Origin of the sequence: Amphibacillus jilinensis Y1, from assembly GCF_000306965.1 — a bacterium.
Taxonomy (GTDB): domain Bacteria; phylum Bacillota; class Bacilli; order Bacillales; family Amphibacillaceae; genus Amphibacillus_C; species Amphibacillus_C jilinensis.
In genome coordinates, this window is sequence record NZ_JH976441.1 from 62,859 (window position 1) to 120,529 (window position 57,671).

Consider the following 57,671-nt stretch of genomic DNA (forward strand, 5'->3'; position numbering starts at 1 on the left):
GGCATTAACAATATAAATCCAAAAAAATCGGTAATAAAACCGGGTGTTAGTAGCACGACACCACCGATTAGAATACATATACCATCAAATATAGCATCAGCCGGGACTTGTCCGGCTTGCATACTTTCTTGCGCACGTCTTAACGCATCCATTCCTTGTTGTCGAGCAAGCGTCGCCCCGACTAAACCTGTAAACACAATAAGGCCAATGACAGACCATATACCTACTTGCGCTCCAGCCCAAATAAAGACACCAATTTCTAAAGCAGGCATAATCAGTAGTAGTAAAAATAGCCATTTAAACATATAAACACATCCTTGATATGCATTTTATCTTTCTATCATATCATGAAAAGCCTCATGGCACTATTTAAAAGGTAGTTAAATATACACCATATGGTTTTACGTTTATTAAGAAAGCTATGTGGATCATATCTTTCTTATCAGTTTTAGCTAATCGTTTCTGAAAGTCACATCCATTTATTGAGTTAAAAAAGAAGGAGGATCGCTCCCCCCTTCTTTACTATAACAGAACATTAAAATGTGGTTATTTATTTTACACGATCAAGTTAGTTACACTTTAAAAGGGTGATTAAACTACAAAATGCTCGCTCGACCTTCGTAAATATCACCTTTCTTGGCATCCATTGTTACTTCTTTTCCTTCTTCAATGACAGACATGGCATCATTCACACCTACAATAACAGGGATAGCAAGGTCTAATCCAACAACAGCAGCATGTGAAGTTAATCCACCTTCCACTGTAATAATACCACTTACTTTTTCTAATGCAGTCATCATCTCTTTATCTGTGCCTTGAGTAACTAAAATATCTCCAGCTTTCACTTTTTCATTAGCTTCAGCTGCATTTTTGGCAAAGACGACATGACCGATGGTACTTCCTTTGCCAACGCCTTGTCCGTTAGTTAGCACATCACCAATAATGTGTACTTTCATCATATTCGTTGTACCACGCTCTCCAACAGGTACACCAGCTGTAATGATCACACGATCACCACGTTTAAAGTAATTTGTTTCAAGTCCACGATCAATAGCTAAATCAAGAACTTCGTCAGTCGTATAAGCAAATTCTCCAACAATAGCATGTACACCCCAGCTTAACGCCAAACGTCGACTTATTTTTTCTTCAAACGTTACAGCCACAATCGGTGCTTTAGGGCGATATTTAGAAATCATTCGAGCTGTATGTCCACTTACGGTAGGCGTTAAGATCGCATCAACTTCTAAATTCATCGCTGTATGGTTAACGGATTGACTAATCGCATCTGTCATCGTCATTTCACTTGTTTTAGAGCGTAAGTCTAGAATAGACTTATGATCAAGTACAGTCTCTGTTTTTAATGCAATATTATGCATCGTTTGAACAGATTCAACAGGATAATCACCTGCCGCCGTTTCACCTGATAGCATAATTGCATCTGTTCCATCAAAAATCGCATTCGCAACGTCTGATGCTTCTGCTCGAGTAGGACGCGGATTGCGTTGCATTGAATCTAACATCTGTGTCGCTGTAATAACAGGTTTTCCAGCTGTATTACATTTATGAATCATTTCTTTTTGTACGACTGGAACATCTTCAGGTGGAATTTCTACACCCAAATCCCCACGCGCTACCATTAATCCATCTGAAACTTGCAAAATAGCGTCAAGATTGTCAACCCCTTCTTGGTTCTCAATCTTAGGAATAATATTAATTTCTTTACCACCGTTGTTATCTAAATGCTCACGAATCGTTAGCACATCAGCTGCACGACGAATAAATGAAGCCGCTACAAAATCAACACCTTGCTCAATTCCAAATAAGATATCCGCAGCATCTTTATCTGTCATACCAGGTAAATTCACACTAACATTTGGTACGTTAACACCCTTCTTATTTTTAAGCAAACCTGAATTAAGGGCTTTTGTTTTTAATTCTTTTTGGTCATTTAAGATGTCAACAACTTCTAATTCGATTAAACCATCGTCTAAAAGAATTTTAGAGCCTACATGTACGTCTTCAATCAATTGAGGGTATGTTACTGCAAACTTCTCAGTTGTTCCTAATACGGTCTCGTCCATGGTAATATTAATGTATTGACCTTTAACAATATCTACTTGCCCATCCTTCATTGTACCTGTACGAATCTCAGGTCCTTTTGTATCTAAAAGAATGGCGACTGTTTTACCTAACTTCGCTGCAGCCTCACGAATATTTTTAATACGCTCACCATGCTCCTCATAATCACCATGTGAGAAATTAAGTCGCGCTACATTCATTCCAGCCTCAACTAATTGCGTTAACTTCTCAACCGATTCTGATGCCGGACCAATTGTACAAACAATTTTCGTTCTTCTCATTTAATATCTTCCTCCTTCTTAAATTCACATCTAAGTATATCTATGTTAATAAATTAGATAGATAGTTCACTCATAAGTTGATATAAACTCATATCTAAATGGTGTGGTGATTTTAAAATGTCAATAATATCATGATGTACCAGTTGATTATTTTGAATACCAACCATTTTTCCTGCTTCACCTTCAAGCAATAAATCAACAGCTTTTCCAGCCAATCGACTGGCTAGGACACGATCAAAACCGGTTGGACGTCCGCCACGTTGGATATGGCCTAGTACGGTCACACGTGTTTCAAAATTTGTTGCCTCTTCAATTTGCTTTCCAAAATCAATACCACTACCAACACCTTCTGCCAAAATAATGATACTGTGTTTCTTACCTCTAGCACTGCCTCGCTTTAAGCGTTCGACAACATCTTCAAAAGGTTCATCTTTTTCCGGAATAATCACACTCTCAGCTCCATTGGCCAACCCAGCCCATAAAGCAAGATCGCCAGCATCGCGCCCCATTACTTCAATTACATATGTACGTTCATGAGAAGTGGCTGTATCTCTAATTTTATCTACCGCTTCAATAATTGTGTTTAGAGCGGTATCAAAGCCGATTGTAAAATCTGTTCCCGGAATGTCATTATCTATTGTTCCTGGCACACCAATACAAGGGTACCCTTTAGCTGTCAATTTAGCAGCCCCTTGAAATGAACCATCTCCACCGATAACGATTAAGCCTTCAATACCTACTTTTTTCAACTGCTCAATAGCTTGGTGTTGTCCTTCTTCTGTTTTAAACTTCTCTGAGCGGGCCGAGAATAGCTTCGTTCCTCCGCGTTGAATAATATCACCAACAGATCCAAGCTCCATTTTTTCGATTTTGCCTTCCATTAAACCTTGGTATCCATTGTAAATACCATAAACTTCAATATCATGATAAATCCCTTTACGAACAACTGCACGAATGGCAGCATTCATACCAGGGGCATCTCCACCACTTGTTAATACACCTATTTTTCTCATCTCTTTCACCTCAATCAAAATGTTTCATTATCTAACTTTGCCATTATAACATAAATATATCCTAAATGAATTCCACTTAAGATTATACATGAAAGCGCAAAAAATCACACCCCTAAATATGTCATTTTAGGGGTGAAAATAAAGATAATTCACTATTTTTATTCTTTACCGTAATAATCTGTATATTTTCCGAAAAATAATACTTAAAAACTTCCAATGTTTTTATATTTTTTCCATCTATTATTAAGTAATTGATCCGATGATAATTTCATTAAGTAGTTAAGTGATTTCTCAATATAAACATCTAAATAAGCAGCTTGCATTGGCAGATCTCGATGTGCCCCACCTCGTGGTTCAGGAATAATCTCATCAATAATATTTAATCTTCTCAAATCGTGTGAGGTAATTTTTAATGACAAAGCCGCTTCTTTAGCTTTGGTAGCATCTTTCCACAATATACTGGCTGCACCTTCAGGGGAAATGACGGAGTAGGTTGAATTTTCAAGCATATGGATGTGATCAGATAAACCAATACCTAATGCACCTCCACTTCCCCCTTCTCCAATAACGATAGAAATACTTGGAACTGATAAATGGGACATCTCCATTAAGTTTCGAGCAATTGCCTCGCCTTGGCCACGCTCTTCTGCTCCTTTACCTGGATGAGCACCTTTTGTATCAATAAAAGAAATAATTGGACGATTAAATTTCTCAGCTAATTTCATTTGACGTAAAGCTTTGCGATAACCTTCAGGATGAGGGCTAGCAAAGTTACGATATAAATTTTCTTTCGTGTTTTTACCACGTTGTTGTCCAATTATAGTTACCGGTTCATCCTTGTACTTAGCTATTCCTGTAATGATGGCAGGATCATCCCGATACAAACGATCGCCGTGCAATTCAATAAAATCAGTAAATAAATGCTCAATATAATCTAAAGCAGTCGGTCGCTCAGGATGTCTTGCAATTTGTACACGGTCCCATGGGTTTAGATGTCCATAAATATCTTTTTCCAATTTTTCTAGTCTTGCTTCTAATGTCTTAATCTCAGATGACAAATCCATTTCACTTGCTGCTGTCATTGTTTTTAGTTCATTTATTTTTTCTCTAAGTTCGAAGATTGGTTTTTCAAAATCAAGGACATACTTCATTGTTTGTCCCCCTTTTGCTGATGTAAGTCAAGGATAGTTGTTAAAAGTTTTTTTAAATCTGAACGTTTAACCACACGATCAATCTGACCATGCTCTAATTGGAATTCAGCCGTCTGAAATGTATCTGGTAACTTCTCACGAATTGTTTGTTCAATAATACGTCTACCAGCAAACCCAATAAGTGCTCCCGGCTCAGCAAAATGATAGTCCCCAATTGAGGCGAAGCTTGCAGTCACGCCCCCAGTAGTAGGATTTGTCATCACAACAATCATACAGCCCCCTGCTCGATTAAAACGTTCAACTGCCATTGAAGTTTTACCCATTTGCATGAGACTAATCATGCCTTCTTGCATACGTGCGCCACCTGACGCTGTAAAAAAAATGATGGGCAACTCCTGTTCACGTGCTGTCTCTAAAGCTCTCGCTATCTTTTCACCAACAACCGCTCCCATACTCGCCATACGAAAGTGTGGGTCCATCACAACAAGTGCTGTTGGTAAACCATTTACTTTTGCTTTTCCCGTGACAACAGCATCTTTAAGGCCCGTCTTCTCTTGATCTTTTTTTAACTTTTGTTCATATTCTGGGAAATCAAGGGGATTATTTGTTTCTATATCAGCATCCCATTCTTCAAAGGTATGCTCATCTGCCATACTATTAATTCTTTGTTGTGCTGTCATTTTATGATGTGTACCACAAGCAGGACAGACATGAAGGTTATTTTTCCATTCCTTCTCATAGAAAATCTTTGAGCAATTATGACACTTTTCAACTAAGCCCTCAGGAATTTCTTGTTTTGCTTTTTCTGTTGGTATCGCTGCGTATTTCTTTTTTTTTGCAAAAATACTTTTAATTTGCATCGATCTTCCCCCTTGCATCATTTAAACCATTATTCATTTGAAAAAAACTGCTCAAGTTTTTTTAACTTAAAAGCTTCCATCAGTCTTACCATATCTGGAGGTTGATAGTCATTGTCAAATGAGCAATTAAAGCCATATAGAAGTGCCCATATCTTGGTAAATAACTCATTTCTTATCTGCTTTAATATCACTCGAAAAAATTTTTCATGACCTAACTCAATCCATTTGCTCATACTATGATGCGACCATTCATCTAAAACGGCCTCACGATGGTAAGTATAACCATTTCTAATAATCGCTTCTTCAAGTGAAACAAGTACATCTGTTATTTCACCTTTTACACGTGCATCCTGAAAAATAAAAGTAGAGAGTAACGATAGTGTTTGATAAGATTGATAAGCTTTTAAATACGTCCCTTCGCCTTGACGTGTTTCAATCAAACCTAATAACTCTATTGCTCGTAATCCTTCACGAATGGTCGAACGGCTCACTTGTAATTGTTCAGCTAATTCCCGTTCTGAGGGTAGACGATCTCCTGCTTTTAATTGTTCCAATTTAATATATGATTTGATTTTTTCTAAAACATTTTCGTATGCTTTGGTCTCATTACGGTTTGTCATTTTACAACCCCTTAATTTTACTATAGAAAAGGATAAAATGATAATGAAGCGACAAACATGTTTGATATTAAAATAACCGATTTTCTAAAAATACCCTATACGTTATAAAGCGAACCTGCAATCAGCAGATGTTTTATATCTACGCTTGCTAGCAAACGCCAAAATCACAGTCGTGCAACACCTGATTCTTGTGCCGCTTTAGCGACAGCTTTGGAAACCGAATCAGCAACTCTTTGATCAAAAGGATTAGGAATGACATAGCGATCAGTTAGATCTGCGTTACTAACAAGGTTGGCAATCGCATGAACAGCTGCAACTTTCATTTCTTCATTGATATCCGAAGCTCTCACTGCAAGTGCTCCCTTAAAAATCCCTGGAAAGGCAAGAACGTTATTTACTTGGTTTGGATAATCAGATCTCCCCGTGCCAACAACGCGTGCACCAGCTTCGATTGCATCTTCTGGTAATATTTCAGGATCCGGGTTAGCCATCGCAAATAAGATTGGATCTTGATTCATTGATGCAACCATCGCTTTACTTACTAGCCCAGCTAAAGATACACCAATAAAGACATCAGCACCTTTAATAACTGTAGCCAAATCACCTTCCTGCTTTTCTTTATTTGTGATCTTAGCCACTTCGTCTTTAATCGGATTCATTCCAAATGGTCGTCCTGCATAAATGGCTCCTTTAGAGTCACACAATACCATATCTTTCACACCAAAATGTGCAAGCAATTTAACGATTGCAATACCTGCTGCTCCTGCTCCGTTTATGACCACTTTAGTGGATGAAAACTCTTTCCCCACTAGCTTTAAAGCGTTGACTAAGCCAGCAAGTGTAACAATGGCTGTTCCATGTTGATCATCATGAAACACAGGGATATCTAATTCACGTTTTAACCGCTCCTCAATGATGAAACAATCAGGTGCAGCAATATCTTCGAGGTTAATCCCTCCAAATGTCGGTGCAATTTGTTTAACTGCTTCTATAATTGCTTCGTTATCTTGTGTATTTAAGCAAATTGGAAAGGCATCAACATCAGCAAAATTTTTAAAAAGAACAGCTTTTCCTTCCATCACAGGCAATGCCGCTTGCCCACCAATGTTACCTAAGCCTAGTACCGCTGAACCATCTGTCACTACCCCCACCATATTGCTTTTCATTGTATACAAGTAGGCAGAATTCGGGTCATCTTTAATTTCAAGACAAGGTACAGCAACTCCAGGTGAATAGGCTAAGCTCAACTCTTCTTGATTAGTAACTGATACTTTGGATTTTACAGAAAGCTTACCTTTGTTCTCTTTATGCATATTTAATGCCTTTGCTTTTAACGTTGTCAATGCAACTCGCGCCCTTCTATTTAGATAGTATGAAACCATTATATGGTAGCAATTGGCCTGACCAATGAACTTCTCTATTATATCAAATAAGCCCCTCGTGTAAATATTACCGCTTCAAATTTCTATACAAATAGCGCAATCTAGCACAATAGTCTCAGCGTCTTTCTTCATTTTACGCTTTTAACACAACATTTTCTTGCCCGAAGTGTGCCTCGAGTTGCTTAATGGCATGATACTGTGGATCAATAAAATAGTCTTCTGACAAACGAAAGGTCTTCTTATGGTTGGACTGATAAATAATGATCGGTATTTGGCCTGGATATTGCTGGCTTACATCATTAATTAATGGCAGATACGCTTCTAACTCATCTTCTTGATTGACCTTAATAAATAACTGTTTATCAATGGTTGGTTCAGAAGGCAGTTTATCTAATGTTAGCTGGTCTAAGCTTTGAATAATAACCTGTACCTTGCCATGACGCCAATCTTTTTTCCCTTTAACTACAACAATCATTTGTTCCTCTATCATTGGCTTTATGTCTCGATAAAGGTCAGGAAAAATAACAGCTTCAATCTCTTCCTTCTCATCAGCTAACTGAAGAAAAGCCATTGATTCGCCTCTTTTCGTACGAATAATTCTAATCGATTGAACAATCGCAACACATGCTGGTATTTTTTGATCTTGCTTCGAATAAATGTGAGAAATATCTATCAAACCATGGCTACGAAGCACACGCCGTTTCAATGCTAGCGGATGATCGGTAACAAACATACCTAATAATTCTTTTTCATAAGCTAATTTCTGCATGACAGAGAATGGTTCAACTTGCTGATACTGGCCTTCTAGTTGCAAACCATCGACAAAGAGATCCGCTTGGTCACCCAAACCACCAAAAAGTTCCCCTTGTTCCATGGCACCATCAACGGTGGCTAATAATGTAGCACGGTCTGCACCCCATTCATCAAAGGTACCGGCAAGAATCAATGTCTCAACTGCTGAACGATTAACAACTTCTAAAGAAATACGCATACAAAAATCAAATAGATCCTTGAAGAGACCTGCTTGCCTCACTTTCACGATTTCATTAATAACCGGATAACTTAAGCCTTTAATTGATGACAAACCCATTCTTATTGAACCGTGATCTGGACGATAGTGATAATAGCTTTTGTTAATTGAAGGGGGCAATAAAGAAAGTGAAGCTTTCTTTGCTTCCCTAATAAACTGCTGAACTTTGTCTTGCTGACCTGTGATTGCATTTAATAATTCGGTGAAAAAATAGACTGGGTAATGAGCTTTCAAGTATGCCAATTGATAAGCAATAATGCTATAGGCAACAGCATGACTTCGATTAAACCCATAGTTAGCAAAGCGATAGATCCAAGAAAAAATCTCTTCAGCTACATGCTGGGCATAGCCTTTATTCAAACACCCCGTTATAAATTGTTGCTTAACTGATTCAATATCTTCTTGCTTCTTTTTGCTAATAGCTCGACGTAAAATATCCGCCTCACCATAGCTTAACCCTGCGAATTGATGGGCTAATTGGATGATCTGTTCCTGATATATTAACACCCCATAAGTAGCATCTAAAATTGGCTTTAAATCTGGATGGATATAGCTAACCTTTTCCTCTTGATGCTTACGTTTAATATAAGTATCAATGAAATCCATTGGGCCTGGTCGATATAAAGCATTTACTGCAACGACCTCTTCAAAAGTAGTTGGTTTTAATGTTTTTAAAACACGTTGCATGCCTGCGGACTCAAGTTGAAAAACACCAGTTGTTTCGCCTCTTTTAAGCAAATCAAATGTACGTTGATCATCAAAAGGAATCTCACTTAATTTCAACGATTCCTTTTGATATCGACTAATCAAGTTGATAATTCGTTCAATTGTCGTCAAATTACGCAAACCTAAGAAATCCATTTTCAATAATCCAATTGCTTCTAAGTCACCCATAGGAAACTGGGTTAATAGATTACCCGCTTGGTCATGAATGAGCGGAACGGTTTTCAGCAACGGCTGATCATGAATAATAACCCCAGCAGCATGTGTTGACATATTACGCGGTAAGCCTTCCAATACTCGGGCAACTTTGAAAAAACGTTGAAGCTCCTCATCCTCTTTAATAAAATCAAGTAACCGATTAGATGACTTAACCACCTTAACAATGGAAGCATCGCCTTGAGCAGGAATTTCTTTTAAAATAAATTTTAAGTCAGCATCCTTGAGTTTGAACACTTTAGCCAATTCACGAATAATCGAACGCGCTTTAAAGGTCCCAAATGTCCCAATCTGCGCGACAGATTCATAACCATACTTATCCTTAACATAATCAATAACTTCTTGTCTGCGATGGTCTGAAAAATCGACATCAATATCAGGCATCGACACACGTTCAGGGTTAAGGAAACGTTCGAACAAAAGATTATATTTTAATGGATCTACCGTTGTAATACCTAATAAATAAGCAACGACAGAACCAGCTACTGAGCCCCGACCAGGTCCAACTAAAATATCTTGAGCTTTAGCAAAACGTATGAAATCCCAAACAATTAAGAAATAATCGCTAAAACCCATTTCTTGAATAACTGATAGCTCATAGTCCAATCGGCCTTTGACTTGGCTCATGTCCGAATGTTTTTGATCTGCAGCCTGTTCACAAAGCGCACGTAAATAAGTAGAAGCATCTTGATCATCTTCGAGCGGATACCTCGGTAGCATGTGCTGATTAAATGTTAACTCAACCTTACAAGCCATTGCCATTCTTTTGGCTTGGTCGATAAGTTCAGGATAACCTTCAAAAAAATGATACGCCTCGGTTTGATTAAAAAAGTGATAGCTATTTACGACGTCAAACGGATCTAAGCCGTTTTTCTTATCAATGGCACGAAGGCACTGAAAAGCTTGCTGATCCTCACCTCTTAAGTAACGCACATCACCGAGTGCAACTAATGGCAACTGAAACTGTTGAAGTTGATCAACTTGATCAAGGTCAAACCGTGTTAAGCCGATCGACGTTCCCTCAGGCCAAATATCAAGAAATTGACGCACTGCTTCTTGATCTGATCTATTTAAATATTGATTTAAAACACTGTGTTGAAATGGAATAATAATCAGACAATCTTTCAGTAACGTCAAGCATTGTTGGTAATCAATCCACTTCTCCTCGCTTGCTTGAATGATTGAACTTATTTGCACTAATGACTGGTAGCCTTCATTACTTTTCGCCAATAAGATTATATCTTCAGACTGATTATTTATGTATACTGATGTCTCCATGCCGATAATCGGTGTAACGCCCTCTCTTACACAAGTCTGATAAAAAGACACCGCTCCGTGTAATACATTGTGGTCAGTTAAGGCAACAGCCGACATTTGATGCTGCTTCGCCATTTGCACAAGGTCGTTAATCTTTACTGTACTCTGCATAAATGTATAGGCACTTTTTACTTGTAAATGTACAAATGACAATGGATTAACCTCCTACATAAGTTCTTTGTTATAGTCTATTATAGCTGATCGGTTAGCCAATTGAAAAATAAAAACATAGACAACCTTATCCAAACATAGACTAGCACTAACCTATATGTTTGCCTAAAAAGGAGTTTATCATATGGAAGAACGTTTTTTTGCCACGATCATCCAATGTTTTTTTATTGCTTTAGGTGTTGTTATTGGCGGGGCGTTCATTGGTAGTATTGGCGCCTTTGCCAGCGGTGAACCCCCTTTAACATTAATGGGTCGGATTGCCAAAAGTCTCAGGATATGGGCAATAGTAGCTGCAATTGGCGGAACATTTGATGTTATTTCGAATTTTGAACGTGGTATTATGGAAGGCTCTACGATGGATATCGTTAAACAAATTATCATCATTATTACAGCAATGGGTGGCGTTCAAGTTGCTTTATTAATTATAGAATGGTTAATCCAAGAGGAGCTGACTTAATGCATATCCCTCCTTACTTTAAATTTAAAGATTGGCAACTTTTATTTGTTGGTATGTTTATAGGTGCTTTAATCGGTTACCTCGTTTTTATCTACATGTACGGTGAATTAATGGAAAAACGCATTGAAGAAAATTTGCGATTAAGAACTGAGAGACAAGAATTACAACTTGCCTATGAAACCCTTGAAGAAAATCTTACAGAGCTTAATGAGAAATATCAACAGAAATTAGTGATTAATGCGATTGATATCATTATTATTAATGCTGATCATTTTAAATTAGATCGTTTTATTTTACACGAATTAGAAGAGTTGATTAAGGAAGAAGTAAGCGATATCTTAGGATCAGAAGTAGCTACCATAAATGATAACTACCCTTTATTAATTAAGATGGTCGAAAATAAAAATTACGAGATAGACGGTTTTATTTACCAAGCGCACATTAAACATTTATTTATCAATGAACAAAGCGAAATTCATATTGAGCTTGATGTCCAAAGGTAAAAGAGATCAAATCTCTTTTACCAGTATTTAGAAACAAGATCTGTCTTACTGTCATTGACAAGCTTGTTCAAGTGCTAATTTCAATTGATCCGCCTCTTGCCAATTATATACGGTAGCACCCGCAGCCAACGGATGCCCCCCTCCATTAAATTGTGCTGCAATTTCATTAATAGCAACACCTTTTGAACGAAGGCGAACACGAATTAATTGTTCTTCTTCTACAAAGATTGCCCAACATTTTATTCCTTTGATATCACCAAATACGCCTACTAGTGAACTCGTTTGAGCTGCTGTGACTTGATAACGTTCTAGAATTTCTTTGGTTAGCTTTACTGTACAAACACCGGTTTGGCTATGATCCAGTTGGTCCAGTAAATATCCTTTTAATTGCGCAATCGGGAGCTCCATTTCGTACATTTGGTTATATAAGGCGCTGCGATCAAACGGATAATGAACTAAATCTGCCGCTACTTTAAACGTATAAGGCGTCGTGCTCGGAAATAGAAATCTCCCCGTATCTCCAACCATACCGGCATAAAGCAAACGTGCTACTTCGGTATTCATTTTCAATTCTTGCTGCGCCCCGGAAATTAGCGTATAAATCATTTCAGAAGTAGAACTGGCATCCGTATCGACCCAACTCAGATCACCGTAAGGATCTACTTCAGGGTGATGGTCAATCTTTATTAATTCGCGCGCCTTCATAAAACGCTGGTCATCGATTCGTGGGCGATTGGCTGTATCACAAATGATAACAAGTGCATCTTCATAAAGATTGTCTGCTATTTGATCCATTGTGGCTAAATAACCCAATGATGCTTCATCTTCTCCAACGCAATAGACCTCTTTTGCAGGAAAGCTCGTTTGAATGGCTTTCGCTAAACCCACTTGAGCACCAAAAGCATCTGGATCTGGTCTAACATGGCGATGAATAATAATTCGATTGTATACTTTAATTCTATCGATAATCCGCTCAGTAATGTCATTCATAAGTGACAACTCCTATCTTTAATATCGGTCAATCAATTGGCCTATCAACACCGCTTTACCAACGATATCCTTTTCATGAAATAATTCGATATCTACTTTTACCGATTTTCTTCCAATTTCTAAAATACGTGGAATGATGTCGATCGCACTTTCAAGTTGAACAGGCTTTATAAAATAAACAGAAATATTTTCAACAACAAGGTCTCCTTTTTTAGTGTAAGCCATAAGACGGCTACTTACTTCAGTAATAAAGGAAACCAACACCCCATTAGATAAGGTGCCAAGTGCATTGGTCATTTGCGGTGTCACTTGAGACTTAAATATATATTGTGCCCCTTCTTGTCTCATTGTAAGCCCACTCGTTACAATATCATCAATCGTTTCTCCAACTTGAGGTTGTCTCTGTACATGTTGAAGGGCTTTTAACACATCTTGCCTAGAAATCAAACCAATCAGTCGATGATTTGAACTAACAACAGGTACGATTTCAATACCTTCCCAAACCATCATGTGAGCGGCATAAGCCAGCGAGGTTTGATTGAAGACAGTAATCGGATTTTTTGTCATCACTTTCTCAACAGTTATATCCGGTGATTTTCCAATTACATCTTTAGACGTAATAATACCGACCACACGCATCTGTTCATCAACCACTGGATAACGCGAATGTGTTGTATGATCTTTTAGATAATACCACCGTTCTAATTGATCTGTTCTTTTTAAATAGTGCGTTTTTTCGTAAGGGGTGTAAATATCCCCAACAAGAACGATCTCTTTCTTAATCAATTGATCGTAAATAGCTCTATTAATCATGGCTGCCACCGTAAACGTATCATAACTCGTTGATATAATCGGTAGTTGTTGTTCATCTGCTAAGCGTTTAATGTGATCATCTGTATCAAATCCGCCTGTAATAAGGACAGCTGCTCCTTCTTCCAGCGCTAATTGATGTGCCTCTACTCTATTACCGATAATCAACAAAGAGTCTTTTTCTAAATAGCGCATCATGGCATCTGTTTTCATTGCACCAATAACAAATTTATGTAAGGTTTTATGTAATCCTTCGCGTCCACCCAACACTTGGCCATCTACAATTCCGATAATCTCAGCAAAGGTTAAATGTTCGAAGTTTTCCTTCTTTTTCTGTTCAATTCGAATTGTTCCTACACGTTCGATGGTACTAACTAATCCTTGATTTTCAGCTTCTTTGATCGCTCGATATGCGGTACCTTCACTAACACTTAAATTTTTAGCGATTTGTCTAACCGAAATTTTATTACCAACTTTTAATGACTCAATATGATGTAATATTTGTTCATGCTTAGTCGCCAAGGTACTTCACCTAACTTTCTTAACTGTACTATATTTCTTATCTATAAGTGTTATTATACAGTTCTTTACTTGAAGTATCAATTTTGGTCATACGATTTAAAAGATTTTCAACTAGACACATGTTTAAGCATTTCATTCAATACAATGAATGAAAAGGGTATCAAAATTGAACGTAAAGGTTTACAAATGCTATAATCGGGTATAGGAATATATAAAACGTTAGAGGAGTGATAGCGATGCCAGCAGAAGAATATAAACGCATTGTCGTTGCAGTGGACGGTTCACAAGCTTCTTTAAAAGCTTTTAAAAAAGCTGTTCATGTTGCTAAGCGTAATGATGCTGATCTTATTATTGCCCATGTTGTTGATACTAAAACAATCTCAACTGCTGAAACCTATGATCAATCCATGATAAATCGTTCTGAAACATATGCAAGCCAGCTATTAAATGACTATAAAATTCAAGCGGAAAGTGCGGATGTAAGAAAGGTTGAAACCCATATTGATTACGGGTCACCTAAGGTTCGCATCCCAAAATATGTAGCAAAAGCTTTTAATGCAGATTTAATCATGTGCGGTGCAACAGGCTTAAATGCAGTAGAGCGCTTTCTAATTGGCAGTGTTTCAGAAAATATAACACGCTATGCTCCATGCGATGTCCTTGTCGTTCGCTCAGACGATGAAGTTGAAGAACAAAACTTAGAGCAAACGATTTAATATTTTTTGGTAACCGAAGCATCGCGTAACTATCAGTGCTTTGAACGATCATCTAAATAATACAAATCTTCAATCAGTGAGCGTTTTATTCTTCGCTCACTTGATTGTTAGTTGAGTGAATCAGAACATTAGCGACCGTTATCACCTACCTATATAGATTTAAATATTCTTTAATTTTAGGTAGGGGTTTTACGGACGATTAGCTGTGATAAGTCTTAATTAAAAAGGGACACTCCATAAAAAACGGAGTGTCCCTTTTCCTATTTATAATGCTAATCGTGCTACATCTCGCGCAATCATAACTTCTTCATTTGTTGGAACAACTAATACTTTAACTGGGGAATGTGGATAATTAATAAATGTTTCTTTACCACGAACATCATTTCTAGCAGGGTCCCAATATACCCCCATAAATTCTAAGCCTTCTAACACACGCTCTCGAACTGCTTTACTATTTTCTCCGATCCCTGCTGTAAAGATAATCGCATCAACGCCGTGCATCTTAGAAGCATATGAACCAATGTATTGGTGAATACGTCCGGCAAAGATCTTTAAAGCTAATTCAGCACGTTCATTACCTTGGCCTGCTTTTTCTTCAATATCTCTTAAGTCACTAGAGAAACCAGAAAGTGCTAACATACCACTTTCTTTATTTAATACATGAAGCACTTCATTAACATCTTTACCTGTCTTATCCATAATATAAGGTACTAGGGCTGGATCCAAACTACCAGAACGCGTCCCCATCGTAACCCCTTCAAGTGGCGTAAAGCCCATTGTTGTATCAATAGACTCACCATTTTTAACGGCTGCAACACTTGCTCCATTACCAATATGACATGTAATAAGACGTAATTTTTCTAGTGGTGCATCCAGCATTTCTGCAGCTCGCTCTGAAACATATTTATGACTTGTCCCATGAAAACCATATTTACGAATACCAAAATCTTGATAATACTCATATGGTAAACTGTATAAATAAGATTCAGGTGGCATCGATTGATGAAAAGCAGTATCAAACACAGCAACAGCAGGTACATTAGGCAAAATGTCTTTAAATGCCTTAATACCTGTTAAGTTAGCAGGATTATGTAATGGCGCCAACTCTGATACTTTGTCAATTTCAGCTATTACTTCATCAGTGACAAGTACAGAGTCACTAAAGCGTTCGCCACCATGTACAACACGATGACCTACACCATCAATTTCTTCCAATGACTTAATTACACCAGAGGCTTGTAATTTTTCTAATAATAATTGAACAGCCTTCTCATGATTTGGAATATCTGTGGTAACCACGTCTTCTTGTTCTCCGTATTCTAATTTAAATACAGAATTTTCAATACCAATACGCTCAACCAAACCTTTGGCTAAAACAGTTTCATCTGGCATTTCAATCAATTGGAATTTTAGTGATGAACTACCAGCATTAATAGATATAACTTTACTCAAAATCCTTCAATCCTTTCGGGTTCCCTATTTAGTCTATTTATATACCACTTATATTTTAACGAACAATCGACATAAAATGCAACTTGAAAGTTATATGAAAACGATACCAGTTAATATTTTTAATTTTTCAGCAATTAATACCCTTCTTTGTTAAACCATTGATTCATCTTTAACACGATATTTTCCGTCGCTTTTACATCTTTAAATGAAGGTAATTGCGCCATTAAAACCTCTTTAGGCGATTGCGTCTGCTCTGATTTCTTTTGTAATACAAAAATGCTCTTGGCTTGCTCCTCTGCTCGGAAGATATTATTCGGTAATTGAAGCAATGCAATCACATGAGCAGATTCTTGAATAAGCTGGTGTAATTTTGTAGCCTGGTCACTATTAAACAGTGTATTTGGAATAACGAAAATTAAGAATCCTCCAGCTTTTGTATAATTTAAACTTTGTTCAATAAGAAGATGATGGGCATAAGTATGCTCACCTGACATGAAAACTTTAAATGCACGAGCTCTATCGTCATCAGGATAATAGCCTACAGGTAAATCTGCAACAACCAGATCTACAGGGTCTAATAACAACGGTTGAATCGTATCTTGATGAAAAAATTCGACCTCATTTTCTTGTAAATTAGCACTAAGAGAAGCGAGTTGAATAAAAGTTGGATCAATTTCACTTCCAAAAGCTTTGACTAGCTTTGCGTTTTGGTTCATTAATGCATTCAATAAATTTGCAGATCCTACAACAGGATCAAATATAGTTAATTTGTCAGTGCGAGGATATAACTTTTCAATAAGATAATTCATATACGAAGCTACCGTATCTGGTGTAATAAGATGCTGGATTTGCATAGCACCTTTCATACTTTTAAGTGTTGCCAATTCAATCGTTTTACGGATCTGCTCTTTCTGCAGTCGATCAAAATCAATCGCTTGAACTTTTTTAATAAACATCAGATTGTCTTCTGGAAAGCTTTGCTTATCTTCGTCATCCATTAGAAAAATATTTAATAAATCAAGTAAGCCATCCATATATGTTAAATCATTTGCTTTAACATGTTGTTCAATCACATTATCAATTTGTTGAAAACACGCTTCAACGCTATTCATAATAAGCATTCCTCCCTTTTACAATATGCAGTATAACATACAGGGGCTAAACCGTCTCGTTTAGTAAAAAACTTTTCCTTCATATGCTGGACCACATGAAGGAAAAAAGTAGCACAGCTTTGATTTGCTGTGCTACTTTTTTAGTGATGCTCTCTTTTACGTTGATCAAGCATGTCTTTAATCTTTTCAAAAGCTTGAGGGGCCACATCGACAAGCTTTTCGTATAGATGGGTATGCTCATGCAGATGTATAAGCTCATTGCCTTGCTTGTGCATGACAAGAAAAGCAATTGGCGTAATCGATACACCACCGCCACTTCCCCCACCAAATGGGAGGAGTTCTTCATCAGACTGGTCTTGACTCTTACTATGGTGTCCTGAAAACTCACTTCCCCCAGCAGCAAAGCCAAAGCCTACTTTCGATACGGTAATAATGGTACTTCCATCAGATGTTTGGATCGGATCCCCTATAACCGTGTTGACATCAACTATTTTTTTCAATTGTTCCATAGCCGTCGACATTAAACCTTCTATTGGATGTTCTTGCATCGTTACCTAATCTCCTTTAATTAGAATTAGATCTTCTGAAATACATATGAATAGCATGTCCCAGTCTCATTGAAAACATGCATTGACAATGACTATGAAACATCGCATGATTATAGATAGGTTTGACAACATAATTTACACCATTTACTGCATCAAAGTATTCAGAAAACCCTGTAATAATAAGACTTTTACAACTTATGAGGAGTCCTACGAATATGGCTGTATGATCAGCTTGATGGAGGCCTATTGTGGTCATCCAATTCAATGTTTGACACTTAATCTGTCGCATTTGTGATAATCGAGGAAATATGTTTATTTCTTTTTTTGTATTAGAAAATTGTAGCAGTTTATCTAACAATTGTTCTGGCATGTAAACATCAGATTTTGAATATAGAGAAATCGCTAAGCATTTATATGTTTTCTTGATGATGACTTTATCTGCGATATCAATTGAGATATCCACATAAAAAGGGGCGTAAATGATGATAAATAAAAAAATAATTAATAACGCTAAAGATATTAATAAGATAAACATAGTTATACTCCTCTGTTGACTCATTTCGCTCTACACATCGTTTAATTTATGTCTTTAAAGGCTATAGAATACTATTAGAATCATTTAACTAGACGAAGGAGGTAAGATAGTGACAACACATGTATACATACATTATCCCCAAACGATGCAAGGTACATTCCAAGCGAATGAAATAAAACAACAAGCATCTAATCATCCGGTTCAATTTGTTGACCAAGCAAACCGAGCTGATATTATTATAAGTTTAGGTAACGACGGACAGTTTCTTCATACAATAAGAGAGACGGGTTTTTCCAAATCCGCCCTATACATCGGGGCAACACAAGACCTTAATTTTGGTCTGTACGCAACGATTCATTATGCTGATTTAGGTAAGCAATGGCCTAATATTTTAAATAAAGAAATGCATCATACATTCGACTTGTTAGAAGTTAGCATAGACAATGGCAAACCTCATTTCTGCTTAAATGAATTTAGTATGCGCTCGAGTATTATTAAAACAATCGCTATTGATGTTTTTATCGATCAAAAATTATTTGAGCATTACCACGGGGACGGATTAATTATTTCCACACCGACAGGGAGTACAGCTTACAACAAATCTGTTGGTGGTGCAATTGTTGAGCCAGCTTTAACCTGTATGCAATTGACAAAAATTGCTCCACTAACCAACGCTAACTTTAATCTATTGCACAGTCCTACGATCTTGTCTGAAAAGCGAACCGTTAAATTAGAGGTTATTCAAGATGGGAATGACTATCCTATTATTGGACTTGATAATGAAGCTTATCCCATATCATTAATTCGAGAGGTAAACGTAAAGATATCTGATCGGCAATTACATTATTTCAGACCATCTGGATTAGACTACATTAATCAAATATCCGATATGTTTATCCATAATAAAATGTTATAATCACGCAAAAATCGCAGTTTCCTGTCATTAAGGCACCTGCGATTTTTATCTATGATCGGTTTAATGTCTTTCTTGCTTTTTAGAACTGAACGTCACTTATTCATTCATTACTATAAAACGAACTTTCAATCAGCGGGCGCTTTACGAGGTTATCTGTGATAAACAATGGTGCCATCTACTACGGTCATGCCAACATTGATTTTGTGAATCATATGCTTTTCAACTTGAAAGGGATCTTGCTCTAATACTGTAAAATCAGCTAAATAGCCCTCTTTAATTAGACCTGTTTCTTGTTCTTTACCAATCACATAAGCACTACCTTTTGTATATAAAGAGATCGCCTCATATACCGTTAATTGTTGTTCGGCATTATAAATTTGCTGATCAATCGTTGAACGTCTCTCAACAAATGCTTCAATACCATAAAGCGGATTAACGTCCTCAATTGGTGCATCAGAACCAGCAGCACAGGCAATCCCATGGTCTAGGAAAGTCCGCCACGGATAAGCTGTTTTTATCCGGTCACTTCCAAGACGTTGGATAACCCACGGAAAATCAGATGAAACAAAAGTAGGTTGAATATCTAAAACAGCATTAAGCTTTGCCAGTTTATTAATCAAGGGTTGGTTAACAATCATGGCATGAATAATACGATCACGATATCGTGCTGTCAAAGGATACGCTTCAAGTAATTGCGCCACGGTGTTAATCGCAGCATCGCCGATCGCATGAACCGCAACAGGGAGTTGTAATGAACGTGCCTTTGCAATAAGGGCTGCTAATTCCTCCTTGGTATGTATCGCTAGTCCTGTATTAGATGGATCATCATGATAAGAAGCTTCTAACCATGCCGTCCGACCACCCAAAGCACCATCAGCAAATATTTTCATCGCACCATACTCAACAAAGGGGGTCCCTTCTTTGTAACGAAGAGATTGTTTAGCAAAGTCATCAATAACCTCATGATGAACCAACAGATGAGCCCTGAATTTCCTGTCATCTCCATTTATACTTTGTTTATATGCTTGCGAAACTTTATTAAAACTCCCTTTTCCATAATAGGCTAAATCTTCACTATGTCCACCAACTAAACCCAAGCTAAGCAAATAATCTATGGACAAATCAATCAATTGTTTTAATTCTTCTGTTGATCGATCTGGAACAGCCTGTTTAATTAAATCTTGAGCAGTATCTAAAAAGTATCCTGTTATTCTGTTATTACGATCACGCATGATTTTTCCGCCTTGAGGATCTTTCACACCTTCTGTAATTTGCGCTGACTCAATTGCCTTTGTATTAGCTATCAACGCATGACGACATACACGTGTTAATATTATTGGATGATGATTTGAAATGTCATCCAATTCCTTACGGTCAATGATGCGTTGTTCATCCCATTGATTATCATTCCAACCTTCACCAAATAACCATTGACCTGAAGGTATGCTTTCAACCCGTTCACGTACACATGCCAAGACTTCTTCTGCGCTCATACATGTTGATAAATCTAAGTGCGCCAATTTTTCCCCTTGCCCAATAATATGTAAATGACTATCCACAAAACCAGGAAATATATATCTTCCTGTTAAATCGATTTCTCTTTCTATATCAGACTTAAATTGTGTCTTTAACCGTTGATATGTTCCAACCTTTACTATTCGCCCCGCCTGTGTGTATACAGCTTCTACTGTATCGTTGACTTCACACATCGTATAAAAGGTACCACCAAACCATAATATCCCCATCACTCACTGCTCCCTTTCAATCATATCGCCCATTCCATTGTTAAATTAAAAGATATCAAAAAAATAGACAATTGAAAAGAGTAGCGCTTATTAGCACTACTCCTCTTTTATCATTTGATTAGTGTGATTGTCCACTTAATTGTTGTTCAGCCATTTGTACTAAACGTTTTGTAATTTCACCACCAACAGATCCGTTAGCACGTGAAGTTGTATCAGGACCAAGGTTAACACCAAATTCTTGAGCAATTTCGTATTTCATTTGATCAAGCGCTTGGCTTACACCTGGTACAACTAATTGATTGCTACTATTGTTATTTGCCATGTCTGTTTTCACCTCCTCCTTAATACATTTCTAGAATGTGCAGATTGGAGGTTCTCATACAGAAAAAAAACTGGTAGTTGTTACATATTAAGTGAACAACACGGTAAGGCTGCTCTTTTAGTTAAACGAGAGCATCCGTTATTATCACGCACCTCAATCGTTCTACCTTGGTTGTCTATTTTGATCTGAGTGTTTTACGAACGGTTATCTGTGATAAACCTAACTATTAGGAAAATCATTTAAAATAGATCTTGCAACAAATCCTCATCCCTCTTGTTCCCATAAAGCGTGACAACATTAATACCTTCTAAAAGTTCATCCAGTTCAAGAGATAAATCAAGTTGGTTTTCAAAATATGTGACCTTATCTAATTTTGGTTTTGTTTTAGGAGAATTAGGGACAAATACCGTACAACAATCTTCAAAAGGACGAATTGAAATAGGATATGTACCTATTTCCTTAGCGGTTTGAATGATTGCGCTTTTATCAACAGCTATCAGTGGACGGATAATCGGAAACGAGGTTACAGCATTAATGGCATGCATACTCTCCATCGTCTGACTTGCAACCTGGCCCAAGCTTTCTCCAGTCGTAATAGATAAGATATTTCTTTGTTTCGCTACGATCTCACTTATCTTTAACATCATTCGACGCATAACCGTCATTGAATAACCGTGAGGAATTTCACGATGAATCTTTTGTTGCATTGCCGTAAACGGAACAATATGAACATTAACCTCATGACCGAATTCAGCAAGCTTATCAGCTAGATCTAATACTTTCTGTTTTGAGGCTTCGCTTGTGTACGGCGGAGAATGAAAATGGATCGCTTCAATTTTCACACCACGTCGCATCGACAAATAGCCAGCGACTGGACTATCTATTCCACCAGAGAGTAATAATAAACTCTTACCTGATGTTCCAACCGGCAACCCACCAGCACCTGGAAATCGAGCAGATGTAATAAATGTAGCACCTTTCCTAATATCGATGTGAATTTCAACATCAGGCTGATGGACGTTAACTGTAATATTCTCTGTATTCTTAAGTAAATGTGAACCAATCACATGATTAAATGTTTGTGAGTCGATTGGAAAATCTTTATCACCACGCTTGGTAGTCACCTTAAACGTCCGAACACGCTCAACTTCCTTTAATGCATATAATGCAGCCTCTTTAATCGCGTCTTCATTATTCTCTGTTTTAATAGCCAAACTTAAACTCTGAATCCCAAATATAAAGCGGCAAATATCAATAATAGCTTGAGGATCGGCACCGTTTAATAAGATGCTCATTCGATCACGTCCGCTTTTAATTTTCACAGTAGGAAAAGCTCTGAGTTGATGACGAACATTTTCGTGCAGTTGGTTAATAAATACTTTTCTATTTTTTCCTTTTAACGATAATTCACCATAGCGAATTAATATATGATCATACAACATTGTCATTACCCCATTACTTTACTTAATTCTTTAATTATTCTTTTTAAAACACGTACAAACAATTCAATTTCACCGTCTGTATTTTGAAACGAGAAACTCACCCTTAAAGCGGAAGTTGTTCTTTCGCGAGGAAGCTGTATCGCACGTAATACCGCACTTTCATCTGTTCGTTTCGATGAACAGGCAGATTTTGTTGAAACAAAAATATGATTTTCTTCTAAGGCATGTAAAACAACTTCCGGTTTATATGCTGGAATAGAAAAATTTAAAATGTGTGGTGCCTGACCTTCAGGGGTATTAATGACAACCTCAGGAATTTCTTGAAGGCGTTGACGCAATTGCTGATTTAAATGGTCTAAATACTCAGGGTGATGCAATTTTTGTTCGGTTATTAAGCGCATTGCTCTCACTAGCGAGACAATGCCAGCAAGATTCTCGGTCCCAGAGCGCTTATCTGTTTGTTGGCCACCACCGTGAAATAGTGGGAAAAGTCGAATACCCTCTTTAACATACAACAATCCCGTGCCTTTTAAACCATGTATTTTATGACCGGATATTGAACACAAATCGACATAGGAACGTTTTAAATCTAAGCTAATTTTCCCAAAACCTTGGATATCATCAACGTGAAAATAGGTTGTTGGTCGATTCTTAAGAAGTTCTCCAATCTCTTTAATTGGTTGAATCGTACCTAACTCATTATTAACATGCATAATACTTACTAATATTGTATCTGCTTGCAATGCTTCTTTAACAGATTCAACTTCAACAACGCCTGATTGATTAACAGGTAGATAAGTTACATTAAACCCTAACTCTTCTAACGCTTGACATGCTGAAAGCACAGAAGGATGCTCAATAGTAGTCGTAATAATATGTTTACCACGCTTTTGATACGCTAAAGCTACCCCTTTAATCGCTAAATTATTCCCTTCTGTCCCACCAGAAGTGAAAATGATTTCAGTTGGTTCAACATTCATGATCTGACCAGCTTGTTGATGTGATTTTCTCAATAATTTATCTGCATCTAATCCGAACTGATGGGCTGAGGACGCATTTCCATAATAAGTTTCTGATACAGTAAGGAAGCTATCTAGCACTTCTTGTGATGGCTTTGTCGTTGCGCTATTATCAAAGTAAATCATTAGAATACCCCTTCGTCTATCTATTGCACTGCATTATTCTAACATAATTCCGTCCCTAGATGAACCTTTGCTTAAGACGGAAATTTGTACTTTTAAGCTATGATCAATGTCCCTTTGATTATAGGATAATCAAAAATACAAATAACTTTCCACTTCTATATATTAAGAAACACTCATCTTTTGGTGAAGAGACCCTTAAAATCTCTAACCTGTTGCTTTTCCCGTCTTTGTTAAAAATGCATAAAACCAACCTTCAATCAGTAGAAGGATATCTGTGATGAAATTCTAACGTCGAACAAGTAAAAATCCCAAGCATAAGCTAGGGATTTTAATTCAGATCAAGCGCACCGAGTAATGCATCAACAGATACAGGACTATCTTTTTCAAACTCATAAAGAATATCATTGTAAGGACTGCTAGCCCTTTCCACGAGCGAAGAAGGCGGCTCCTCTTCTGTGTTTGTGTTTGATACTGTTTCAAGTTGCTCCGTTTCGTCTTGTTCAGCCTCTAAACGGGATGCTTCTTCATCCTGCTCAACTTGTTCAAATCTCGATAATTTCCCCGAAACTTCTGCACCTAATTCGCGTTGCTCATCTACGTTAGGCTGAGCTTGGTAGATAGGGTCTAATTCAACAAAAAACAATGTGAAAAATAGTCCCCAAATACTAAGTGTTAATATTGACATACTGAATATTGATACAAATTTCATCTGCCATCCCCCCCTCGATTAACTTGGCACTTTAATACGCGTTTCAAGGCGAGCTAGTGCTCCTGGTTCTATATCTTCTAATGCCTGTGAAGCAATCTCTAATGCTTCTTGATAACGAAACTCCCTAAACATTTGTTCAGCTTCTAATAATTTTGCAGCCAACACTGGATATTGACTACGGTAACGATTGGCATATTGAATAACACGCTCAACAAGGTAAGCTTGTTCAATAATTAAATCGGTTTGCTCTAACAATAAACTTACCGATGTAGAAGCTTCATTTACTGTATGGTTAACCTTCCCCATATCCAAAGGTTGTTCATTTAAATGTTCCATCACTGCATTGCATTTTTCTGTGGCTTCATCTAATTGATTCCAAATGAATGACGGAATACCAGGTAAATTACTTTTTTGCAAGCGACGATTGGTATCGTACAATTGACGTTGTAGCACTTGAATCTTTTCTTTTGCTTCCACTTCATCTTTTCGAATCGTTTTAACTTGCTCTTTAAACTCTTCATGAGATTCTTTTAGTTTTTGTAAATCTTGATAGCTTGTCTCTAATTGATCACGAAGTGAAACATAGGTTTGCTTTTCTTCTGTCATTTCTGTCATCATCTGTTCATGTTGACGTTCTAATTGATGAATCCATTTCTGGAGGTTAGCGTATAGTTCCAGATCACTACCTTCCATATAATAAGTTTTCTGTAATTCTTTTACCTCTTCATCTGTTTCTTGAAAAGCTTCAACCACATCGACAATCAAGGTTTTGAAATTATCTAAGTGTTTATCTATATACTGTTTTGCATTTGCTTCTTTTTCCAATAAGCTATATATCTCTTGAATACGCTCTTCTAAACTTGTTACAAAATCATAAACAGATCCATCATCTGTTTCTTCTATACGCTTTAAATATTTGGCAATTTCCTGTTCGAAACTAGCTAATTCCTTAAGGAAATTATGATGTTCGATACGATATCCTTCTTCCTTCATTTCTTTAATACCATTTTTAAGTTGATTAATTTGATCAGGTAGCTCTTGCTTACATTTTTTATAAATGACAGGAAAATCTTCCATTCGAATGGTCAGATCAGCTAATTGTTCTTGAATGGTCTGAATAATTTGACGGGCTTCATAATAATTCCCCTCATCACTCGCTGCATAAAATTGATCAAGCAACTGTTGGTGTTCATCGATTTCTTTTTCAAATCGTTGTTCAGCTTCCCCGAACAAATGTCGCCCTTCAAGTAGCGTCTGACGCAAGGACTTAATTTGTGGAATAACCTTCTCTACTTCTTTTCTGCTTTGCTTTTCTGAATCCAGTAAATCATCTAATTCGCTATACATATTTTTTATTGTCTGTTCAATTTCATTAAGTGTTTTCTCCACAGCAGCTAAATTTTTCTTAGCTGTCGGGATTTTAAAGCTATCAGCTGCCGCCTCAGCATCAAAGAGGTACTCTTCGATATCCGGTAAATCACGTGTTAAAATTCGATCCCATGTCTCTTTCCAAGATTCGAACTTCTCTTGTGTTTCCCCAGAGAGCCGTAATGCCTTGACGCGTTGCAACTCTGCTGTGACGTTCCGATTCATAATATCCATTTTCCATGCTTCAAGTTGATCGACGCGATCATACACTCTTTTTCTTAAAATTAAACCCACAACAATTAATGTTATAATAACGAGAATAAACCCTATAATATAGGTGACCATGTTAATCCTCCTTGAACCTATCGACCATTTTACACGAGAACCTAAGTTCGTTCGCTTGATTTATGATTAGGATGTATTATCATTATCATATCATGAACATTAGACTTTTTGCTAAAAAAAATCAAATTAATTCGTTTTTTGTCATTTTATATATCGGCATGATTTTAAAAATATTTAAAAATTGCATCTTGTTTTATTCAAGGGTATAATTTGCTATTAAAAAGAGAGTCTAAAGGCGGAGGAGATTTCAATGTTTGAGGAAAAATCTTATGATGAGTCAAGAGAAAAAAATTATCAGTTATTACTAAAACAATTGGAAGCACTTATTGAAGATGAGCAAGATCAGATTGCCAATTTATCAAATAGTTCAGCATTACTCAATCAATTTCTAGATCAAGTGAATTGGGTTGGCTTTTATTTAATGAAGGATGATGAATTAATATTGGGGCCTTTCCAAGGTTTACCTGCTTGTGTTCATATCCAAATCGGTAAAGGGGTTTGTGGTACAGCTGTCAGTGAAAGGGCGACACAACGCATTGCTAATGTCCATCAATTTCTCGGGCACATTGCTTGCGACGCAGCTAGCCAATCTGAAATCGTTATTCCTATTATCAAAAATAATGAGGTTATTGGTGTTTTAGACATCGATAGTCCGATAGTAGATCGCTTTGATGAACTCGATCAAAAGTATTTGGAGAAATTCGTTGAAATCTTGCAAAAATATTTGTAAGAGTAAAGTTAGCCTACTTATTTCTTCTACCGTAATAGCCAAAAGATTATCGATACAATTTAATTTTTAGCATTTACATAAAACAAACTAACAATCACTGGGCGTTTTCGTGCTTCTCCCAGTGATTGTTAGTTGAATGAATCAGGACCGCTCTTACAAATTTGGTTCAATTTGAAACTGGTTTTTTCCACTTCGTTTTGCTCGATATAAAGCTTGATCCGCCATATCAAATAATGTAATGAAATCCACTTTACATTCTCTGTTCCAAAAAGCCATCCCTATTGAAGCTGTGATCCTCGGTTCCGTTAATCGTTTGATTAAATCAAGTAATTGAGTCACAAAAGCTTGGCCCTCTCTAGCGCTTTTATGGGGCAAATATATTGCTAACTCTTCTCCTCCCCAACGTGCCGCAAAACCGCTATCTTCGATTCTGTCACGGATAATATCAGATACTTGTATTAAAATATGGTCCCCGACATCATGACCATGTAAATCATTAATCTGTTTAAAATCATCAAGATCGATTAAAATAAATACGCCTTGCTGATCATGATTAAGATGTGTCATGCATCGCTCATCTAAATATTTTCTTGAATACAACTTTGTCAAATAATCTGTTATAACGGCAAGTTCTAATTGCTCACGTAATAATGTATTTTCAAAAGCTAATGTAGCATGATAAGTTAATGATTTCATCAACTTAAACTGATCAAAAGAAAAAAAATAAGGTTTTGGATGTAAAACGACAATCAAACCAATTAGCTTGTCCGTTTGAATCATTGGCAATAAAATGACTGAGCTATAATAATGGTGTTCGCCATATCTTGTTCCATAATCACCAATAAACACAGCATCTTGTTCTTTTTGAACGAGGCTGTATAATTTATCAACAAAATCGCGACTATCATCACGATGAAACAGTTGAGTTGAAGCAGATTCTATCTTATACCCTACTGAAGGATTGGCTAAAAGAAAACCAATTTCATCTGTTTTAAAGGATTCTTTAAACTGTTTTTTAATGAATGCTGTAATATCCAATAGACCATTTAATTTATTCAACTCATGCACAAAGGTATTAATCAGTTGTAAGTCTTGAATCAATTGGTTCGATTGTTGGTACAATTGTGCATTCTCTAATGCATTGCCGGCAGTATTGGCTAATAATCGAACGAACTCAATATCTTCATTCGGAACATGGTCGATTTCTACAGCAGTTAGTTGCATAACCCCATAAATACCTTGTTTTCCATTTAACGGTGCATATAAGTTGATTTTATTTTGATTAGGTTTTTGATCAAGTTTAATTTCACCTGTTAAAAAAGCTTGAACACTTGCTTTATCAGCATATTCTTCATTATAAATTAACTCTTTAACAGGTAAATCTTGATCACCTTGATAATTTTTGGACAAAAATAAGTTACAGTTAAACTGTGGATAAATCGATCGAATCGTTTCAATGATTTCACTAAGAACATCTTTGGGATTCATTGTTGAATGGAATTTTTGCGTCACGTTGTACATTAATTCGTATTTATTAGCCTGTGCTTGAGCATTATATGTATTAGTCAGTTCAATTAGTAACGTATTCATATCCTCAGCAATTTGAATAAATTGCTCTCGTTGGTTTTCCAAGTGATTGTTATCTTCTTCAACAAATAGAACTAAATAACCATTAAGATGAATGTGATTGCCCAAACCAATGATACAAACCTGCTGCTCTGTTTCTACATGCATCACCTCAGTCCCCGGCACTACAGCAAAACGATGTTGAGAATTGACTGCCTTAACACTATCTGAAGTCATCTTTTCCACGAATTGAATGGTTTTACTACTTGTTGTCCCTGATAACATGTAACAATCTGTCCAGGTATTATATAGGTAAAGTGCTACTGCATCTGCTTGGATCAATAATTCAACCTGTTTAAGTATAATATGTATTGATTCCCTACTTTGATAAGGATTCTTTTGCTCATGAAGAAAAGTGGCATGGTTTTCGGTTAAGGTATATGACTTCATTTACAGGTTCCACCCATCTAAAAAATAATCAAAATAAGCCATTCAACTCATATTATAACGCAAATATTTCTAAATGCCTACCAAAAAGATAGTAAATTATACTTATAAAGTAAAGACTTGTTTTTTTGACAAATCCTTTCAATAACAGCGTTTTATCGCTATTTACCACAAAAAACAAGCGCATAACAACCCAGTGTAGAAACAAGGTCTTTTTACCCTATTTTTCACATATCTAGACTGCTTGATAAGTAAAGGTTGACTCAGATGACTAAAAAACATATAATAGACTTTGTGTAAAAAAGGTAGCCTCTGTGAACCGCCGGTTGTTCATTTTGTTCCTTATCTATTGATAATGTAAGGTGTATCGTGTAACTCTCTGCTGCTGGAGCGATGGTACATGAAAACAAAATGACAAGCGATTATCGGGCACAATATCTTGTTTTATGCAAAATCTAATATAAAAGGAGAGATTGCACTATGGCTCGCTATACAGGTCCTGTATGGAAAAAGTCTCGTCGTCTCGGTATTTCATTAACGGGTACAGGTAAGGAATTAGATAAGCGTCCTTACGCCCCTGGACAACATGGTCCAAATCAACGCAGAAAGCTTTCAGAATATGGTTTACAATTACAAGAGAAGCAAAAACTTCGCTTCATGTATGGGGTAAACGAACGTCAATTTAGCAACCTTTTCGAAAGTGCTGGCAAAATGAAAGGTGTACACGGTGAAAACTTCATGGTTCTTTTAGAATCACGTTTGGATAATCTTGTTTACCGCCTTGGTCTTGCTCGTACGCGTCGTCAAGCACGTCAATTAGTAAACCATGGTCATATTACTGTTGATGGTGGTCGTGTCGATATTCCATCATACAGTGTGAAACCTGGTCAATCAATTGGTGTACGTGAGAAATCACAAAAACTTGATATCATTGCTGAAGCTATTGAAGCTAACACGTTCGTACCTGAGTACTTAACTTTCGATGCTGATAAGCTTGAAGGTACTTACTCACGTTACCCAGAACGTACTGAGTTACCAGCAGAAATCAACGAAGCACTTATTGTTGAGTGGTACTCACGTTAAGGAAGATAGTACGCATACCTTAAGATTAAAAAACCTAGAAACCTTGTTAAATCAAGTGTTCTAGGGTTTTTTGTTTGATTTGCTATACGCAAGATAATGTGTGAAAAAGAACTAAATTGGGGCTAGTAATATATAATGTGGGCATATGTATGTAAAGGAAAAATTTTCAACCGGTTTAGATTAGTCAATTAACTCAAGGCTTCCATAGTCCTCTTTAAATCAAATACGACAAAAGAAATTATTGAAAAATTTCTTTTGAAAATCACCTTTAAAAAGTGACTTAATCAATAAAATATAAAAATGAATGATAAACTAAAAACAAATACAATAAGCTCATAGCCGGCTTAACTACTGCTCTCGGTATTTTGAAAAAAATAAGAATGTGGCCAATAACTAACACTACCACAAAAGGAAGAAAAAGTACCTTAGCTAAATCCCAAGCCATTTGATTTATAACTGAATTATCGACACCATCAAAAATGTTTCCCATATTAAACTCCTATTAATTTTTAAAATTGGTTAAATTTATTACATACGCACTAAATTTTAAAACATTGCATACTAAAACAGTTCCTCAATTAATTCGTCAATAACAAACTTGTATAACCCCCTTCTAGCTTTGTTCCTTAAAGTCATGAATGTAATAAACCACGCAGATATGATTATAAGTAAAGTAAAAAAAATCCCCCTTAAGAGAACAAAGTTAAAGATATCACCTATTACTTGAATAATATGTTCTGTGAACTCATTAATTAAATTAAACTGATCTTCTTCCGATTCCATCGTAGGTAACTTAAGATTTAAAAGTTGTTCACTAGAAAGAATACTTACTGATATCCCCAAAGTAAGCAGTGCTATAATGGAACTAAATGCAAAGGCAATGAAACCGGAAAAAATTGAATTTAATAAACTCACGTCAACACTAGAGTCTAGCCAAATTATCTTCATTTGCATTTTAGATTTAATTTTTTTTATTTCCTCTTTGGTATAATCTTGACAGATAGCTTTTTTAAAATGATCTACACTACTTTGGGACTTAAAATTTAACTTCCAGTATTTATTCTCTAAAAATTTAAAAATATTTTTTTCATTATAAAAATCTCTAGTCATTAAGACACCCCCTTTTCTAATCATATCGGAGGATATGGTAAAATGTTTAAGAAAATCACTTGTTTTACAAACAACAAAGAGCCTTATCTCAAGACTCCTCATTCATAATCGAAAAAACACTATGCTAGCAGTACTTGTTATTGACAATCCTTTGCAGTGATTGTATAGTGGATCTTACATACAGGAAAGGAGGATTATTAAAAATGACACCATCAGGAAGATTACGCCAGCAAACTTTGAACAATAAGTAACTTAATATGTTCAAAGGCTCTGTTTTCATAAACCAGAGTAAACGGGAGTAGTCTGCACATTTTTAATAATCTTCGACGGGGAAGTATATACTTTTTTTGTGAAGAAAGGCAGATATCCATCTGTCTTTCTTTCGTATGTCTTTTTTCACTAATACAAAGAAAAAATGTCTATTTACCATACCTCGTTTACTCTTCACCACGGACAGCAGCCTGTCTGTGGTTTTTTTATGATTACACCCCTTCGAATCCCATAAAAAGGAAGTGTAATAATGAACAAAAAAGATATAAAAAATAGTCAAAACTTCATTACTTCAAAATTCCATATAAATAAGATAATGATGAATGTGGATTTAAACACGGACGACAACGTTTTCGAGATAGGTTCAGGAAAAGGTCATTTCACATTAGAACTCGCTCAAAGATGTAGCTATGTAACAGCTATTGAGATAGACCCTCAATTATGCAAAAGAACGCAAGTCAAACTTGCAGATCAAGTTAATTTTCAAGTGATCAACAAGGATATATTGCAATTTAAGTTCCCTAAAAATAAGGCATACAAAATATTCGGCAGTATTCCTTATAATATAAGTTCAAATATAATACGGAAAATTGTTTTTGAAAGTGAAGCGAGCGTTAGTTATTTAATCGTGGAGTACGGATTTGCTAAAAGGCTATTAAATACAAAACGTTTATTAGCGCTACTGTTAATGCCGGAAGTTGATATTTCTATATTGAATACAATTCCTAAAGACTATTTCCATCCAAAACCAAGGGTTGATAGCTCATTAATCATTTTAAAAAGACACCCATCAAAAATACATCAAAAGAAAGGTTTCAATATGAATACTTTGCAAATAGATGGGTCAATAAAGAATACGACAAAATATTTACTAAAAACCAGTTTAATAAGGCATTAAAACATGCAAAGATAAATGACTTAAGCAATATTAACTTTAAACAATTCTTATCACTATTCAATAGTTATAAATTGTTTAATAAATAGTGTTGAGGGGTTGCCGATTCCAGCAACCCTCAACTTATTACCTTTACTAAGGGCACAGCAGATTGATTAAACAGAAAAAAGGAACTTTTGATCCCTTTATGTAACTGCTAAACGAAAATAATCAATTGGGCATGCGGACAAAATCTTAGACCAAAAAGTCTTAGGAGGAAGTCCATGTATACTTATAAAAAAAATTAAAGATCGATTCTGTAAACATGCTCGTCCAGAAGTGGGTACATGCCTTTTCATGGATGCCACATAATTTTGGTACATAGCTTCTATTTAATTATCACCCATCAAACGTCATACCCTATGGCTTAAATCTGAAAAAATAAGTGGGGCAAAATTCCTTGTTGATTGACAAATAGAAAAAGGAGTATTATTATAATTTTCAAATAATCAACTAATTTTTTCTAAATTAATAGAAATTAGGAGAGGTTGAAATAAATGAACGAGAACAAGGAAAATCCTGAAAGAAGAAGAGAAAAGTTGAGACAAGAGGAGCTGAAAAGGCCTTCAAGTAGTGTTCACGGAAGTGTACTTTCTGATCTGGTTGGTGCCATGGGTTGGAAAGGCACTTTACTGTTAATTATTCTAATAATAGTAATTTTTTTCATAGTATCTATCTTCGTGAGATAAAACAAACATTCTTTGGAGTCTGTTTTTTTGAAAGCTACTTTATATAGAAAAAAATTTAAGATTTAAACCGATAAGTGATAAAGCCTCAAATTAAGTACACGCTCAAGCAGTTGAAGCTGCTTGAGCGCATGAAAATAAGTTAATAAAATTTCGGACTATGCATCCTTATGAATCTCAACTGAGTCTACGCTTGTTATCGAAAGATTAATTTCACCCTCAGCTTCCTCACCAACGATTCTAAAACGAGACTTTCCTTGTTCTAAAGGAATTTGTATCGTCCCTTGGTCAGTTCCTTCAAAAATAACATCAATTGTATCATCAGGGCTCACCAATACCGCTTTAAATCTACCCTCAGTTATCTCACTTTCATAATTAACAGTTAATATTGCCCCATTATTATTTTCAGATTCAAATGTCCATAGCGTATCTATTCCCGAAAAGAAGAAACTTAAATGATAGTCTCCATTTCTTACGCTTTCTCGCCTATTACGATATATTTGACTTTCACTTTGTGAAGCAATTCGATCCTCGTCGTCATAAATACCCTCTATCGTACGCGGAAGAATAACTAAAAATAGCACAGAAAATAAGATTCCAATAATGACCATCCCTGAAGCAATGGCCAAAATAATTTTAATTTTTTTATTCATTTATGTGAGTGAATTTCATAATTCAGAGTCCTTGAGCCCCAACGAGTTTGAGAGATAAAAAAGGAAGTACCTCCCCAAATCTTGTATAATGGTAGTTGAGAGACAACCAAAAAAAGACTGGAGGAGTACCCCTTATGACCATTATACGACAACAAAACTTATTTGGCATCCAAGAATTATACGAGATGGAACCTACCCAACGTTATGAAGCCATTATTTCAGCAATAGATTTGGATGCTATCTACCATGAAATAAACAAAAAATCCCGACTTGGTGCACCCGTAGCGTTGAATTATGCGGCGATGATTATTTCTATGTTTGTACGAATCGTTGAGCGCATTCCGACGATGAAGGACCTGATCAAACGTCTGAATGATGACGTTCTATTTAAGTTGAATTGTGGGTTTCTTGTGTCTGACAACACTCCCTCTGAAGCTGCCTATTCACGACTTATAACGAAACTGAGTGCCTCTGATGTGTTAGAGAAGTCACAAGAGAAAGTTGTTCTTCAAGCCATTGCTGAAGGCTTTATTATGGATGACACCGTCGCTATTGACGCCACCCATTTTGAAGCACGTGATCAAGCACCACCAAAAGAAGAAAAGCCAAAAGCAGAGCCTAACAAGCGCGGGCGCAAACCAAAAGACGAGCGAGAACAATGGCTGATGGAACAAGCAGAAAAGGAAGCAAAACTTCCCCTTTACGAAAAGAAAATAGAAGCTCAGTTGGATGTTCCTTTACATGAGTTACGTTCGGAAGTTCCTCAAGACCCTAAATGGGGTGTGAAAAAGAACAGCGAAGGAAAAAATGTCTTTTGGTACGGCTACAAAGGTCACTTAGCTGTTGGAACATCCAGTCAGTACATTTTACAGTCTCTTTTTTCTTCTGGCAGTCTCAATGATGGAAAAGCAGCTATTCCTTTATTAAAGGGAGTGGATGAATGCCTATCCTTGCCTTTTTTGACCTACCAGACAATGGATGCAGGATATGACTACGCCCCTATTTATGTTCAAGTTCATCGAATGGGAAACCAATCTGTCATTGCTTATAATAAGAAAAATGAAGCAGAACCCATTGGGTTTGATAAACACTTTGCCCCAACCTGTTTTAGGGAACATTCCTATCGTTATGATAGTTTTTATGCCAAGTATGAAACGTTGAAATACACAAGACCAAAAGAATGTAGCGACTGTCCTTTAGCTAACGAAAGTATTTGCCAAAAGGTTTATAAAGTAAAAATCACGACAGATCTCCGAAAATATACAGCCCCAGCTCGTGGGTCAAAAGCGTGGAAACATATATCAAAGCGCCGCTCAGCAGTAGAACGCGTCAATGGTTATCTAAAGGAATATTTTCAACTGGACAATGTGCGTTATCGAACTGGAAAACGAGCAAAAGTTCATTTTGACATCGTCACGCTTGTTTATAATGCATCAAAATTAGCAAGTGATCGTGTGAATTTAGTGTTAAATCAGCAACAAGTTGCTTAAAAAAACTTTTTAAAACGATATCACTAAAATTCTGTAGGTCTTTAAATTTTTAAAAAGATGAATTATGAAATTCATTTATGTACCTACCTATTTGATTTATTCAATTAATCATTGTCTTAATTCAAGTTTTTCTTCAATATCCTTAACTAGAAGACATGAATCATAATTTATCTAGTTCAGCTAACTTATTACTTGAAAAATTTTCTTCCTTAGTCTCCAACCCTTTAGAAATTAATTGCTTGATTTGATTGTGATTAAAGAAAACATTAATCTCTGAGAAAATATGACCTTGAGGATAAGGACAAGCGACATAATCCCAGACTGTTTCGTTATTTTCTTGTTATTGCTTTCTTCCGTAAATCATTAAAGCATGCCCTACTATACTTGTTAAAACAACCGAACCTATCGGTAATAATTGTTTACCGACATCAAGCGCTAATGAATGTCTTTATCCATTTTTCCATGCACACCAGCTTTTTCAAGGTAATAATCTCTAAATAACGAAGAAATAAGAAGATGGAATTTCTTTAATACGAACATAAAACCAATAATAACAATGTTCAAAAATATAACATACCATTGAAACAAAGACCAAACTAAGACATAAAAGATGTGATATATAAGAATTGAAAAGCCTAGACCCAAAGCTAAATTAAATAGCATGAGATGATAAATTTTTAAGTGATGACTTAAGTTAGTTGTTGTTTTCTTGATTTCATTCAAATGTTTTAGCTCTTGTCTGATCCGTTTATACGGATCAACAAACCAATCAATTATCTTAGCAGCAAGTGGATATTTATTTCCGAAGTTTTTCAAGATATGCATATGTCTCATCTTCCCTCTATATATTAAACCTTTTCGTTTATAAACAATATCCACTTTATTTTATCGAAATTTCTTTCTAATAAAAATAAGGCAAAAGTTATAAATCTAATTAATATTTAACTATATTTTAACTAACTAAATGTTTTAGCCTAGGATTTTATGATTAGAAAATCCTAGGCTATGACAAAACAAGCTCTATTCAATGGGTTGGGTAATCTGCTTTCAATACTTAAAAAATCTCCGATCGAAGACTAACCAAAGATATGAAGCCTAGCAATACAAAGCTATAAAGACAGAATAGCTTAAACATATATTGAGATCGCGTTTGTAACTTTAATGTTCTCCCTGAGCACTTAATATTAATAAACGACTTAATTAGATTTTCTACCTTTATAAAGACCTTCAGGGTGTATCAGCCCTATTATCAAATAAGCGGCCTACCATGGCCACCAACTTGAAACGGTCTGCCAAATTCTTTGAAACCAATTTAATTGTTGCTCAGCCGGTTCTTCTACTGAGCTCGTGGTAGTTTCAACATCCTCCCCCTCTTGATCATCGACCATAGGTAAGATTGAAAACGCATCACCTTGCTCCACATGAACAAATTCTTCTCCAAATTGCTGATAAAGTTGGGCAGCATGCTCTTCAGTGTATGGAACAATCCCAACGTTCACCACACCATTCCTAATATCTGTTCCAACGAAATTAATTGAAAAGTCGCTGTACTCAAAACCTGCCGCTTCAATTTCTGCTTGTTTTTCATCCAAATCTTTTTGCGTATAATCTATTTCTAAAAATTGAGCTAACGCATCACCAGATAAATTAGATAATTCATCCAAGTCATTTTCACTTAAAGGTTTTGAGAATAAAAAGGTGTAAATATTTTGATCGTCTTCAGTCCAATCAAGATACATTGTTTCAAAAGCTTCAGCGAGATGGCTGTCAATATAGGATTGAATGTCTTCCAATTTTTCTTGATTTGGATCATCAATAGTAAAGTCATATTCAATGGAATCGAACCGTTCATCTAAATCGTCTTCTGAGGCGGATAACATAGTAGGGAATAGGATAATGACTATTATTGAGTAAGTAACTATTGCTTTTTTCATATAATTACCTCCTGTTAAACTTAAAGCATGCTCTCATAAGATAGTGAACTGAAAGATCACACTTTCATTATTAAATATGACGGAAACGACTATAAAATGTTACAACATAAATGGAAAAAATTTATTTTTCCCTCAATTGAATAAATCATTGTCAAAAATCCGATCTACGATGAATCTATGATTACAAAATGAGGAGCTAGCTTTCTGGTGGTTTTTAATAAAACAAACCTTCAATCAGTGAGAGGGTTCTTCTCCCACTAATGGGTCGTTAGGTGAATCAAGACACTAGCATCCATTAGCTCTATTCTCTATTTCGTGGGGATATTTTACGTAAAGTAATCTGTGATAAAAGTAATTCAAATCTTCAATAGAAACTTCCACCATTCAATTTAATTACTTTTTATTAGTCAATGATCGCCTTATTATAAAAAAACTACTTAAAATATCTACTTCTTCGCGAAGAATCTGCTTACCTTCCTCTTTTATGCAAGGCTTGATTGCGTATGATTTTCTAAAACTGTTAAATTACCATTATCCATTTCACAAACCGTATCGCACAAGGCATTGATATCCTCTGCATAATGCGATGACAGAATAATCGTTAACCCATGTGTATTAAGGCGCTGAAACAACTCCCGCATTTCGACAACACCTTGCTTATCTAACCCATTCATCGGCTCATCTAGAATAAGTAGTTCTGGTTTTTCCATAATCGCTTGAGCAATAGCAAGGCGATGCCTCATGCCGAGCGAATATTTGCTGACATGCTTTTTGCTCTCTGGGTCAAGTCCTACTTGTTTAATTGATTGTTTAATGTGTTGATCTGAGATTTTCCGTTTAATCGAGGCTAGCAACTTTAAATTTTTAAAACCGCTTAATCCTCCAATAAAACCTGGTTCTTCGATGATCAAGCCAATATCTTGTGCTGTTGCTGGTTTTACTTGTTTTCCTTTAATACGAATTTGACCGCTTGTTAATTTCATAAATCCACAGATTGATTTAAATAACACCGTCTTACCTGACCCATTGCGACCAATCACCCCGTGAATCTTACCTGTTTCAAATTTGATTGATACATTATTTAGTGCATTGACTGCTTTGAAAGACTTAACCGCTTGTTCGATCTCAACCATATATCCTGTCATCTCAAAAACTCCTTTCTCTTAATGACAAATCCTTATGAACAAATGCTTTAGCTGCGATTATACCCATAATTACAATTGCCAAGACAAGAAAGACAATTGTATACGTAGGGGAAGGAAGCGACTGATTATTCCAACCTACAGAAGAAATGCTTAACCAATTAATCGGCGACATAAAAAAGATTATATGTCCGAAACTTAAGAAACCAAGATAGTAAGAAAATAACGAGAACGCAACAAACGATCCAGCTACCACGACACCACTGGTCTGTTTAATCAGTACATTAAAACACAAAATTGTCAATCCAATAAAAATAGTCACCAAACAGAAAAACAATAAGCTTAACACAGTAGCTTTGATCGGAGTCATTAATTCAACCAATTCCGGATTAAAAAAGATTGTGACTCTATCCGATGCAAGCATTGGGTCATTGGCAAGCGATCGAATGATGATCCCCCAGTCCATTGTAAATTTTAAATGAGGGATAAAGACAGCTACAGAAATTAAAAAAGTAATTATTGTAAAGAGAATCGATGATAAAACAATATATATAAGCTGTCCTACAAACCATTTTAGCCGCCCTATCCGCATTATCACAAATGGCATATGATGATCATTAAAGGGCGCATCACAAAACAATAAGATTGCTAAAAATGCAAACACTTGTAGCACTGGTGGAGTGAAGAGATGCGCGAAGACCCAAGGAGATATCCCTTCGCCAACATATGCAGTAAATCTGGCAAGCTCATGGGCATTGTAAAGTAAAAAGGTAAAGGTAATTATTAAAACAAGATAAATACGTGGATTGACAATCCATTTTTTTATATTCAAAATACTACAGCGTATAATAAGGGATAAATTAGCCATGCGCGACCCTCCTTTTCACACAATACACAGACAAATAACTTAATGGTAGAGCTATTATCAAAGCAATCATTAATTTTAATCCAAACGTCCGCAGTGGTGATCCGGCATCATAAATACTTTCAAAAATATAAAGTGCCCTTAAGTATCCTGGAATGCTCAAAGTTGATGTTATCCGGTGCCAGACAAAATAAAATACAGCCGGTGAAGCTAGCACAACAATAGGCTGCGGGATGACTGTCGATACAAAAAAAGCAATCATTGCAAATATGCTTGAACTAAGTGCAACATGTGAAATATAGATGACTAGATATCGAATCAGTTCATTATTTTCTACATAAACTGAATAAGCATCTTCAATATACACACCTTGATTAAGTGGGAACCAAAGCGTTAAAAGAACCACAACCAAGACTAACCCCACGACAGTGGTTAAGAAAGCTGAAATTGCACTAAATAAAAACTTACTTAAAGTATATAGTGTAACACCCGTTCGCATCACCCACGGAAAAACTGCTCGCTCCTGCCATTCACTTGCAAATGACAGAGTAAAGGGTATTAAAGGTAGCGTCCCTAAGACAAGCATAAGATTACCATGCGCCCCAGTTAACCCCATACCTAGTAAATCTATTGAACCGTAGGTACTAGATAAAAATGAGCTAATGGTAGCAATCACAATTAAGCTAATGAGGATACTGCACAGCAATAACCGCGCTGATAAGATTGAACGCAAAATCTGTATACGTTGTAAATTAATGATGATGCCCTTCATGATACTTCCCCCGCTCTCTTTATTCGTTCACCTGTCATTGCATTAAACACATAAAACCTGTAATCATAATAAGATTCCATCGAGCTAAACGTCTCTTTCGTTTTAACTTCAAAAACCCATGCCGGTATTAAGCGATACTGCTCATCATCGACTACAGCGACATAATTTAAGGTTAAATCACTAATAATGGTCTCCTTTTCAACAATAGAAAATTGATACAACTCTATTAATTTATCCATCGCATCCTGACGACTAATCAGTGGTTTCATTGAACTTTTTTCTATAGTCTTGTAATATCTCCTAACTTCCAGACTATTAAATCCACCATCATTATAAATAGCTGTAATCTCCGTTTGCGTAGCCTCTCCTTCTTCTATCGGTAGGTCTTGCCAAATCGCATTCATAAGAGGAATATCATCGATGACTTGCCTAAAATGCATTAAATAAGCTTCTTCACTTTTATTCCACTCAAACCATTCTTCTTCTCTCTGCTCTCCTAGAAGATAATGCGTGTAATGCTCTTGCATCGTATCAAGATCTAATGCATAGACCATATCCATTTGTAAATCCTTTAAACCTAAGTCAGCCAATTGTTCAACTATAATCTGCTCGACATCAAGATAAGGTGAAAAATCGAGATCAGTAAATGTTTGGAAGTCTTCATTATTATAATAAGAGCTAAGCTGTGCAGTTTGATTAGGTGGACCTGGATCACTAAATACAACAGCGTCATAATTAGGAAAACGATCTTTCTCACTCCTTGAATAGGATAGCCCACCATCAAGTCCGCCATATTCGCCGAATGCATCACCTCCATCATAGGTTATCAAATATTCAATAACCCCATCCCCTTCAGCTATGTATTGTGGACCCATTGCATAAATCAATTGTTCAACTATCTTTCCGTCTAACAATTGGGCGGCAACTATATCTATATCGAGATCAATAAAATCAGCTTTGTATTCGGCTGCCTCAGCATACTCGACAACTGATTCCAAATCAAAACCTACCTGAACTTGCTCTGGTAAGACACCACTGGAATTTGAGTCTTCATTTGATTGGCAGGCACTTAACAAAAATATAATAAATACAACCCATACATTTTTCCACATGAAAACACATCCTTAATAAATTGAAGCAGGATGCGAGTAATCCTGCATTTTCAAGAAATTAGGGCGCCCAAGTCCCCGCAACAGTATAGCGCGTAAAATCCCAGTTTGTCGGATATCCAGATAGACTATATGATTGTCTGACTCCACCATATCCTGAACGATAGGAGAAATTTCTTCTTCCAGATGTAGAAATATTACCTACAACATCTGTTGCTTATACAGTTGAGCCTCCGAAAACGCTTTAATGTACATATTATCCAAATAAATCAAAATACCTCCCTATAATTTTATTTGCATATGATATTTTAAAACGCTTTCCTTACGAGCTAAACTTTGCAAAATCGAAAGATACAGTATCGCAAAACTTTCTTCTAAACAAGTATTTAAAAATCAAAACAAATAATCCTTGTCTATTAAATACAATTTGCGTTCTCCTCCCACTAATGGGTCGGGAGGTGAATCAAGACACTAGCATCCATTAGCTCTATTCTCTATTTCGTGGTGGCCATTTTATGGGCGGTTATCCGTGTGAACATTTAGCGATTTTCTCAATCTGTTATAATGGAGTTAAAAGAGGCTTAAGAATTGAGGTGATCAACATGACGGAATACGAACAGCTTGTCTTAAATGAAATTGAGCAGTGGCGCAAGCAATTGGTCAAACGGCCCAGCATATTCGGTCAAATGACCAAGCAAGCACAGACGAAATTAAATACCTTAATCCCACAAAAGGCGCATGATATAATTACCGACAGTATTAAGCATATGGTTAAAGCTACCTTAGTCGGATCATACGTCACGACAAATAAAAAACAGCCGCTAGGCGATAACTTGTATGAGATGGACCAATTGTTTTTTGAAAAATTTAAATCGTTTCAGAAAGCCGCTGTCATCGAGGGTGCTGGCACTGGTGTTGGTGGATTTTTGTTAGCATTGACTGATTTCCCATTGTTACTATCAATAAAAATTAGATTTTTGTTCGAAGTGGCGACCATTTATGGCTATCATGTTGAGGCGTACGAGGAACGCATGTTTATTCTTTATGTTTTCCAACTTGCCTTTTCAAGCGATACCAAAAAACGTCAAACTTACGACTTCGTTTGCAATTGGAATGAAAAAAAGAAGTTTGTTACTGATGTTGATTGGTACACATTCCAACAAGAGTATCGAGACTATATGGATGTAGCGAAACTGTTTCAAATGATCCCAGGCTTTGGCGCAGTTGTCGGTGCTTATGCCAATCATAACTTACTTGAAAAATTAGGTGAGACCGCCAAGCGCGCTTACCAACTTCGGTATTTAACGGATAGAGGAATAATCAATCCCGACAGCGTCAGCGAAAATCACTAAGACGCTTTCATTTTCTGTTCAGATGTCTTTAATGCATTATTTTACGTACAAGTAATAAAGCAAAGAACAAGCATCATAAGTTAACGATGCTTGTCTTCCTCTGTGATCTGCCAATCAATCGGCTCACGACCAGCCTGTTCTAGGTACGCATTCGCTTTTGAAAATGGACGGCTGCCAAAGAAGCCACGATGTGCCGAGAGCGGGCTTGGGTGTGGCGACTTAACGATGTAATGCTTGCTCGTATCGATTAGCGCTAGCTTTTTTTGAGCCGCTGCCCCCCATAGTAAATAAACGACTGGCTCCTGCTTTTCGTTTAATACCTCAATGACACGATCGGTAAATCGCTCCCATCCTTTTCCTTTATGCGAATGAGCCTGTCCTTGTCTAACAGTCAGCACATTGTTCAAAAGTAAGACGCCCTGCTCCGCCCACTTCACTAAGTAACCGTGTGAAGGAATTGCGTAACCTAAATCAGTTTGTAGCTCCTTATACATATTTTGTAACGATGGTGGGATAGCTACCTGAGGCTTAACAGAGAAACTTAATCCATGCGCTTGGTTTGGTCCATGATAAGGATCTTGACCAAGAATGACCACCTTGACATGTTCAAAAGACGTGTAATGTAAGGCATTAAAGATGTTATTCATATGCGGATAAATAATATGTGTTTGGTACTCTTGCTTTAAAAATTGGCGTAATTGCTTGTAGTAGGACTGCTCGAACTCCTGTCCAAGAACATTCGACCAGTCATTATGTAAAATTTCCTTTGCCACGATTCTTTCATCCTCTCAAGTAACTTTGTTAGATAACCAAACAAGAAGATTGCATTGCTTCTGTAACTAGTTTAGCATACATACTAACACTTTCGTATAACCTTAAAGATTGGTTTAAGGGTCTCTACTAAGAAACCGCAAATTTCTAGCTACGAAAATATGTATAACAGCATATTTTCGTGGCTTTTTTTGTATCTTAAAACTAGTATCAAAGGAGGAATAAAATGCGAATTTTAATAAAAAATGCTGAAATTATCACGATGAATTTTGAAGAAGACATTATTTATGGTGACCTCTTGATTGAGGATGATCGAATTGTTGGACTTGGCTCTGATTTGGAAAATACTGATTATGATAAATGGATAGATGCTAGTGGCAAAACGATTATCCCGGGTTTTGTGCAAACCCATATCCATCTTTGTCAGACCGTTTTTCGTGGCCAAGCTGATGATCTTGAACTAATGGATTGGCTCAAACAAAAAATCTGGCCGCTTGAGGCCGCACATGATCAAGAATCGATTTACTACTCTGCTATGCTGGGCTTAGGTGAGCTGATCCAAAGCGGTACGACTACCATTGTCGATATGGAGACTGTCCATCATACCGATTTTGCCTTTCAAGCACTAGCTAAGAGTGGTATTCGCGCGCTTTCTGGTAAAGTAATGATGGACAAAGGCAACCAAGTTCCACTCCCCTTGCAAGAAAAAACAAGCGATTCGATTCAACAAAGTGTTGATTTATTAGAAAAATGGCATAACTATGACCACGGTAGATTACAATATGCTTTTTCACCACGATTTGTCGTATCCTGTACTGAAGCCTTATTAACTGAAGTTAAGCGACTTTCTGATCATTACGATGTGATGGTTCATACCCATGCCTCGGAAAATAAAGGCGAGATTGATATTGTCCAGCGGGAAACAGGAATGCGCAATGTCGTCTACTTGGATCACTTAGGCTTAGCTAACAAGCGTCTCATTTTAGCACATTGCATTTGGCTTGATCAGCTTGAAAAACAAATCATACGCGAAAAAGGCGTCCATGTTAGTCACTGTCCCGCTTCTAATCTAAAGCTAGCCTCGGGTATTGCTGATATCCCTGAGATGCACGGCCACGGCACCTGTCTCAGTCTTGGCGCAGACGGCGCTCCCTGCAACAACAATTTAGATATGTTTAACGACATGCGTCTGGCTGCCCTGATTCAAAAGCCCGTCCATGGCCCAACAGCAATGCCTGCCAAAGCCGTCTTTAAGATGGCAACCATTGGTGGAGCAAAAGCAATTGGGCAAGACCATGATATTGGAAGTTTAGAGGTTGGCAAGAAAGCAGACTTAGCCATTCTTGATCTGAATAATTTTCACACTTACCCTTCGGTGGAGGTTGACCCGATTTCACGGGTTGTTTACAGTGCCACGAGGGCTGACGTTGAGACAACGATTATCAATGGTAAGATCGTGATGGAAAATCGTCACATGCTTACGATTGATAAGGCGGATGTTTTACAACAAGCGAATCAATCAATTCGTCAGCTAGTGAAGCGGTCAAAACAATTCCTTAAATAACCATTCAATTTAATGTTTAACATTAAATATCTAATGATATTTATTAATTTTTAATTGTTTTTGCAAGGATATTACCATATAATGAAAACATATCTTGATTGAAGGGTGTGATTCAGTATGGAACAATCTTTGCGTTCGATGCAACAGACAACAAATAGAGTATTACAAGTTTTGAATTTTGTGTTAGCAGGTGGGTGTCTATTCTTTCTTATTGTATTCGTTATGTTAGTGTGGGCAAGCTTTTTACCAGGTGATTCCTTTTCAATCGAACAAGGAATAGAGCAATGGGCACTAAATGCTAACTTAACAGAAAATGGCACAAGCTTCTTTTCAACTGTGTCTTTTCGTCATCTCCCCAGCCTTCCAGAGCACAGGATTAATGTTAAAGCTGCTTTTTTGGTCCAGTTATTTTTCAACCTACTTATTTATTTATCACTATTCATCTATGCAATTTATCAATTAAAACAAATTTTACTAACCATGTACGAAGAAGATGGACCATTTACAATGGAGAATACAATAAGGTTAAAGCGATTAGGCTGGCTAATTGTCGGTTATGCTCTGCTTAGTGATCTCATTGTTCTGTTAGCTATGCTCGTATTTTCGACGCATACCTTCTCCATATCTTATGAAGTCATTAATTTTACAGCTTTAATCATTGGCGCAGTTTTACTCATACTCGCACATGTTTTCCAATACGGATCTTTTCTACAGCACGAATACGACACAACTGTATAGTGGAGGACCAAGATGGCGATTATTATAAGACTAGACCGCATACTAGCGGATAAAAAAATGAAACTAAACGATCTGGCGGAAGCCATTGATATTTCCAATGTGAATCTGTCAAATTTAAAAACTGGAAAAGTAAAAGCCATACGCTTTTCAACCTTGGAAGCAATTTGTCAGGAGCTAAATTGCCAGCCCGGTGATATTCTTGAATACCTACCCGATAACTAATGATCGAAAAATTTTAAAAAGGATGGTGTGAGCTGAATGACCAAATTAGCGCAAGCAGAAGCATTTTTAGCAGCAAAGCAGCAGGAAATGATTGATTTATGGGAAAACATTATTCGTATCGAAAGCCCCTCAAATGATGTTGCAGGTGTCAATGCCGTTGCAAGCTACTTAACAGATTATTGTCGCAAAGTGAATCTTGAGACAAAGACTTATCCTTTCAATCAAGCGGGTAGCAGTTTAATAGCCTATACCCCTGCTAGACATCTACCTAATATCGCTCTTGTCGCCCATATGGATACGGTGCAACCGGTTGGCTCATTCGGAGCTGATCCAATTACTTATCAAGATGGCTTCCTCCATGGTCCAGGAGCTTATGACTGTAAGGGTGGTATTGTCATTGCATTGTTTGTTATTCAAGCTTTACAACAAATGGGTTACGACAAACGACAGCTTAAGCTCATTTTGTCAGGTGATGAAGAGGTTGCCCATCAGCTTTCACAGGGGCAAGGTGCTAAGGTTTTTGATCTAGAAACGTCCTTTACCGCCACTGCATTCACTTGTGAAAGCGCCCGATTAAGTGGTGATGTCATTACAAAGCGAAAGGGCGGTGCTTTTTATCGATTCGACATAAAAGGGATTTCTGCCCACGCTGGCAATCATCCACTTGGTGGAGCAAGTGCGATCCAAGAAGCAGCCCATAAAATGATAGCGATTGAAAAGCATACTAACCCTGAGGGTACGACCTATAATTGCGGTGTGATTGAAGGCGGTACTGGAACAAATGTCATTCCAGATACATGTACCTTCAAGGTAGGCGTTCGTTTTAAAACAAATGCCGACTTAGATCAAGCAGAGCAGTTACTGCAAGCCATTAATGATCAAGCGTTTATCGACAACACGGTTTCAACGTTGACAAAAGAAGCCGCCTTTTTGGCAATGGAGGAAACCGAAAAAACGCCCGACCTATTCCAGCTTTACCACGATGCACGAAGTGATTTGGGCTTTCATAAACCTAAACCGTTGTATGTCGGGGGCTGCTCAGATAGTGCTTATTTAACCGCTAAAGGCATTCCGACATTATGTGGAGTAGGTGTGATCGGCGTTGACCCGCATTCATCGAATGAGCGTGCACGCGTTTCATCACTTCAGGAACAAGCACTTACGATTGTGAAAACGATATTGGATATGCCGGATCAGTTCTGAGCCCATACAACTTTTCACGGCGAACCGTTGATGATAAAAGCTTGTCACCGAGATTCCGCGTCAAGTGAGTGGAGCATAAGTTGCATCATACAACCTAAATAGCCTTTCAAATGAAACATCTAATATTTAGAAGGGAACAGCGACATTCTGCCGTTCCCTTCTCATTTTTATTCTTTTTTCGAGGAATTGTACTGTTAAAGGGTGCGTTATTTACATGTTGAGTATGGCATCGTTAGTCATGCTCATTCCACCATTGCCGCAATAGCTCCAGATGTAGCACCTGTTGCGGTATTAACAGCAACCTCTCCCCCAACTAACATTAACTCACACACGATGTACTACTTGATAATTAAATTTACACTTCGACCAACAACGACTGTTACATATCCCCCTTGTAAATCAGCAAATATTATAGTATTGCTTTTTGCCTATGCACTCTATTTTAAGAAAAAGATTAATTTTATTACGATCGGGTAATTGTATATAGGGATTTATAAAGCAAGGGGTGATAACTTGGAATTGAATGTAGGTTTAATTTGCGCTCCAGAACTACCTGAAACCATATGTAGAGAATTGATTGAACCATTAAGTAGGTATTGTCAAAATCATGTCGATGATAAATACGAGTGGACATTAGATATTATGGTTGACCCATTAACAGGAGCTGTAGAAGATTCAAAGGAAATATTTAATGAAGCGAGTAAAATAGCAGACCAACAAAATTGGGATTATACGATATGCGTAACTGATCTTCTTCTGTTTGATAAGAAGAAGATCATCTTAGCAGATCTAAACAAAGATCTTGATATCGCACTCCTCTCTTTGCCAGCTTTTGGTGCGCCACCAATGAAAAACAGAACATTTAAAATGATCAAACAAATTGTTTATGAACTGCATAATCAAGACCTAAGTGCTGCAAGAATAAAGGAAACCGCTACACATCAAATGAAGCAAAAATTGAGATTATCGCCTATTAAACGGAGGAAAGCTAGCATATCCGAAGAAACAAACGTGATCCGCTATTCTGTCGTGCCCAAAATAAATGGTAAAGTTAGGGCAATTTTTGGAATGACTTATGCCAATAGACCTTGGGCAGTGATTGCCTCTTTTAAACCCATTATTGCTGTCGCGTTTGCTACAGGTGCTTACACGTTAATTTTTCCTACGTTATGGGAATTAAGTATACATTATAATCTGTTAAGACTCGTCGCCATTACCTTTGTAGCTATTACTAGTATGATTATTTGGATGATCGTTTCCCATCATTTGTGGGAGAAACGTACTAAAGAAGGAAAAGCCAAAATGAAAAAACTTTATAATACAACGACGTTAATAACCTTAACTGTTGCAGTGTTAGCCTATTACATCGTCCTCTTTGCTATATTTTCAATTGCAATCGTCTTTTTTGTTCCGCCCGACTTATTTGAATCCTTGACAGAGATAGAAAAAGATGTAACACTAACTAGTTTTTTACGTTTAAGCTGGTTAGCAACTTCAATTGCAACGTTAGCAGGATCGATAGGCGCCAGCGCTGAAAGCACAGAATTAATTCGTAATATCGCCTATGGTTATCGGCAAAACCGGCGCTATAATGAAGTAAAAGAACGCAATGTTCAAGATGATAACAACTAGCTTAACATTGAACAAATATGATATAATGAGCTTTGACTTTTAAGATAGGAGCAGATATAATGCAACAAAATAACAGTCGTGAACATGCGCTATTGAAAATCTCAGTATATGGCGCTATTATTTTTTCTGTGACTGGAATCGTCATTGGCTTGCTTGTTGGCGCTCAAATGATTTTATTTGACGGGCTATATTCACTCGTGAGTTTGGGGCTTTCGATATTATCTTTAATCGCAGCGAGGTTTATTAGTAAGCATGATATTAACAATTATCCATTTGGTAAAGATAAAATTGAGCCGTTAGTCGTGCTAATCAAATACTTTGTTATACTCGTACTTGTTATCGCCTCCCTTATTTCAGCTTTAATGGCTTTAGCCTCTGGTGGTAGAGAAGTAGCCGTAGGTATTGCTTTAATCTATTCAACCCTAGCAACAGTTTTATGTATTGGCATCACCTATTATTTAAAAAAAGAGGCTAATAAAGTACGTTCTGCCCTTTTACAAGCAGAAGCTAATCAGTGGTATATGGATACATTAGTTAGTGTTGCTGTGTTAATAGGTTTTGTAATCTCATATTTACTTAATCTTTTTATAACAACTCAATTTATCGTACCATTTATTGATCCAATTATGGTCATAGCTGTATCGATTTATTTTATTAAAGTACCCATTGAGGAAATGTCGACTGCATTACGTGAAATCTTAGACATGCCACCGAAGGGAAAAATGCCAGATCAAATTAAACAATTTATCAAGGTGCTTGCCAGAGAACGTGATTTTGATGAAACCATTGTGAGAATTACTAAAGTAGGTAAAACTTTGTGGGTTGAAATTGATTTTGTCATTAAAAAAGAGGAATTAGCGTCTTTAACTGATCAAGACCAAATTAGAGAAGCTATAGACCGCTACTTAGATCAATATCCTTATCAAAAATGGTTAACGGTCTCCTTTACAAAAGATCGGAAATGGGCATTGTAAAAAAACAAGCCAGTAACCCATGATTATTTTTTAAAAAAACAACAAAATACTGTCACAAGGTTAGGCGCACTAAACACTCAGGTGTTTAGTGCGCCTTATAGTATATCTCCTGTGCTCTCTTACTTATTTTACATGTTATTGAAAGTCGAGTAAGAAGTATTTCTTTTTACCGCGTCTAACGATCGTATATTGATTATCGATTCGATCATCCTCTTGAATTTGATAATTCAAGTCTTGTTGACGTTCACCATTAATATAAATCGCACCATTTTGAATATCTTCACGTGCTTGCCGTTTAGATGAAGAGATATTCCCCTCAACTAACAGATCAACTAATGGCTTTGTCTCCTTCGCCAACTGCACAGTGGGAACATCATTAAAGCCTTGTTTAAGCTCGGCGCCATTTAATTGCTTAATTTCCCCACTAAATAATGCTTGTGATATACGTTGTGCTTGTGCCAATGCTTCTTCGCTATGGACTAATTTTGTCAGCTCTTCGGCTAATCGAATATGTGGAATCCGTTTTTCTGGAGCTTCTTCTAACTGCACTGCCAATTGATCAATTTCTTCAATTGATAAAAACGTAAAGTATTTCAAAAATTTTATGACATCACGATCATCTGTATTGATCCAGAATTGATAGAACTGATAAGGTGTTGTTTTTTCTGGGTCTAACCAAACTGCTCCTCCTGCTGTTTTACCAAATTTCGTTCCATCTGCTTTGGTAATAAGCGGGACAGTCAGACCAAACACTTTAACCTCATCTTCGCTTGTTCGACGAATTAATTCCATACCTGCTGTAATATTTCCCCATTGATCACTGCCCCCAATTTGCAATGAGCAATTTTCTTTTTGAAATAGATTCATGAAATCATAGGACTGTAAAATCATATAAGTGAATTCGGTAAAGCTTATTCCATTTTCTAAACGTGACTGAACAGAATCTTTGGCTAACATATAGTTCACACCAAAGTGTTTACCTGTATCACGCAAAAATTCAATGAGGGTTAATGACCCTAACCACTCTGCATTATTTCGAGCAACAGCGCCGTTGGCTTCTTTTTCAAAGTCTAGAATTTTAGCCAATTGTTGCTTGATCCTATCACTAAAGTATTCAACCGTTTCGCTATCATTTAATTGGCGCTCACTGGAACGTCCACTTGGGTCACCTATCATCCCTGTTCCCCCACCAATTAATGCAATGGGGCGATGACCTGCTTGTTGAAACCTTTTTAGCATTAGCGCTGGAACTAAATGGCCAATATGCAAACTATCTGCTGTCGGGTCAAAGCCGCAATACAGCGTAACGATATCGTCCTGTAAATGCTTTTTCAACCCCTCTTCATCAGTCATTTGCTGAATAAGTCCTCGCATTTCTAAATCTTGAATAATGTTCATGTTTACCATCTCCTTTAATATCAAAACATTCTTCCATACAACCTTGCGACAGGAAATTGACGATTGAATCTTTTAGAAAAGGCACACTCGCTCGCTTTCTAGTGAATATGTTAACTTTTCTTAATGTTAGCCCTTTAAAATTTTTGAGCTTGTTACTTCCTACTTTTTGTTGTATCATCCTTTCTTAACAAACAAAAAAAGAGCAAAACACATCCCAAAAGGGACGAGTTTTACTCTCGCGGTACCACCCTCGTTGCAATCTATCATTGCCACTTGAATTGATATCGATGCACTATGTTGCACCGCCTACACCTTAAGTTGTGTATAGGAAGCTCAAGAACGTAATTCACGCTAATACTATGCTCTGACTTGCACCATCCGTCAGCTCTCTTAAACCAGGGAATATTAACATTACTTCAATCTATCATCACTAAAATATTTACTGTTGTGTTACATTATTATCATAATTTCATGACAATCGCAAGCTTTTTTTAAAAAATGTCGGCTCAGATACTTCTTAATTGCTGAAATATGCTATAATATGAGATGGAATTTTAGGAGGTATTGATATGACTTTTCAAGAACGACTAAACAACATCTGGAAGAAAACTAAATCTTTGATCGATAAAGGTGTTATTCAAAAAGTTGCAAGAATTAGTTATGATGTGGTTTGGAATATAATATTATTTTTCATCGTAATTGGTATCATCGCTGTCTTCTTTATTGGAGGATTAGGAGCTGGATATTTTGCATCATTAGTCAAAGATGAGCCCCTCCGCTCACAAGAATCGATGGTTAGTGCTATCCACAATTACGAAGAAACGTCAGAAATATATTTTGCCGATGAAGTTTATATGGGAGAAGTGAGCTCTGATATTCATCGAGAAGAAGTGAGCTTAGATAATGTTTCTGATTATATTATTAATGGCATTATCGCTACTGAAGATGAGTATTTTCAGACACACGATGGTATTGTCCCTAAAGCGATTATGCGTGCCATGTTTCAAGAGGTTTCAGGTTCAGCTACGCAAACAGGTGGTAGTACGTTAACACAACAAATTATTAAAAATCAATTGTTAACAAATGAAGTATCATTTGACCGAAAAGCGAAAGAAATTATATTAGCATTACGACTTGAACATTTCATGGAAAAGGATGAGATTCTTGAGGCTTATCTTAACATTGTCCCATTTGGACGAAATGCTAATGGTCGAAACATTGCAGGTGTCCAAACGGCAACACAAGGGATTTTTGGTGTTGACGCTGATGATGTTAACTTAGCGCAAGCCGCTTTTTTAGCTGGACTTCCTCAGAGTCCGATCACTTATAGTCCTTTTAACAATAATGGTACATTAAAGGATGAAGATGGACTTGAAGCCGGACTTAATCGGATGCAAACCGTTCTAGCAAGAATGGAACAAGCTGGTTATATAACTGAAGCGGAACGTGAAGAAGCATTGGCATTTGATATTGTTGATAGTTTTGCTAATCGTTCTCCTTCAGCCTTTGAAGAATATCCGTATTTAACAGAAGAAGTACGGAGACGAACAGAAGAGATCTTTATTGAGTATCTAGCTGAAGAAGATGGCTATACAATGGAAGATTTAGATGGTAATGACGAATTAAAAGAACAGTATCAAATCTATGCCTCAAGAGAGTTATCTCAAGGTGGTTATAAAATTCATACCACCATCAATAAGGAAATGTATGATACTTTTCAGGACGTTGCTGAGAATTTTAATAACTTTGGTCAAGATAAGACCGCACGAAATGAGCAGTCTGGTGCTGTTATTATGACACAAGATCCAGAAACAGGTGAAGATGTCCCCTTAGTTACGCCTGAGCAAGCCGGAAGTATACTAATTGATAATAGCACAGGTGCGATTATTGCTTTTGTCGGTGGTCGTGATTTTGAACAAGATAATCAAAACTACGCCACTCGGGTAAGTCGTTCAGTTGGTAGTACAGCAAAACCATTACTCGTTTATGCGCCTGCAATGGAGTTAGGTGTTATCCAACCAGGATCAATCATTGCTGATGTCAATTTAGACTATGGCGAAGGAAAAGGTTGGCCTAATAACTTTACAGTAGGTCGCTATTATGGTTTAGTGACCGCTCGAACAGCACTTGCCAATTCATATAACGTTTCCGCCGCTTCTATTTTTCAAGATTTGCAACAAGAGACTGATGCGTTTACTGAGTACGGTGAAAAAATGGGACTTTCTCATAACAAGAATGTTACGCTTCCTTCTTTTGCCATTGGGACTTATAGTTCAACGATTGAAGAAAACACAAATGCTTATGCAGCGTTTGGTAATGAGGGGGAATATCTTGAAAGTTATATGATTGAAACCATTGAATCGTTAGATGGAGACATTATCTTTGAACATGAAAGTGAATCTGTTGATGTTTTTAGTACCCAAACAAATTATTTGATGCTCGATATGATGCGTGATGTATTAACACAAGGCACCGGTAGAACAGCTCGAAGTCAGTTGAGAAATGCTAGCGTGGACTGGGCTGGTAAAACTGGTACATCTAATAATGCTGCTGATAACTGGTTTGTCGCAACTAATCCTAATGTCACTTTAGGGACATGGATTGGCTATAACTATAATCAACCACTTGATGATGGATATAGCGGAAGAACACAATCATTGTGGGCCGCATTAGTAAATGCCGCCACTGAAGTCGATCCTGATTTAATGGCGCCATCATCAAGGTTTTCTCAGCCTGATAATATTGTTTCACGTTCATTTAGTCTTGTTTCAGGCAAAGCTCCTTCTAAGATAAGTCAATCGCTCGGATTAGTGGGCAGTGACATTTTTAATGCAGCCTATACACCGTCAAATGACGATGACAGCTTAATTGATGGAAGCTATGTGATTATGGATGGTGAAGCTGTCGTTGCAGGAAGTAATACACCAGAAGAATTCACACAAGATGATGGGGTCATGTTTAACCCAGATTGGTTGAGTGAGATGGGCTATGATCAGCTCGATGATATTAGTCAGTTAATTCCAGACAATAATTCTGCATGGGATGCGGTTGAAATTCCAGAATTAGTTGACATTGAAGATAACGGAAATAATCCAAATTCACCTACTTCCCTCTCCAAGTCAGGTAATAACTTGACTTGGAGTGCATCATCAAGTCGGTATGTTGTTGGTTATCGTATTTATCGTGCAGATGATCCAGATGATGATTTCTCTCTTTATGATTCAACGATTGATACAGATATAAATGTCGGTAGTAACTCAGCTGTTTACCATGTCGTAGCTGTCAATTACTTTGGTCGTGAATCGGAACCTTCATCTTCTTATGTTGATGGTGAGTTTGATCAAGACGATGAAGATGAAGATGAGGATAATGATACCGATGATGACAATAATGAAGACAGCAATAGAAGCCGTGGCAATAGAAATAATGATCATCCCTCATATCGTGATGAAGAGGAAGAAGATGAGGATAGTCAAGATGGTGATGATGGCAGTGATGATGCAGATAACGATGAAGACAATGAGAACGATGGTTCTGATGATAACAGAGAAGAAGACGATGGTTAATAAAACGAATCTTCAAAACGAGTAACGCTTGGGTAATTCCCTAGCGTTATTTTTATTTAACAAAAAACAGCACATTGTTTTAAAACAATGTGCTGTTTACTATAAGCTTAATTCAATGATTGTGCTAATTCTAAGATGACAATTTCAACTCTTCGATTACGTTGCCAATTATCTGGTGAATCATTCGGTGCTACTGGCCGAGTATCACCAAAACCTACCGCAATGAAACGCTCTTCATCAAAATCATTTGCGTCAATAATATGACGAATCACACTACTTGCTCTCGCTCCAGACAACTCCCAATTCGAAGGAAATGCCGGTGTAGAAATAGGACGATTATCTGTATGCCCTTCTACCCGAACACTGTTCGGTATATTAGAGAGTAATAATGCCACCTTATCTAAAAATGGCTCACCTTCTGATTTTATGACAGCTTCACCGGTATCAAACAGAATACGTTCCTGTAAAATAAGAACAACACCTTGATCCGTGCGATTAGCTGAAATAACTTCTTGCAATTGATTCACTTCTAAAAAATCCTCAATTTCTTCTAACAATTCTTCCAATGACTCTTGATCAGACTCTAATTCATCTTCATCTAAGCCGTCTTCTTCAAATAAATTCTGTTTAAAATTATCAAATTCTTCTTGTTGTTGATTCAAATCAGCACTATCTGACGGATTGTCCATTTCCACCGTAGAAGGAAAACCATCAAAAATCATTCGATTACGAAAAGATTCTGCCACAGCTTCAAACCGAGCTGCATCAATTTGCGACATTGAAAATAGTAAAATAAAAAATACTAATATAAGTGTCATCATATCTGAGAAGGTGGTCATCCATTTTGGGCTACCCTTAGGTGGCTTTTTATTAGGACGCTTCATTTGCTATACCCTCCACTGCATCTTCGCTTTCAACAGAACGGCGCTTACGCATATCATCAGATAGAAAAGCACTTAGTTTCTCTTTAAGAATTCGTGGGTTTTGACCGGATTGCACACCAATTACACCTTCAATAATAATCTGTTTCGTAAATACTTCTTCATCTGTCTTGGCTTCTAACTTACCAGCCATTGGCATAAACACTAAGTTAGCCATAACTGCGCCATAAAACGTTGTTAATAAAGCAACAGCCATTTGAGGACCTAATGTTGTCGGGTCATTAAGATCATTTAGCATCAGAACAAGCCCAATTAATGTACCAATCATTCCCCATGCAGGTGCGTAATCACCAGCTTTCTCAATTATCATACGTCCTTTGGAATGTCGATCTTCCATTGCTGTTACTTCTGCACTCATGATGTCCTGAATAACTTCAGGCTCGATACCATCAATGGCTAATAAGACGCCTTTTTTAATAAATGGATCATCTACATCTTCTAATTCACCTTCTAGCGCCAGTAGACCTTCACGTCTAGCACGTTCTGAAAGTCGTTCAAACAAGCTAATAAGCTCTTCTAAATTATGATCATTCTTGTTAAATGACTCCTTGACTACACGTCCCATCATCTTAACTTGATCAAGGTTAAAGTTAATAAGTAGCGCTGCTGATAATCCCCCAATTACAATAACCATGGAAGAGATTTGAATAAAAGCTAGAAATCCATCAAAACCTCCACTACTTGATATGATTCCAAAAGAAATCATAATAATACCTAATGTAATGCCGATTGGTGTTAAAATATCTGTTTTTTTCATATGCTCTCTCCTTAACTAACATAAAATCTTTGGATGAAAGTGATCATGCCAAGGATTTGCAAGTTCGATATTTCGTATATCGGCAATAATTTTATTTTGTTGAGCTTCTTTCAATAATTTGGTGTGGTAAAATGACATTCGAGTTTGTCACTTCTTCTTTGTTCATATACTTTGTTAGTAAACGCATAGCAACCGCACCGATATCATACATTGGCTGTACAATAGTGGAAAGCGTTGGTCGAACCATTGTTGCTAATCTTGTATTATCAAAGCCGAACACTTCAATATCATCAGGTACACTTAAGCCTTTATCTTGAATGGCATGAATCACACCTAACGCCATTTCATCTGAAGCTACGAAAATAGCAGAAGGTCGTCTGTCTAAGCCTAGCAACTGATCAGCTGCTTCTATACCTGAACCATAAGTGAAATCACCACGGATAATATAAGCTTCATTTAAGCTTTGACCCGTTTCTTCTAGTGCACGTAAGTAACCACGATATTTTAATTCGTTAGCTGCTGTTTCTTCTACACCTGTTACAAATGCAGGATGTGCATGTCCATTATCAATTAATAGTTTAGTCGCCTCATAACCAGCAACTTCGTAGTCAATATTAACTGATGGAATCGTTTGAGTAGGATCTACTGTAGCTGCTAAAGCAACTGGTACTGGTGACGTTTTGAACTGCTGTATATGCTCATCTGTAATACGTCCCCCCATAAATACAATTCCATCTACTTGTTTTTCAAGCATCGTATTAATTAATTTCACTTCTTTATCAATGTTCTGGTCCGAGTTACTCAATATAATATTATATTTATACATATTAGCAATATCGTCGATACCACGAGCCAATTCTGAGAAGAAAATGCTCGAGATATCCGGAATAATCACACCAACTGTTGTTGTCTTTTTGCTGGCCAATCCTCGTGCCACCGCATTAGGGCGATAGCCTAATCTTTCAATGGTTTGTAAAACTTTCTTTCTTGTCGCAGGCTTTACATTCGGATTTCCATTCACCACTCTTGAAACAGTAGCCATTGATACATTTGCTTCACGTGCAACGTCATATATCGTTACATTCATCATTTCAACCTCCAATAGTAAATAAAATAATCGTTTTCCTAGTTATGTACAGTATAGCATAGTAAGCTATTTCCCATACTATATCGACATCTTATGATTTAAAATACATACAATAGTATAACAAATTTCGCAAAACAAGTCTGTGGTTTCTAGCTTATTTTGAATTGAAAAAATCAAAAGGCCCTAAAAATTACA

At 36.8% G+C, this 57,671-nt stretch carries 51 protein-coding genes, 2 pseudogenes, 1 riboswitch and 1 other annotated feature (1 of these 55 only partly in view); of the genes and pseudogenes, 17 read left to right on the forward strand and 36 right to left on the reverse strand.

Annotated elements, in window-relative coordinates; translation table 11 throughout:
* From B494_RS0115965 to dnaE, 8 genes are all read right to left on the reverse strand, one after another.
* Positions 1–305, reverse strand: the 5' portion of a protein-coding gene (locus tag B494_RS0115965; RefSeq protein WP_017473390.1) for an FxsA family protein. The gene continues 91 nt to the left of window position 1, outside the view; the window shows 305 of its 396 coding nt (coding positions 1–305); its start codon is at positions 303–305; its stop codon lies beyond the left edge, outside the window.
* A gap of 291 nt (positions 306–596) precedes the next feature.
* Positions 597–2,360 (reverse strand): pyruvate kinase, encoded by a 1,764-nt coding sequence (gene pyk, locus B494_RS0115970; protein ID WP_017473391.1) that lies wholly within the window; start codon positions 2,358–2,360, stop codon positions 597–599.
* Positions 2,361–2,413: 53 nt separating this feature from the next.
* Positions 2,414–3,373, reverse strand: coding sequence for a 6-phosphofructokinase (pfkA, locus tag B494_RS0115975; protein ID WP_017473392.1), 960 nt, complete (start codon positions 3,371–3,373; stop codon positions 2,414–2,416).
* A gap of 203 nt (positions 3,374–3,576) precedes the next feature.
* Positions 3,577–4,524: an acetyl-CoA carboxylase carboxyltransferase subunit alpha gene (locus B494_RS0115980; RefSeq protein ID WP_017473393.1), complete on the reverse strand. Its 948-nt coding sequence runs from the start codon at positions 4,522–4,524 to the stop codon at positions 3,577–3,579.
* A complete protein-coding gene (accD, locus tag B494_RS0115985) occupies positions 4,521–5,384 on the reverse strand; it encodes an acetyl-CoA carboxylase, carboxyltransferase subunit beta (RefSeq protein ID WP_017473394.1) in 864 nt (287 codons plus the stop codon). The genes B494_RS0115980 and accD overlap by 4 nt, the downstream gene beginning before the upstream one ends.
* 29 nt (positions 5,385–5,413) lie before the next feature.
* Positions 5,414–6,004 carry a FadR/GntR family transcriptional regulator gene (locus B494_RS19670; RefSeq protein ID WP_017473395.1) on the reverse strand — a complete coding sequence of 197 codons (591 nt, stop codon included), beginning with the start codon at positions 6,002–6,004 and terminating at the stop codon, positions 5,414–5,416.
* A 164-nt stretch (positions 6,005–6,168) separates the two neighbouring features.
* The gene (gene ystJ, locus B494_RS0115995) at positions 6,169–7,386 is read right to left on the reverse strand and encodes an NADP-dependent malic enzyme (RefSeq protein ID WP_051128287.1); all 1,218 of its coding nucleotides are present in this window, start codon (positions 7,384–7,386) and stop codon (positions 6,169–6,171) included.
* A 133-nt stretch (positions 7,387–7,519) separates the two neighbouring features.
* Positions 7,520–10,825, reverse strand: coding sequence for a DNA polymerase III subunit alpha (gene dnaE, locus B494_RS0116000; protein WP_017473397.1), 3,306 nt, complete (start codon positions 10,823–10,825; stop codon positions 7,520–7,522).
* Positions 10,826–10,967: 142 nt separating this feature from the next.
* On the opposite strand from dnaE, the gene ytrH reads away from it, so the two are divergent.
* Together ytrH and ytrI are read left to right on the forward strand one after the other, a co-directional pair.
* Positions 10,968–11,300 (forward strand): sporulation membrane protein YtrH, encoded by a 333-nt coding sequence (ytrH, locus tag B494_RS0116005; protein ID WP_017473398.1) that lies wholly within the window; start codon positions 10,968–10,970, stop codon positions 11,298–11,300.
* Complete coding sequence (ytrI, locus tag B494_RS0116010; RefSeq protein ID WP_017473399.1) at positions 11,300–11,803, forward strand: sporulation membrane protein YtrI; 504 nt, start codon at positions 11,300–11,302, stop codon at positions 11,801–11,803. The genes ytrH and ytrI overlap by 1 nt, the downstream gene beginning before the upstream one ends.
* 51 nt (positions 11,804–11,854) lie before the next feature.
* Here the strand turns inward: ytrI and B494_RS0116015 are convergent, their stop codons facing one another.
* Both B494_RS0116015 and B494_RS0116020 read right to left on the reverse strand, forming a co-directional pair.
* Positions 11,855–12,793: a DHH family phosphoesterase gene (locus B494_RS0116015; protein WP_017473400.1), complete on the reverse strand. Its 939-nt coding sequence runs from the start codon at positions 12,791–12,793 to the stop codon at positions 11,855–11,857.
* An 18-nt stretch (positions 12,794–12,811) separates the two neighbouring features.
* Entirely contained in the window at positions 12,812–14,125 is a 1,314-nt protein-coding gene (locus B494_RS0116020) for a DRTGG domain-containing protein (RefSeq protein ID WP_017473401.1), read from the reverse strand.
* 236 nt (positions 14,126–14,361) lie between these two features.
* On the opposite strand from B494_RS0116020, the gene B494_RS0116025 reads away from it, so the two are divergent.
* Positions 14,362–14,841, forward strand: coding sequence for a universal stress protein (locus B494_RS0116025; protein ID WP_017473402.1), 480 nt, complete (start codon positions 14,362–14,364; stop codon positions 14,839–14,841).
* A gap of 264 nt (positions 14,842–15,105) precedes the next feature.
* On the opposite strand, the gene B494_RS0116030 is transcribed toward B494_RS0116025, so the two are convergent.
* The 4 genes from B494_RS0116030 to B494_RS0116045 form a co-directional block, all read right to left on the reverse strand.
* Positions 15,106–16,293, reverse strand: a complete 1,188-nt coding sequence (locus B494_RS0116030) for an acetate kinase (RefSeq protein ID WP_017473403.1) — start codon at positions 16,291–16,293, stop codon at positions 15,106–15,108.
* Between the two features lie 134 nt (positions 16,294–16,427).
* A complete protein-coding gene (locus B494_RS0116035) occupies positions 16,428–17,405 on the reverse strand; it encodes a class I SAM-dependent methyltransferase (RefSeq protein ID WP_017473404.1) in 978 nt (325 codons plus the stop codon).
* Between the two features lie 140 nt (positions 17,406–17,545).
* Entirely contained in the window at positions 17,546–17,953 is a 408-nt protein-coding gene (gene ytfJ / locus B494_RS0116040; RefSeq protein WP_017473405.1) for a GerW family sporulation protein, read from the reverse strand.
* A gap of 16 nt (positions 17,954–17,969) precedes the next feature.
* Positions 17,970–18,488, reverse strand: a complete 519-nt coding sequence (locus tag B494_RS0116045) for a DUF2953 domain-containing protein (protein ID WP_017473406.1) — start codon at positions 18,486–18,488, stop codon at positions 17,970–17,972.
* A gap of 109 nt (positions 18,489–18,597) precedes the next feature.
* Between B494_RS0116045 and B494_RS0116050 the strand changes: the two genes are divergently transcribed.
* Positions 18,598–19,404, forward strand: a complete 807-nt coding sequence (locus tag B494_RS0116050) for an NAD kinase (protein ID WP_017473407.1) — start codon at positions 18,598–18,600, stop codon at positions 19,402–19,404.
* A 149-nt stretch (positions 19,405–19,553) separates the two neighbouring features.
* Here the strand turns inward: B494_RS0116050 and B494_RS0116055 are convergent, their stop codons facing one another.
* The 6 genes from B494_RS0116055 to ezrA all read right to left on the reverse strand — a co-directional run bounded on the left by B494_RS0116055 (position 19,554) and on the right by ezrA (position 26,480).
* Positions 19,554–21,149, reverse strand: a complete 1,596-nt coding sequence (locus B494_RS0116055; protein WP_017473408.1) for an amidohydrolase — start codon at positions 21,147–21,149, stop codon at positions 19,554–19,556.
* A 118-nt stretch (positions 21,150–21,267) separates the two neighbouring features.
* On the reverse strand, positions 21,268–21,471 hold the full coding sequence (locus B494_RS0116060) for an alpha/beta-type small acid-soluble spore protein (RefSeq protein ID WP_017473409.1): 204 nt from the start codon (positions 21,469–21,471) through the stop codon (positions 21,268–21,270).
* 239 nt (positions 21,472–21,710) lie between these two features.
* Positions 21,711–22,913 (reverse strand): tRNA uracil 4-sulfurtransferase ThiI, encoded by a 1,203-nt coding sequence (gene thiI, locus B494_RS0116065; protein WP_017473410.1) that lies wholly within the window; start codon positions 22,911–22,913, stop codon positions 21,711–21,713.
* A 5-nt stretch (positions 22,914–22,918) separates the two neighbouring features.
* Positions 22,919–24,058 (reverse strand): cysteine desulfurase family protein, encoded by a 1,140-nt coding sequence (locus tag B494_RS0116070; protein ID WP_017473411.1) that lies wholly within the window; start codon positions 24,056–24,058, stop codon positions 22,919–22,921.
* 328 nt (positions 24,059–24,386) lie between these two features.
* Positions 24,387–24,767 carry a hypothetical protein gene (locus B494_RS0116075; RefSeq protein ID WP_017473412.1) on the reverse strand — a complete coding sequence of 127 codons (381 nt, stop codon included), beginning with the start codon at positions 24,765–24,767 and terminating at the stop codon, positions 24,387–24,389.
* An 18-nt stretch (positions 24,768–24,785) separates the two neighbouring features.
* Complete coding sequence (gene ezrA / locus B494_RS0116080) at positions 24,786–26,480, reverse strand: septation ring formation regulator EzrA (RefSeq protein ID WP_017473413.1); 1,695 nt, start codon at positions 26,478–26,480, stop codon at positions 24,786–24,788.
* Positions 26,481–26,730: 250 nt separating this feature from the next.
* Between ezrA and B494_RS0116085 the strand changes: the two genes are divergently transcribed.
* Positions 26,731–27,210: a GAF domain-containing protein gene (locus B494_RS0116085; protein WP_017473414.1), complete on the forward strand. Its 480-nt coding sequence runs from the start codon at positions 26,731–26,733 to the stop codon at positions 27,208–27,210.
* A 153-nt stretch (positions 27,211–27,363) separates the two neighbouring features.
* Here the strand turns inward: B494_RS0116085 and B494_RS0116090 are convergent, their stop codons facing one another.
* The gene (locus B494_RS0116090; RefSeq protein WP_017473415.1) at positions 27,364–29,226 is read right to left on the reverse strand and encodes a sensor domain-containing diguanylate cyclase; all 1,863 of its coding nucleotides are present in this window, start codon (positions 29,224–29,226) and stop codon (positions 27,364–27,366) included.
* A gap of 477 nt (positions 29,227–29,703) precedes the next feature.
* Between B494_RS0116090 and rpsD the strand changes: the two genes are divergently transcribed.
* Complete coding sequence (rpsD, locus tag B494_RS0116095; RefSeq protein ID WP_017473416.1) at positions 29,704–30,306, forward strand: 30S ribosomal protein S4; 603 nt, start codon at positions 29,704–29,706, stop codon at positions 30,304–30,306.
* Between the two features lie 280 nt (positions 30,307–30,586).
* Here rpsD and B494_RS0116100 read toward each other — a convergent pair whose 3' ends face one another.
* The gene (locus tag B494_RS0116100) at positions 30,587–30,796 is read right to left on the reverse strand and encodes a hypothetical protein (protein ID WP_017473417.1); all 210 of its coding nucleotides are present in this window, start codon (positions 30,794–30,796) and stop codon (positions 30,587–30,589) included.
* A gap of 71 nt (positions 30,797–30,867) precedes the next feature.
* A complete protein-coding gene (locus B494_RS0116105; RefSeq protein WP_017473418.1) occupies positions 30,868–31,416 on the reverse strand; it encodes a hypothetical protein in 549 nt (182 codons plus the stop codon).
* Positions 31,417–31,936: 520 nt separating this feature from the next.
* On the opposite strand from B494_RS0116105, the pseudogene erm reads away from it, so the two are divergent.
* Together erm and B494_RS0116115 are read left to right on the forward strand one after the other, a co-directional pair.
* Positions 31,937–32,670, forward strand: a pseudogene (gene erm, locus B494_RS20000) (23S ribosomal RNA methyltransferase Erm).
* 447 nt (positions 32,671–33,117) lie between these two features.
* On the forward strand, positions 33,118–33,309 hold the full coding sequence (locus tag B494_RS0116115) for a DUF6366 family protein (protein WP_017473419.1): 192 nt from the start codon (positions 33,118–33,120) through the stop codon (positions 33,307–33,309).
* A 155-nt stretch (positions 33,310–33,464) separates the two neighbouring features.
* On the opposite strand, the gene B494_RS0116120 is transcribed toward B494_RS0116115, so the two are convergent.
* On the reverse strand, positions 33,465–33,959 hold the full coding sequence (locus tag B494_RS0116120; RefSeq protein ID WP_017473420.1) for a hypothetical protein: 495 nt from the start codon (positions 33,957–33,959) through the stop codon (positions 33,465–33,467).
* A 134-nt stretch (positions 33,960–34,093) separates the two neighbouring features.
* On the opposite strand from B494_RS0116120, the gene B494_RS0116125 reads away from it, so the two are divergent.
* Entirely contained in the window at positions 34,094–35,449 is a 1,356-nt protein-coding gene (locus B494_RS0116125; protein WP_017470474.1) for an IS1182 family transposase, read from the forward strand.
* 160 nt (positions 35,450–35,609) lie between these two features.
* Here the strand turns inward: B494_RS0116125 and B494_RS20685 are convergent.
* The 7 genes and pseudogenes from B494_RS20685 to B494_RS0116155 form a co-directional block, all read right to left on the reverse strand.
* Positions 35,610–35,774: pseudogene (locus B494_RS20685) on the reverse strand (DUF4176 domain-containing protein); the annotation flags it as partial.
* A 110-nt stretch (positions 35,775–35,884) separates the two neighbouring features.
* Positions 35,885–36,274 (reverse strand): hypothetical protein, encoded by a 390-nt coding sequence (locus B494_RS0116130; protein WP_017473421.1) that lies wholly within the window; start codon positions 36,272–36,274, stop codon positions 35,885–35,887.
* 437 nt (positions 36,275–36,711) lie between these two features.
* Entirely contained in the window at positions 36,712–37,383 is a 672-nt protein-coding gene (locus B494_RS0116135; protein WP_017473422.1) for a hypothetical protein, read from the reverse strand.
* A 482-nt stretch (positions 37,384–37,865) separates the two neighbouring features.
* Entirely contained in the window at positions 37,866–38,528 is a 663-nt protein-coding gene (locus B494_RS0116140) for an ABC transporter ATP-binding protein (RefSeq protein ID WP_017473423.1), read from the reverse strand.
* A gap of 1 nt (position 38,529) precedes the next feature.
* The gene (locus B494_RS20275) at positions 38,530–39,393 is read right to left on the reverse strand and encodes a hypothetical protein (RefSeq protein WP_017473424.1); all 864 of its coding nucleotides are present in this window, start codon (positions 39,391–39,393) and stop codon (positions 38,530–38,532) included.
* On the reverse strand, positions 39,386–40,162 hold the full coding sequence (locus B494_RS0116150) for a hypothetical protein (protein WP_017473425.1): 777 nt from the start codon (positions 40,160–40,162) through the stop codon (positions 39,386–39,388). The genes B494_RS20275 and B494_RS0116150 overlap by 8 nt, the downstream gene beginning before the upstream one ends.
* Positions 40,159–41,274 carry a hypothetical protein gene (locus B494_RS0116155; RefSeq protein WP_017473426.1) on the reverse strand — a complete coding sequence of 372 codons (1,116 nt, stop codon included), beginning with the start codon at positions 41,272–41,274 and terminating at the stop codon, positions 40,159–40,161. The genes B494_RS0116150 and B494_RS0116155 overlap by 4 nt, the downstream gene beginning before the upstream one ends.
* Before the next feature lie 599 nt (positions 41,275–41,873).
* Between B494_RS0116155 and B494_RS19685 the strand changes: the two genes are divergently transcribed.
* A complete protein-coding gene (locus B494_RS19685; RefSeq protein ID WP_033193719.1) occupies positions 41,874–42,623 on the forward strand; it encodes an EcsC family protein in 750 nt (249 codons plus the stop codon).
* An 80-nt stretch (positions 42,624–42,703) separates the two neighbouring features.
* Here the strand turns inward: B494_RS19685 and B494_RS0116165 are convergent, their stop codons facing one another.
* Positions 42,704–43,396: a uracil-DNA glycosylase gene (locus B494_RS0116165; protein ID WP_017473428.1), complete on the reverse strand. Its 693-nt coding sequence runs from the start codon at positions 43,394–43,396 to the stop codon at positions 42,704–42,706.
* A 72-nt stretch (positions 43,397–43,468) separates the two neighbouring features.
* Positions 43,469–43,568, forward strand: a riboswitch (purine riboswitch).
* A 52-nt stretch (positions 43,569–43,620) separates the two neighbouring features.
* Here B494_RS0116165 and B494_RS0116170 point away from each other — a divergent pair.
* From B494_RS0116170 to B494_RS0116200, 6 genes are all read left to right on the forward strand, one after another.
* Entirely contained in the window at positions 43,621–44,958 is a 1,338-nt protein-coding gene (locus tag B494_RS0116170) for a 5'-deoxyadenosine deaminase (RefSeq protein WP_017473429.1), read from the forward strand.
* Positions 44,959–45,075: 117 nt separating this feature from the next.
* Positions 45,076–45,696 (forward strand): DUF2975 domain-containing protein, encoded by a 621-nt coding sequence (locus tag B494_RS0116175; RefSeq protein WP_017473430.1) that lies wholly within the window; start codon positions 45,076–45,078, stop codon positions 45,694–45,696.
* Between the two features lie 12 nt (positions 45,697–45,708).
* Positions 45,709–45,918 (forward strand): helix-turn-helix domain-containing protein, encoded by a 210-nt coding sequence (locus B494_RS0116180; protein ID WP_017473431.1) that lies wholly within the window; start codon positions 45,709–45,711, stop codon positions 45,916–45,918.
* 36 nt (positions 45,919–45,954) lie between these two features.
* Entirely contained in the window at positions 45,955–47,121 is a 1,167-nt protein-coding gene (locus tag B494_RS0116185; protein ID WP_017473432.1) for a M20/M25/M40 family metallo-hydrolase, read from the forward strand.
* 513 nt (positions 47,122–47,634) lie between these two features.
* Complete coding sequence (locus B494_RS0116195; RefSeq protein WP_017473434.1) at positions 47,635–48,753, forward strand: MFS transporter; 1,119 nt, start codon at positions 47,635–47,637, stop codon at positions 48,751–48,753.
* A gap of 59 nt (positions 48,754–48,812) precedes the next feature.
* Complete coding sequence (locus tag B494_RS0116200; RefSeq protein ID WP_017473435.1) at positions 48,813–49,727, forward strand: cation diffusion facilitator family transporter; 915 nt, start codon at positions 48,813–48,815, stop codon at positions 49,725–49,727.
* Positions 49,728–49,862: 135 nt separating this feature from the next.
* On the opposite strand, the gene tyrS is transcribed toward B494_RS0116200, so the two are convergent.
* Positions 49,863–51,125, reverse strand: a complete 1,263-nt coding sequence (tyrS, locus tag B494_RS0116205) for a tyrosine--tRNA ligase (RefSeq protein WP_017473436.1) — start codon at positions 51,123–51,125, stop codon at positions 49,863–49,865.
* A 216-nt stretch (positions 51,126–51,341) separates the two neighbouring features.
* Positions 51,342–51,562 (reverse strand) — a binding site (T-box leader).
* A 132-nt stretch (positions 51,563–51,694) separates the two neighbouring features.
* Here tyrS and B494_RS0116210 point away from each other — a divergent pair.
* Positions 51,695–54,691: a transglycosylase domain-containing protein gene (locus B494_RS0116210; RefSeq protein WP_017473437.1), complete on the forward strand. Its 2,997-nt coding sequence runs from the start codon at positions 51,695–51,697 to the stop codon at positions 54,689–54,691.
* Between the two features lie 107 nt (positions 54,692–54,798).
* Here the strand turns inward: B494_RS0116210 and motS are convergent, their stop codons facing one another.
* The 3 genes from motS to ccpA form a co-directional block, all read right to left on the reverse strand.
* On the reverse strand, positions 54,799–55,575 hold the full coding sequence (gene motS, locus B494_RS0116215; RefSeq protein WP_017473438.1) for a flagellar motor protein MotS: 777 nt from the start codon (positions 55,573–55,575) through the stop codon (positions 54,799–54,801).
* Positions 55,562–56,389, reverse strand: coding sequence for a flagellar motor protein MotP (gene motP / locus B494_RS0116220; protein ID WP_017473439.1), 828 nt, complete (start codon positions 56,387–56,389; stop codon positions 55,562–55,564). Before motP ends, motS begins: the two co-directional genes overlap by 14 nt.
* Before the next feature lie 91 nt (positions 56,390–56,480).
* The gene (gene ccpA, locus B494_RS0116225) at positions 56,481–57,476 is read right to left on the reverse strand and encodes a catabolite control protein A (RefSeq protein ID WP_017473440.1); all 996 of its coding nucleotides are present in this window, start codon (positions 57,474–57,476) and stop codon (positions 56,481–56,483) included.
* Positions 57,477–57,671: the final 195 nt, after the last annotated feature.

Excerpts from the sequence above, each read along its gene's own strand:
- ystJ (WP_051128287.1), bottom strand. The coding sequence starts at position 7,386 with ATGGTTTCATACTATCTAAATAGAAGGGCGCGAGTTGCATTGACAACG.
- ytfJ (WP_017473405.1), bottom strand. The coding sequence starts at position 17,953 with ATGCAAGAACATCCAATAGAAGGTTTAATGTCGACGGCTATGGAACAA.
- thiI (WP_017473410.1), bottom strand. The coding sequence starts at position 22,913 with ATGTTGTATGATCATATATTAATTCGCTATGGTGAATTATCGTTAAAA.
- B494_RS0116090 (WP_017473415.1), bottom strand. The coding sequence starts at position 29,226 with ATGAAGTCATATACCTTAACCGAAAACCATGCCACTTTTCTTCATGAG.
- motP (WP_017473439.1), bottom strand. The coding sequence starts at position 56,389 with ATGAAAAAAACAGATATTTTAACACCAATCGGCATTACATTAGGTATT.
- pfkA (WP_017473392.1), bottom strand. The coding sequence starts at position 3,373 with ATGAGAAAAATAGGTGTATTAACAAGTGGTGGAGATGCCCCTGGTATG.
- ytrI (WP_017473399.1), top strand. The coding sequence starts at position 11,300 with ATGCATATCCCTCCTTACTTTAAATTTAAAGATTGGCAACTTTTATTT.
- B494_RS19670 (WP_017473395.1), bottom strand. The coding sequence starts at position 6,004 with ATGACAAACCGTAATGAGACCAAAGCATACGAAAATGTTTTAGAAAAA.
- B494_RS0116115 (WP_017473419.1), top strand. The coding sequence starts at position 33,118 with ATGAACGAGAACAAGGAAAATCCTGAAAGAAGAAGAGAAAAGTTGAGA.
- B494_RS0116035 (WP_017473404.1), bottom strand. The coding sequence starts at position 17,405 with ATGAATAGCGTTGAAGCGTGTTTTCAACAAATTGATAATGTGATTGAA.
- B494_RS0116155 (WP_017473426.1), bottom strand. The coding sequence starts at position 41,274 with ATGTGGAAAAATGTATGGGTTGTATTTATTATATTTTTGTTAAGTGCC.
- B494_RS0116210 (WP_017473437.1), top strand. The coding sequence starts at position 51,695 with ATGACTTTTCAAGAACGACTAAACAACATCTGGAAGAAAACTAAATCT.
- B494_RS0116200 (WP_017473435.1), top strand. The coding sequence starts at position 48,813 with ATGCAACAAAATAACAGTCGTGAACATGCGCTATTGAAAATCTCAGTA.
- B494_RS0116055 (WP_017473408.1), bottom strand. The coding sequence starts at position 21,149 with ATGGGGATATTATGGTTTGGTGGTACCTTTTATACGATGTGTGAAGTC.
- B494_RS0116150 (WP_017473425.1), bottom strand. The coding sequence starts at position 40,162 with ATGAAGGGCATCATCATTAATTTACAACGTATACAGATTTTGCGTTCA.
- B494_RS0116105 (WP_017473418.1), bottom strand. The coding sequence starts at position 31,416 with ATGACTAGAGATTTTTATAATGAAAAAAATATTTTTAAATTTTTAGAG.
- B494_RS0116180 (WP_017473431.1), top strand. The coding sequence starts at position 45,709 with ATGGCGATTATTATAAGACTAGACCGCATACTAGCGGATAAAAAAATG.
- B494_RS0116135 (WP_017473422.1), bottom strand. The coding sequence starts at position 37,383 with ATGAAAAAAGCAATAGTTACTTACTCAATAATAGTCATTATCCTATTC.
- rpsD (WP_017473416.1), top strand. The coding sequence starts at position 29,704 with ATGGCTCGCTATACAGGTCCTGTATGGAAAAAGTCTCGTCGTCTCGGT.
- B494_RS0115980 (WP_017473393.1), bottom strand. The coding sequence starts at position 4,524 with ATGAAGTATGTCCTTGATTTTGAAAAACCAATCTTCGAACTTAGAGAA.
- ytrH (WP_017473398.1), top strand. The coding sequence starts at position 10,968 with ATGGAAGAACGTTTTTTTGCCACGATCATCCAATGTTTTTTTATTGCT.
- B494_RS20275 (WP_017473424.1), bottom strand. The coding sequence starts at position 39,393 with ATGGCTAATTTATCCCTTATTATACGCTGTAGTATTTTGAATATAAAA.
- B494_RS19685 (WP_033193719.1), top strand. The coding sequence starts at position 41,874 with ATGACGGAATACGAACAGCTTGTCTTAAATGAAATTGAGCAGTGGCGC.
- B494_RS0116140 (WP_017473423.1), bottom strand. The coding sequence starts at position 38,528 with ATGACAGGATATATGGTTGAGATCGAACAAGCGGTTAAGTCTTTCAAA.
- B494_RS0116025 (WP_017473402.1), top strand. The coding sequence starts at position 14,362 with ATGCCAGCAGAAGAATATAAACGCATTGTCGTTGCAGTGGACGGTTCA.
- accD (WP_017473394.1), bottom strand. The coding sequence starts at position 5,384 with ATGCAAATTAAAAGTATTTTTGCAAAAAAAAAGAAATACGCAGCGATA.
- B494_RS0116015 (WP_017473400.1), bottom strand. The coding sequence starts at position 12,793 with ATGAATGACATTACTGAGCGGATTATCGATAGAATTAAAGTATACAAT.
- B494_RS0116175 (WP_017473430.1), top strand. The coding sequence starts at position 45,076 with ATGGAACAATCTTTGCGTTCGATGCAACAGACAACAAATAGAGTATTA.
- motS (WP_017473438.1), bottom strand. The coding sequence starts at position 55,575 with ATGAAGCGTCCTAATAAAAAGCCACCTAAGGGTAGCCCAAAATGGATG.
- B494_RS0116085 (WP_017473414.1), top strand. The coding sequence starts at position 26,731 with ATGTTTGAGGAAAAATCTTATGATGAGTCAAGAGAAAAAAATTATCAG.
- ccpA (WP_017473440.1), bottom strand. The coding sequence starts at position 57,476 with ATGAATGTAACGATATATGACGTTGCACGTGAAGCAAATGTATCAATG.
- B494_RS0116070 (WP_017473411.1), bottom strand. The coding sequence starts at position 24,058 with ATGATTTACTTTGATAATAGCGCAACGACAAAGCCATCACAAGAAGTG.
- B494_RS0116045 (WP_017473406.1), bottom strand. The coding sequence starts at position 18,488 with ATGTTTATCTTATTAATATCTTTAGCGTTATTAATTATTTTTTTATTT.
- B494_RS0116125 (WP_017470474.1), top strand. The coding sequence starts at position 34,094 with ATGACCATTATACGACAACAAAACTTATTTGGCATCCAAGAATTATAC.
- B494_RS0116060 (WP_017473409.1), bottom strand. The coding sequence starts at position 21,471 with ATGGCAAATAACAATAGTAGCAATCAATTAGTTGTACCAGGTGTAAGC.
- pyk (WP_017473391.1), bottom strand. The coding sequence starts at position 2,360 with ATGAGAAGAACGAAAATTGTTTGTACAATTGGTCCGGCATCAGAATCG.
- B494_RS0116075 (WP_017473412.1), bottom strand. The coding sequence starts at position 24,767 with ATGAAATTTGTATCAATATTCAGTATGTCAATATTAACACTTAGTATT.
- B494_RS0116130 (WP_017473421.1), bottom strand. The coding sequence starts at position 36,274 with ATGCATATCTTGAAAAACTTCGGAAATAAATATCCACTTGCTGCTAAG.
- B494_RS0116100 (WP_017473417.1), bottom strand. The coding sequence starts at position 30,796 with ATGGGAAACATTTTTGATGGTGTCGATAATTCAGTTATAAATCAAATG.
- tyrS (WP_017473436.1), bottom strand. The coding sequence starts at position 51,125 with ATGAACATTATTCAAGATTTAGAAATGCGAGGACTTATTCAGCAAATG.
- ezrA (WP_017473413.1), bottom strand. The coding sequence starts at position 26,480 with ATGGTCACCTATATTATAGGGTTTATTCTCGTTATTATAACATTAATT.
- B494_RS0116185 (WP_017473432.1), top strand. The coding sequence starts at position 45,955 with ATGACCAAATTAGCGCAAGCAGAAGCATTTTTAGCAGCAAAGCAGCAG.
- B494_RS0116170 (WP_017473429.1), top strand. The coding sequence starts at position 43,621 with ATGCGAATTTTAATAAAAAATGCTGAAATTATCACGATGAATTTTGAA.
- B494_RS0116120 (WP_017473420.1), bottom strand. The coding sequence starts at position 33,959 with ATGAATAAAAAAATTAAAATTATTTTGGCCATTGCTTCAGGGATGGTC.